A 43092-nucleotide genomic window follows, 5' to 3' on the forward strand; every position below is an offset into this window, starting at 1 on the left:
CGCTCTTCAGAATAACGTGGCATACATGAACCTATGCCGCCCACTGTTTATTAACTAATGGCGAAATTGCCAACTGGACAACTAGGCTGACATAGTGGGAAACCGCTCTTCATCTAAATTTTCAACGGCCTGCGATGAAGCTATGTTCACCAAGTGGACTCGATCTCTGAAATGCTTTTCATCAGTTATGAAGCCTTTAATCTGCGGAATTGCTTCACCGTGAGGGCTTGTACCACCTGAAAACTTTGCCTCTCCGAAGTTTATAAGCGGCAAGTTACATTCGGTATGGAAATCGAAGCCTTCATTTTGTTTTATTTGTGGTTTCCAAAGCTCCGCAACTGGAAGTGATTTGTGAGAAAGAACTTTAGACAGAGCGCCAGATGAGCCTAACGAAACCATTATTTCACCAAAATCGGAACCAATACTCGCGTTGGTAGCATCTTCTCTCTGGAGGTAATCACTGAAAATTTGTTGAAGGATTTTTGCTGTTTCTTGAGCTGTTTTTGAGTAAGACCTTTTGACCCTTGGATCTAGTTCATTCATCCAAGCGTCATCTGATATAGAAGCAATACATTGCTCTGCAATGTAATCCAGATCTTTGATCTCGACCAAGCATAGATAAACATTAAGCTCGTCACTACTTAATCTGAAGAAGTCGCATCCCCATTCAGGAGCTGTTATTTTTTCTTCAACTTTAATTAAATTATCGGCCAACCTAGTAAAACTCCATTTTTAACAGCCTACCTTTTGTAAAACAGAATACTCAGTTAAGAAACACCTCAGAAAACTGGGGTTTCGAGGGCAGTTAATCTTGAGCAACCTCTAATAGCTCGCCAACCTCGCAATCGAAATACTTACAGAGTGCTTCCAAAGCAGCAAAATCAATTCGCTGAGCGGTTTCTTTATACAACAATGTCACGGTATTACGATTCAATCCAGTATCGCGTGCAACGTCCATTATCTTTAGCTTTCGCTCGCCCATCATTCGCGCTAAATGACACTTAATCATGACCACCTCGTGAAAAATGTCATCTAAAATGACAAAAAAACATTGCAAATGATATTTTGCGTGCTAATATGTCATTCAGGATGGCATTTTGAAATCTAGAAATACGTTATGCCATTCAGTCTATCAACTAACTAAGGAGTTTGCCATGTTAAATGACATGACGCTTTTAACGACTGCCGAACTGGCTGAGCGAATCAAGTATGACCCCCGAACCATTAGAGAACAGTTGAAGGATTCAGTGCTTCACGAAGGTGTTCACTACATCCGCCCATTCGGAGGTAGAAAAATCCTATTTCTTTGGGAAGCTATTCAGCGCGATATAGGTCAGGGCTCCTCTGATTCATTGGCAATTCCGATGGCAAAAGGAGGTATTGCTCATGGGTAGTGTGAATGCACGCCCTGAGACCGGTAAGTTGTTCATCGACTTCCGTTACAAGGGCAAACGTTGCCGCGAACAAACCTCACTTGAGGACACGCGAGAGAACCGAAAACGAGTACAGAAGTTACTCGATCGGATTGAAGCGGAAATCACTCTCGGCACTTTTGATTACGGTAAGCATTTCCCGGGCAGTCCTAAAGCGCAGCAGTTCAGGGAAATGCAGGTGCGTAGTCAGTACCTCGATACGCCACTGTTCAGCGACTTTGCCAATACTTGGTTTGCTGAAATGCGTATTCAGTGGCGAACATCTCACGCTGAGACAGTGCGAAATACGCTGGATAAGTATCTCGTGCCAGCCTTTGGAGAAAGGCAAGTTGGCCGCATCACCAAAGCGGAAGTACTTGAGTTTCGGGCCTCACTCGCCAAAGTTACGTCCCGAAGCAACAAGTCGTTATCTCCGTCGCGGATAAACCACATCATGACGCCTTTGCGCATGATTTTGAATGAAGCAGCCAACCGTTACAATTTTAGCTCACCTTACCAGGGAATTAAATCGCTTAAGGTGCCGCGCACGGATGTTGAGCCATTCACCATCGATGAGGTGCGTCTCATCATCGAAAAGGTCCGTCCCGATTTTCGGGACTACTACACAGTGCGGTTCTTTACCGGCATGCGGACAGCGGAAATCGATGGGCTCCAGTGGGATGCGGTGGATTTCGACCGCCGGCAAATCATGGTGCGCAGCACCATCGTCAACGGTGAAACGCAAAGCACCAAAAACGATGGGTCGTTCCGCGCCATCGACATGAGCGAGTTGGTCTTCGATGCGTTGAAACATCAGTACGAAGCAACAGGTGACCAGCAGTACGTGTTTTGTACGCGCAACGGCTCGCCGTTGTCGCATAACAACGTCACCAAACGTGTCTGGTATCCGCTGCTTCGGCACCTGGGGTTGCGTAAACGCCGTCCTTATCAAACGCGTCACACCGCTGCCACGCTCTGGCTGGCAGCGGGAGAGAGCCCCGAGTGGATTGCCCGACAGATGGGGCACTCAACGACCGAGATGTTGTTTCGGGTCTACTCGCGTTATGTGCCTAACCTGACCCGCCAGGACGGCTCTGCGTTTGAGCGGCTGCTGAAATCCAATTTTAACGATTTCAAACCTGACGCGGAGTAAGTGTCCGCTTACTTTGCCGCAACACCGATTTAATGACTCTGGAGAATTCTTATGAACACGATGACAAACATCACTGTGAACGACACCATTCAACCGCTACTTATCGATGCAAAGGAATTCACGCGCTTTGTAGGACGCTACTATCTGTGCGAGGTCGAATATGTTCAAACATCCCAGGCGCAGGAAAAGTGCAAACTCACCCTGTCTGACAGCTCAGGTACGTTAGATGTTTATGTCCGCTACGAGCAGCTGAAAGATGAAGCTATATTGGTAGATACGATGGTTCATGTTGAAGTCGCCAAATCGATTATTGGCGAGCAAAGCATTCGCCTCTGTAAGCTGCTCGCCTGCGCGGATGACTGCGAAACCATTGGCACGTCACTGGCGGCAGTGCCGATAGCTAAATGTCCGCGTCCGGATATATTTAAAGCGTTGCTCGTGATGGAAAGCCGCATTGAGTCTGATGTGATGAAAGAGTTTCTGTGTGATGTATTGTTACAGAAGCATGTGGCGGCGGCCTATCTTGAATGCCCTGCGTCCTTGAATGGACACCATAGCTGCGGAGCCGGACTCCTCGAGCACTCGATTAATGTCGCCTGGAATATCCTGGGTGTGCAGGTATTCAAGCCGATTGAACGAGATACCGCGATTGTTGCTGCGCTTCTTCACGATATCGGCAAAACACAAACCCTAACGAACCAACAACGGCCAACTCGATTAGGATGCCGTGTCGACCCGCATCACCTGACATTAGAGCTTTGCGCCAACGCATTGAGAAAACTTGACGCGAAAGCGCCGCTATTGGCTGAACGTCTTCGGGAAGCATGGATAGCGCTGATACCCGACAACTCAAAAACTAACGGCGAGAAGCTGTTGTTGATTGACGCATTAGAGCGCTCAAAACACTTCAGTATTGAGGGTGAGCAATCCATGGCCTTTCTGGCCGATGCGGAAATGGGCGTGCCCGTCACATCAGCCAATCATTAATTTCTTTAATTTAATTAATTTCGTTAAAGAGGAATGATTTATGGCACGCCATCCGGAAGTGAGCGAACAGCAAATCATCGATGCCGGCTTAGCACTGGAGAAGCGAGGGAAGCGCCCGAATGCGGGCGCCATTCGTGTTCAGCTAGGTGACAGAGGCGGTCTTGCCCGCATCAAGTCTATTTGGGAAAACTACCAGAGCAATCGTGACGAGCCGCTTTATCAAGTAACCCGCAGTGACTTGTCGTTTGATGTCCTACCGACCGCATATGCAGACGAAGCGGAGTTGCTGATTGAGAAGGTATCGCAGGCGATGAAACATATGGCGATTGCTGCCTATGGCGATGCGCAGAGTCTTTTTGAGAGACGCCTTAAAAGTATCGAGGCGAATCACGCCGCAGCAATTAGCGACTACGAGGAAAGTGAGCAGTCTGCCGTCGAGTGCGTTGAGAAACTTGAGGATGAGCTCGACGAAATACAAACCGAGCGGGATAAGCTCGCTGAGCAAAACGCGCAGCTGCTGATTGAAAACGCAGAGCTTCGCGGCAAGCTCGATGCGTCCAAAGCTTAGCGCTTACTGCCAGTTTAAAGAGAGGTATATATGACGATTAAATTTGTGAGTTTCATTGGCTTAGCGCCGGATGAATTACTGGAGGCGGCTGAAGCGGAAATTCAGAGCCAGCTTAATGAAACTGACGGTGAGCTTGTCTTATACCGTCAACCAACATTCAGGGGCTACAACTTACTGAAACCCTCGGCGGAAGTGCAGGGACTTCTGCAATACTTCGCGTCCGTAGGGTGCATATGCTCTGAGTACCGGCTAGCGTACTCACTGTTTCCTGAAAATATGGATGAATGGCCCCTAAAGTCGGAGGATTTGGCCTTCTATTATGCCCTCAGCGCGGCCGAAGGGCGCCTTAACCTGGAGCATGACGAGCGGGTATGTGACTCATTGAAAGCATTCGAATTCAGCTCTGAGTTCCCGCGATATCGCTACATGGTAAACGACTTTATCCATAAATATGCGAGAGCCCGACAGATCTCATCCGATATTATCTGGCACTTTAATTACCTGTCAGAGCATGATGAAAAAGACCAACCATTTTCGCAGGACATGACGTTAGATAGTTGATCGGACATTAATGAAATCTGCTTGGGAAACGGGCTAGCAATGTGGTAGCCCTTTTTCTATTGCCGATAACCGAATGGGTGCATGTTGTTCCAGGCTTAGAAGGACTATACTTATTCGAAGCCTCAAAAACGCGCTGTTTGGAGTGACCTTTGTACCCAAAACCGGAAATACTCATCAAGAGACACATCAAAGTCATATTTATTACTGCCTTCTTACTGTTTGTTTTGAACAAACTTTATTTAAGAAATGAGGTACTAAACTCAGATTCCGAATTGCTCTTAAGAATTATAGTGCTGTCGTTGCCAAACGCAGTGGAAGCAATAATGGGAATGTTTATTGTGGTCGGGCTGTTGCTGATCGCCAGAGGATATTTCGATAGCACATTTAAATTCTTAAGCGACACAGTTGTATATATGCTCGGGCTTTTTATTACTGCAATTTATGTGTTTTCACAAGAAATCAACTTACATAGTATTGGAGGGAACAATACGTTTGATCCGTTCGATCTGATTGCGTCGGCAGTGGGCTTATTTATTTCCTTGGGAGTAATCCTCGTGTTTGGATTTAAGGAAAACTAGCGTCTTTTGTCTTGGTGAATGGCACGTTGAGATTAGCCAAGTTTGAGACAACGGTTAATCTACATGCCAGTGGAGAGCGTTATTTATAGCTCAAACGGTTAACGTGAGGAGATTTCTATGGCTGTGGCAGAGGTTATTTATTTTGACGTGAACGAGACATTGTTGGACATGTCGCCAGTAAAATCCACCATCGCGGAAGCGCTTGGTGGCAATGACTCATTGGTACCACTATGGTTCTCCACTTTATTGCATCACTCTCTGGTAGATTGCGCAACGGGTCAGTTCCACCCATTCAGTGATATCGCCGGTGCTGCGCTTGTTATGGTCGCGCGAAATAATGGCTACGATATTGCGCTAGAAGATGCGAAAGAGAGCATCTCGAACGCAATGATGTCAGCGCCTGCTCATGCTGATGTAAAGCCTGCGCTTGAACGCTTAAGAGGTTCTAAACATCGATTAGTCGCCTTATCTAATTCGTCAATAAATGGGCTGGAAAAACAGCTCAGCCATGCGGGTGTTATCGATTGTTTTGACAGAGTGATGAGCGTCGAGAGTATAAGAACTTACAAGCCATACCCGGCGGTATATCACTGGGCACTGCGAGAAATGGGAATTACTGCGCGACAGGGCTTGATGGTAGCGGCTCACGGCTGGGATATTAGTGGTGCAAAGGCCGTTGGAATGCAAACGGCCTTTATAAAAAGAGCGAGCAAGAGCACCTATCCACTGGGATTAGCTGAAGACTTTGTGGAGGACAGTTTAACGACACTTGTTGAGAAGTTAACAAGCTAATCTAGCGCAACAGGACGGTTGACTTAAGTCTTTGCTGAAAGTATGAAGTATGCGCGCAGACGTGGCAGCGTTTGGTTAGACAGGATAAAAGCAAAAAGCATTATCGGATTATTTTGATATGTCGCAAGTGAAAGGCCCGAGGTGTGTGCCCATTGTCGCAGTCGACCATGACCGCAATGCCGTCAATCTTGTCGACGTCAATTCCATGATAACGCTTAAAGTCGGCTTCAATGTAGCGGTGAATGGTTTGCCATTGTTGTACAGGGGCATCCCGGTCGGCCACAGACAACATGATGGCTTGATCGGAGAAAGGGTTCTCCCATGACGATCCCATAGGCTCCTTACTGCTCCAGACATAATTGATGGCACGGGTTGCTAGATTTAAAAAGCCTCGTTTCACAACAACATAGATTCTGGCGTTAAAGTCATCGCCGCTTTTCGATCGTTCATCTTGATTATTGGTCGCAGGCTCTGGTAAGCGCCAAGTCCATTCAAGAGTCGTCTCCTTGGAAATAGATATTTCTTGCTCATGTAATAATGCGGATGCATTGCCCGATTTACATGATGCCTCCAAATACGGAGTACCTCTCGGCGTTTTCTTATACCGATAATCTGAGTCTCCTGAGAAGGAGCGACTGTGCCAGTTGACAATCTCGCTAGGTAAAAAGGTCTGTGCACTCGCTGCTACCGGAAAGTAAAATATTGCGAGAGCACAGACAATGGGACGAATTGACATCTTTATTTGTTCTCAAGGCTGTTTAAAGACCAATCGTAGTCCAAATAACGAATTGAAAAATTGCCTTTTAGGGTTTCACTCTCCGTCTGGTTATCGGCGAGTGCCTTGCTGTAGCGGCGCAGATAACTTTTCAGGTTATTGAAGTCTTCACCGTACCAATCGAATATCTTTGATAAATAGACCCCGCTGGTATCGATTCCATTCTTATCGTTATCGCTGAGAAAGATATTCATTTGTCCTTCAAGTTGAGCGTCTAATTCCGCTGCAATATAAGCTTCGCTTTGTAGTTTAGGGCAGCTCATCGCGGCGCAGACTAATGCCGCATGAATACGCGGCTCATTAAAATCAACACGGATTTTATCGTGCTCCAGCCAGTCGAGGCTTCGTTTCTCTCCAAGTAATTTGAAGAATGACTTTTCCCAGGGCGATGAAAATAAGCCGCCAAGGTCTCTAATTGACTCGGCATCACCGCTTTCAAACTTATCGATATGGTCAATAATTAGTTTGAGAGTGAAGGCGTTATAAGCATTGATTAAGAATGCCAGTTGCTCAGACTCGCTCCATTGCTTGTAATCTGCAGATGATATTTCAGAAAGTTGTGTCAGATAGTTGTTTAGGGACTTGGGGTTACCAGCAAGCTTTCGGTAATTAACAACCGACTTCATGCCTTCGTCGTAGACAATAACAAAGCGCTGGAGAACGTCACTATATGCGCTGTGGCTGTGATCGAAGCCTTGTCCAGTAGACGCCGAAGTGAATAAGATAAGTAATATAAGCCAGTATTTCATGATAACCCCCAACGAGTTAGGATGCCGAGAGCTTGGTGTCGTGTTCGCGCAACATAAACAAGGCGACACACGCAGCGAGCATCGGCCATGCGGCGAAAAATAGTAAATTATTAAACGCGTCGATGTACTGCGGGAAAGAGGACAACGTCGATACGCCATGCATCACCATAATGATGCCGTAAGTGACGGTTTTCCAGAAGCCAGCGAGAAACGCAAGACAGAGTAAAATTTGTAAAACACCGAGTATTGTTGTGATCGTGCCAGAGAGTCCCGAGATACCATAAAAGCCCTCGAAAACCGCGGCCGTGTGACCAGGGTTTAAAAGCTTATCAAGTGCCCAGACGAACATGACAATAAAAATCCCGAGCCTAAGCAGAAGCAGTGCCCAAGGTAGTTTCTGATCAAGGTTATTTGACATTATCTTCTCCATAATTTGGATGAAAAGCGACCTACAGAGCGTTTTAGTAGGCCGCCTAAGTTAGCGTTAAATAAATTTTTGAAACGGCTCGTCGACAGGTGTCCCGGTAATGGCATTCGTGTAGTTGCTCATTGTTTTTTGCGCAATCCCGAGAACGACTTCCAGCGCTTGACGATTGCTAAAGCCTGCATCAAAAAATGCATTTAAATCTGATTCGGAAGCTTGTCCGCGTTTGTTTAGCATCGTTAACGTGAATTCACGAAGCGCCTGGAGTTTGCTATCATCAAGCGACTTGTCCGCACGGATATTTTCCGTAATGGCGTCATCCGCCCCCATTTGCTTGGCAATCGCCGTGTGAGCGGGGACACAATAGTGGCAGTCGTGGTAGACGTTTATCGTTTGCCAAACGACAGTCAGTTCATTCTTGTCGAAGCTACTGTTAACGAATAGCTCATGAATATCTTGATAAGCCTTCAACAAACCGGGCGCTTCTGCCATTACCGCATGTAAGTTCGGGATCATGCCGAAAGACTTTTCCGACCCCTCTAGTAAAGGTTTGCTATCCTCGGGGGCGGAGGCTTTATCGTGTAGTTTAAAGTCTGTCATCGTACTTCTCCTTTTTGTGTAAAAACTTAAGATTGAGTCAAAGGCACAACTGTTTGCGCAATAAATCGCTGAATGAGTGCTGAATCTTCTCTCGGTTGATTACTCACAGCATCGACGTAGTGTCCTGTTGGTTGCGCTGACCAGCCGTCATCTGATTTAACCAGTTGCATTTGCGCATTACATAAAGGGCAAGCAATAAGATCGCTTTCGTTCGCATCGCTTGGTTGTGTGACAACGGGGCCACAACTGGGGCACTCGTGTAGCGGAATCCCGTCAGCACTATGCATTATAATGAGGTCTAACAAACCCTCGTTCTCAAGTTGCAACATGACATCCACCCAGTGGCTGTCAAATTGTCGGCCGCTATTTTCCCTGAGTATGTCTAATGCTTTTTCCTTTGGTATTGGTGAGCGATACGGGCGCGCGCTCGTCATCGCATCGAAAGCATCGGCAACACCAATAATTGCAGCCTCTACGGGTATGTCAGCTTTAGTGAGACCAAAAGGGTAACCCTGACCGTCGGGTCTTTCGTGATGTAGCTCAACCGATTTAATGACTAAATCTGACAGGGGGTGAGCAGCTAACAAGCGAGCTCCATTGGACGGATGTGTTTTAATGATAGAGAACTCGTCATCGGTGAGGCTGTCAGGCTTTCTCAAGATCTGGTCTTCAATAGAGACCTTCCCGATATCATGCAAAAAACCACCAAGACCCACGCGTGCAACATCAATATCAGAAAAGCCTTGATGCTTGGCCATTAACTTAGCGTATTGTGACACGCGCCATAAGTGACCTCCGGTGTAGGGATCCTTCGCTTCAACAAACCACGCCATGACCGCAAGGCTGGTCAGTAACTCGATTTGAGCTTCACGAGAGAGCTTCGATGATGTTGTATCGCCAGAAAGTAATGATGTAATCCGCTTAAACATAACGCTCGCCTCCAGTTGTGTTGAAATCATCATAGAAGCAAAGGTGTTGTGCAGGAAAGTGTGTGTGTAGCGGTAAGGCGTTTTGGTTGTATGTTCCGGTGTTTTGTATAGGACGCTGAGCAAACGAAGCGTCTAGGCTAGTAAATGCAACAACAACCAATGGAGTGTTTATTATGAAAAAAACAAATGTACAAACCGCTTTAATGAGCGGCATTGCCATGGCTTCACTGGCTAGTGGGGCGGCTGTGGCTGCCGGAAACTCACAATTAAGCCTGCAAAACGGAGCGCCTCAAGAAGTACAGAGCAAGTTTAACCAATGGATGAGTGGTGAACAAGTCGATGGGCGTATGGAGCGATGCTATGGCATTGCATTGGCTGGGGAAAATGACTGCAGAGCTGGTGCAGGAACTAGTTGCGAAGGTACTTCAACAGTAGACTTTCAAGGTAATGCCTGGACGTTTACGCCAAAGGGCACATGCAGCTATATAATGACTCCAGAGGGTGAGGCGTCTTTACAGCCATTAGATAGAAACACGGCTTGAGACATGCCTTCCTCGCGTTCTAACTCAGTCCCTCCTCGCGTCGACGGGGTTGGGCTGAGTTTCAAGCCAAGCTTTTATCAAGCAGTGAGCAAGCTCAACGAGCCGAACCTTTGGTTTGAAGTGCACACTGAAAATTACTGTGCAGTGGGCGGGCCGCGTCGGCACATGTTGTCTCAGTTGGCTGAGCGCTTTCCAATTAGCCTCCATGGCGTCGGAGGCTCTCTAGGCAACAAGTCACATGATCTCGGTTACCACTTAAAGCTGGTGAAAGCGCTCGTCCAAGAAATTAATCCAGTATTGATATCGGAGCATGTCGCGTGGTCAGTAAGAAACCACGAATATTTTGCTGATCTACTGCCGGTTCGGCGCACGCATGAGGCGATGAATATACTGATTGATTGATAATATTGACTGTTACCAAAACGCGGTTGGCAGACCCATTCTCGTTGAAAACCCTACGCATTACGTTGAGTTGTCGCATGACGTTGCAGAGCCAGAGTTTTTGCTGGAAGTCGCAAAACGCAGTGGTTGTGGGCTTTTAATTGATATAACCAACCTTCACTTGAGTGATGTCAACTGTGGTATCAGTGCGACAGATTTTATTGAACAAATTCCGGCTCACGTCGTCGGTGAAATCCATGTTGCAGGCTTTGATGAAGACCCATCCCTTCATGGCAGATTAATTGATAGTCATAGCCAACCGATACCGGATAGTGTCACAAACTTGCTTAGGAACGCCTATGAAGCCTGGGGGGCGAAACCGACCTTAATAGAAAGAGACGCTAATCTGCCTGTATTCTCTGAGTTGCTGCTTGAGTATAAGAAGTTACGAGCAATAAGAGAGGAATATACTCATGACATCGCTTGAGCGCCAAATCGTTGATAATTGTCGTCGCGGGCATATCGGTAGTCGATTTGCGATCTATGCCAATAACCGCATGGTGGCGTTGCGAGGAGCGCTTGAGCAAAACTTTCCAACATTGGTCAATTACAGTGGGTACGATGCAATTCGTCCGTTATTGAGGGAATACTGCCAACGCCATCCACCGGATTCACCTTATCTCGTGTTTTATGGTGAGGGCTTGTCTCGATTTTTACGGACATTCGGCTTGCCGATAGAGGCCGATATTGCAGCCCTAGATAGAGGGTGGCTATCAGCGCTTATGGCACCTGATGCGAAAATTGTGACTCCAGAAGCAATCAGTGATGTCAGTCAGGTGTCTGTGCTGCGCTTAAATCCATCGTTTCATGTTAGCAGTGTTAGTAGAGACAATCTCGCGCTCTGGCATTCGTTAAATAGCCGATCTATTGAGATCCGCGATGCAGATATTTCACGACGCACTGACATTCTTTTTTATCGAGATGATGTAATGCGCGTTCATATTGCTTTGTTATCCGATCCTCAATCACTTTTCTTAGAATGCCTTTTTCAAGGAATGACAATAGAGCAAGCTGCTGAACGTATTGTGACGGATTATCCTGAGTTTTCTATAAGCGAATGGTTTGCAAGCTTATTGGTAATGGGAGCATTTTGTCATGGATTCACTTAGGCACATACCGAGCTTACTGCAAGACTTATTGTTGCTTGTCCACCGCCTTTTATTGAGTCATGTGTTTTTAAACTCGGGGTTATCTAAGTGGGACGGCTGGCTCGATTTTGATGAGTCTAAATTAACACTATTCAAATACGAGTTCTTTTGTCCAGACCCTCCCCGTCAGGGCGCGCTACAGTTATGTGAGCCCGAAACTCTGACTTATGTCCAAGATAGCTTTGGTCTTCGCATCGCCGAAACAATGGCCTACTTAGCGGGTGTTGTCGAAGTTACATTGCCACTTTTACTTATTATAGGCTTGTTGAGTCGTTCAGCTGCGGCTGGATTGTTGGGTATGACAGTGTTTATTCAAGTTGCTGTTTACCCGAGTTGGGACCACTTTATAAACCCAGCGGCTTGGTGGATGGTGGTAGCGGCAACGCTACTGTTGTTTGGCCCAGGTCGGTTAAGCGGGGATTATATGTTGAGTAGACTATTTAAAAAGCAAGGTCAGCTATGAAATTAGTGCATAAAATTATATTTGCTTTTGCTGTCGTTGGGCTGGTGTTCGTTGCCTTTATCGGTTTGATGACTTTCACTCTCAATGTAAACCAAGAAAGCATCGAGACGATTGAATCTTACAATGAGCAGTTAGAGCAGCTTAGTTCTGCACAGCGATCTTTACTGGCTATGGAGAACGGACAACGCGGCTTTGTTATTACCGGCTATGAGGATTTTATGGCTCCTTATGAGCAATCGCTCGCTCGATTTAATGAAAACCTCAGTAAATTACGCGGCTCAGAGAACACTCAAGCTGGGCAGTCCGCACTGCAAGACATCCGCGATATATTTGACGGCTGGCATGAAATTGCCTTGCTGCCTACCATTGATATGGCGAAAAAGGGAGAGTTAGATAAAGCTCGTCGCTATATAGGGCAAGCGCGAGGGGAAATGCTACTTCAGGATCTACGAGCGCTATTTTCAGATTACCGAAAACTAAAAAAGCAGGCGATTACGGCTCAGCAAAAGAAGGCGGCTTTTTATGATTCCCTTAGCGTGTGGGTAATGTTCGGGGGAGCTGGACTGCTAATCATCGTAATTGTTGGAGCAGCACTCTCCGTGCGACAGCAGTTAAACGGGAGACTGAAGCAGGTAACTGATGTTGCTGACGCGATTGGTCAGGGGGATTTATCGGTAAACGTTGAAACTGACCAACAGGACGAGGTAAATGCGGTCATGCTTGCTCTGGATAGTATGCGGGGACAGTTAAGAATACTATTGAGCGAGGTAAGAAGAGCAAGCAATGAGATTCACCAAGTAGGTACCGACTTAATTTCCACCTCTGGTGATTTGAGCCATACGGTCGAACTCGAGAGCAAAGCCAGCGATAATGTTTTACAAGCGATACAAGCGTTGAATGAGCACATCGATAATGTTGTCGCGCAGTCTTCACAAGCTGGAGACGTTGCATCAAATGCAGGAAGGCGAGTTCATGAAAGTGCTACAACAGTAGAAAATGCTGTGAATACAATGCAGTCAGTTGCGAATACAGTTAACGAGGCATCGTCCGATGTACACAGCCTAGGTGAGCAGTCTGAACAAATTACCGAAATCGTTGACACGATTAAAGTTATAGCAGATCAGACGAACCTTCTTGCGCTGAATGCAGCGATCGAAGCGGCCAGAGCCGGTGAGCATGGCAGAGGCTTTGCGGTTGTCGCTGATGAAGTTAGGGCGTTAGCAACGCGCACCAGCACGTCGACAGGAGAAATCGAAACAATGATTGAGCGCATTCAACAAGTAGCCGAGCGCTCAGTACAGCAAATGAATGCGGGGGTCGAGCGTGTCAACCATGGTGTTGAAGAAGGTCAGGCCGCAAAGCTTGCTATGCAAACTATTCAGAGTAATTTTGACGATGTTGTTTCGTTAGTTCAAGATATCTCGGTAGCGCTTGATGAGCAGAAGCAAACGAGCGAGCAGCTCGCTGATAGTAGTGAGCAATTTCAGCATAGTGTGGACGAGACCGCGACTGCGAGCCAAACGACCAGCTCAGCGGCTGAACAACTTGAGCACCTATCTGCTGAGCTTCAGGAGTCATTATCAAAATTTCGGATTTAGGCGAGCGATATAACAGTCAGTGAGTATGTCGATACTCACTCGCTGATGTTCCCTCGTAGCGCTTGAAGAAACGATTGAATGCTGTGGCTGATTGGTAACCGAGTTGCTCGGCAACTAACTCTAGTGGGAGTTGAGTTTTGCTCAGCAGCATTCGGGCACGTTGAAGACGAAGTTGATCAACAAGCTTTTTAGGAGCCATTCCGGTTTGCTTATGGCAACGCTCAGCAAATGCACTGGTCGAGAGATAAGCCTTCTTTGCCATTGTCTCTACTGACCAGTCACCCGCGGGCTCATCAATAATTGCGAGAACGAGGCCTCTTAAATACCTGTCTTGTAATGCCGCTAGCGGCCCCGTAAGTTCCTGTTGCCCATTAATGACAGCTCTTAACAAGTGAATGGCTAAAACATCACTGAGACGTTGTACGATAGCCTGACTTCCCGGTTCGCTATGCTTGGTTTCCGCTCGGATCATACTGATGAGTGCCTGCATCTCGCTCGCCTGGCAGTTGTGATTCAGCACGATCCATGGAGGCAACAATCGAAAAACAGTATCGGTGATTTGTGACGGACTATTTATGTCGTAACAGACGATCCCGTTCTGTTGATGCTCGGGTTGGCAAAAACTGGGTATTTCATCTTCCTTAATATTATTCGGAATCTGATTGTAGCTCAGAAAATGCGATATCCCTTGATTTACAAAAATCACATCCCCCGCATGAAGGCGAATGACATCGGTATTCTTAAATGGGAAGCCGAACCAACAATCCCCTTCAGTTACAAGATGCAGGGCGGCTTTCTGTGGTTCGTTAGCCATTAATGTCCAGTCACCGCAAAGCCCCGATTGAAAATGAAACTCCGTACCCTGCGCAACTTGATTGAGAAGTGCTTCGACAGTGTCGCTCGTTTTGGTCGGTTGTTCCGGTGTTTCAGTCATGTTGATTTATTCGGGATAGTGACAGCATATGACTAGTAAATCACTACCGTGACTTAAGGTAAAGAGGTACGACCCGTTGACGATAAAATCAGTAACACTGGCACGCCCCCATCCCGCTATTGTAGGAGACATGGTTCCCTTTTTGGAGGAGCTCGGCATCAGGGTAGTTCAAGCAACAAAGGTGAGTGAGCTACGACATCAGATAACGGTCGCTACGGATGCGGTTGTGATCTCACTGGCGGTGACATCCACCATACGGGCTTCAGTTGAGAACGTGTTAGCTGAGGTAATGCGCCTGAACCCAAATGCTCTATTAATATTTTCAAGTGAGTTACCTCTCACCAAGAAAAAAAAGAATTTGATTTATCTACTATCCAAATACTTTTCGAACCCGTGTATTGCAAGCTCAGACAACGCTTGCAAAGGTCAAGAACGGTGTTTGTATATCTGCGGAAACGATCTCACTGATGAGTCACGTCGAAACCAACTTGCGAAGTTAATTACGCAGGGATGAAGGGATAGGTGCTAATGATGAACAAAAGGAGCTTTAAATTGAGATCGCTAAGTGTGTTAACGCTTGTACCAGTATTGGCCATAGCTCAAGAACCTATGGAAGTGATCGAGGTGATGGGGCGTGAAGCAGATCAAGTAATGCTGCCGTCAGACGACAATACCGAAGGACTATTTGGTTTAGCTGCGAACCTGAAAGACATACCTCGAGCGGCGACGGTGATTAATCAGTCACTGATGGAGTCAGCCGCTATCGATGATTTACACGACATCGCCCGACTTGCGCCCAATAGTTACGCAGCAGCCGGCTTCGGCAATCCGTCGTTACCGACTATTCGCGGTCAACTTGGTGAGCTTTTCGAGGCGGGAATGCGGCGTCAAGCGGGGAATAATGGCTTAGGTATTCCAATGTCCTTTAACGCAATCGAGAGTATCGCTGTCGTTAAAGGCGCACCACCCGTTATGCTTGGCACAACGCAGCGAGTCGGTGGTTTTGTGAACTTACAGCCGAAGACAGCTAACGTTAATAGCGCTCGAACTAAGCTAGTCGGTGAATGGGGCAAATGGAGTCAATACCGATTCCAAATCGACCATAATGCTGTGTTGACAGAGGGGAAACATGCGGTTCGGGTAAGCGCTGAATACATAGACGAAGACAGTTTTTACAATTATCACCAGCACCAAAGCGATGACCTTTTGATCGCTTATCGCTGGCAGGCGAGTAAAAATACTGATTTAAATGTCGCGATAGAGTATTACGATGTTGACTGGACAGATAACGCCGGCATTAACCGCCCGACTCAGAACTTGATTGACCATAACCTGTATATAACCGGTCAAGGCGTTCAGCCTAACGGCTCAACTACTCCGGGAGCTGGCGCCGTTATCAGCCCAACCAGCGAAGTGCGTATTGACCGAGCGAACACATTAACCGATCCGCTTGATACAAACAGCGCGGAAACCACGCTTTTACACGCAAAGTTACAACACTATTTTAATGATGATCTCGTATTGGTGAATCGTACCTATTACCAATACTTGACCCGCGAGGGTATCAATCAGAATAGTTTTGTCGAAATCATTGATGATGCGCACACGTTTGAGAATAGAACTGAGCTGCATATCGATAAAATGACAGTAGTAGGCGTTAACTTTAGGGTCAATGACGTTTTAGGCTATAGCCAGTTTACAACTGAGGCTGACAACCCAATTGATTTGACGGGGCCCTTGAGTAATCGTCGCATACGGCTGACCGATTCACAAAGAGCGAGATTGATAGAGCTAAGGAAGGGGCTTTTTGTTTCACCAGGTGCGCAATATGATTTGGATAATGATGGTGTCGGCGATTTTAATTTGTCTGATACGACCAACTCAACCAGTTATCAATCGGGATTCTTCTTACAACACGAGCAAGCTCTTACAGATTCTTGGAGCATCACCGGTGGTGTGCGAGCTGATTACTATGATGTTGAAGCTGAAGACCCATTGGCTCCGCAAGGTGTTGCAGCAAAACGTGATAGTTATAACGACTTGTTATCAGCAGTAAGCGTTTCGACTCAGTACGCATGGACACCTGATTTAACACTCTATGGGACTGCTTACAAAAGTGACTCGACGTCTAATTCAATGGCTGGAGGCACTGTGCTTAATACAGCCGGTGTCATTGATGAGCAGAATTTTGCGACTGAAAACGAGCTATACGAAGTCGGTATTAAGTACTCCCCTTCAGATGAGCGGTGGTACGCTGACGCTACATTATTTGATCAAACTCGTAGTTTGCGTAATCGAGATGGCTCGAATAGCGGGATCCGCACAGAAGGGATAGAGGGGCAGTGGCACTTTGCCGCTGATAACTATTGGGTGACATTGGCGGCAAGTTATATCGATGCCTATTGGGATAACTCTGCGTCGTCCCAAGGGACTCGGCAAGTGATAGACGCATTTGATAACTCTCGGCCCGATATTATAAATGGAACTGGACTAGGCTCACCGAATTACACTCTATTTGCAGCGTCTAATCAGCAACTACAAGGTATACCAGAGGTACAGGCATCTTTGGTAGCGGGGTGGAAAGTCAGCCAGGAATGGTCAATCGGTGGTGACTTGAGCTACACAAAACACTTTCCTTTGGACTTTTTGCAGACCGTATTCATCCGTGATCAACACACGTTAAATCTTCACGCAGAATATCGCTTTACACGAGAATTTCAGGCGAGACTCGATGTATTTAATGTTACAGACCAAGATAATTGGTCGCCTGTCTTTGAAGGCGGCTATTTTGGCGCCACTTTGGCATTTCCATCTCAACCGCGCCATATGCAGCTAAGTCTGCGATATACCTTTTAACAAGACGGACGGTAACAAGGAAACCATATGTCATTTAAAAAAGTTTTGCTATTGGCGGCTATTGCTGCGCTCTTTGTAGCTACCTTCGCCTTTGATTTAACCAGCTATCTCTCATTGGATTTTCTGAAGGAACAGCAACAACGACTGAATGAGCTGTTTACCAATGATCCTATTGCCGTTTTTGTGATCTATTTCACCATTTATGTCGTGTCAACTGCGCTTTCATTACCGGGAGCTACCGTCTTAACCCTCGGCGCAGGGGCAATATTTGGACTCGGCTGGGGTCTCTTGTTAGCTAGCTTTGCTGCCTCGCTTGGTGCAACATTGGCCTTCTTAAGTTCGCGATTTATTTTACGTGACTGGGTGCACAGTAAAGTTGGTGATCGGTTAGACTCGATCAATCGCGGTGTCGAGCGCGATGGCGCTTTTTATTTATTTGGTTTACGCCTTGTGCCCGTATTCCCATTTTTTGTTATCAATCTGGCAATGGGTCTCGTTTCTATAAAAACGTGGACGTTTTATTGGGTAAGTCAGGTTGGGATGCTCCTTGGAACTGCAGTTTACGTTAATGCGGGTACTCAGATCGCACAGATTAATAGTGTCGGTGACATTATTTCTGCTGACCTTATCGGCGCTTTTGCCCTACTCGGACTAACCCCCTTAATCGCGAAGTTTATATTGAACGTCGTTAAGCGTCGCAAGGCATTCAATGGATATAAAAAACCGGCATCGTTTGATAACAACTTGGTGGTTATTGGCGCCGGGTCGGCTGGTCTGGTGAGCGCCTACATCGCTTCCGCAGTAAAGGCTAAAGTCACACTGATTGAGCGAGATAAAATGGGCGGGGACTGTTTAAATACTGGCTGTGTGCCGTCGAAAGCACTTCTGCATGTAGCCAATGTCGCGCACCAAACACGTCAGAGCGAACACCTGGGCATTAAGGCGGAGAAAGTGAGTGTCGACTTCAAACGTGTGATGCAACAAGTTAGCAAAGTTATAGGAGAAATTGAGCCGCACGATTCGGTTGAGCGTTACGAAAAGCTTGGAGTTAACTGTGAAATTGGCGAGGCTAAGATAGTGTCGCCATGGGAAGTCGAAATATCCCAAAATGGCCAAACAAAGAGGATTACGACTCGTGCGATAATTGTCGCCACTGGCGCAAGACCGCTGGTTCCGTCATTCGATGGCTTGGAGAAGATTGACTATCTAACGTCGGATAACTTATGGCAGCTAGATAAACTCCCCGGTCGCTTATTGGTGTTAGGGGGAGGACCGATTGGCTGTGAGTTATCCCAAGCGTTTCAGCGCCTTGGTGCTCAAGTGACGATAGTAGAAAAGGGACCGAGAATATTGGGCCCCGAGGACGAAGACTCAGCGAAATTATTAGCTGAACGCCTTCAAGAAGACGGTATTGAAATTAAAACCGATCATGAAGCGTTACGCTTTGAACAGCGTAACGGAAAGGACGTGTTAATTGCAGGACATAGTGGTGAAGAAGTTGGCTTGTCGTTTGACCGAGTTCTAATCGCTCTTGGTCGGCAAGCAAATGTTAAAGGATTTGGGTTAGAAGAGATTGGGGTTGAAGTTGATAGAACCATAAATGCCAATGAACTGCTGCAAACAAACTACCCGAATATTTATGCCTGTGGTGACGTCGTTGGCCCTTATCAATTCACACATGTTGCATCTCACCAAGCGTGGTACGCAGCGGTTAATGCGCTATTTGATCCGTTTAAGACATTTCGCGTCGATTACTCAGTCATTCCGTGGGTTACTTATACGACACCCCAAGTCGCTAATGTGGGTCTGACAGAGCAAGAAGCTGAACAGCAGCAAAAGGCATACGAAATAACCACATATGATATCGGCGAGCTCGATCGAGCAATTGCGGATGATAGTGCCTATGGCCGCGTTAAGGTATTGACTGAACCGGGTAAGGATAAAATTCTGGGCGTTAATATTGTTGGACCTCAAGCGGGGGAATTACTTGCTGAATATGTACTGGCTATGAAGCACGGCATTGGGCTTAATAAGGTGTTGGGAACAATCCACAGCTACCCGACGTTATCAGAGGCCAATAAGTACGTTGCGGGTGAATGGAAAAGAGCTAATGCGCCTGAGGGGCTGCTAAAATGGGTGGAAAAATTTCACCGTTGGCGACGAATATGATTCAGTTATTCAATACTGATTTTGAACTCCAATACATAGTCGTTTAGGAGCGCCAAAATGTTTGATCCTTTTTTGACTCCATACACAAAACAGATATTGAATGAGCCGGCGCGTTGGCTAGTCAAACAGAATATTAAAGCAGACCATGTCACAGTTGGAGGTTTCTTTGTAGGCATGCTAGCAGTACCTGCGTTAGCTCTCGAATATTATTTGCTGGCGCTTGCGTTTATTCTGCTAAACCGGCTGGCTGATGGCTTGGACGGGGCGGTTGCCCGTTTGACCAAGACAACAGACGCTGGCGGATATCTCGATATTGTTCTGGATTTTGTTTTTTACAGCGCAGTTGTATTTGGCTTTTTACTTGCAAACCCCGAAAATAACGCTGTGGCGGCCGGTGTATTGATGGTGACGTTTATGGGGACGGGGACCACTTTTCTAGCATTTGCAAGCCTTGCTGCCAAACGAGGAATAGAAAACTTAAGCTATCCTAACAAGTCGTTGCATTACATGGGGGGACTGACTGAAGGGTTTGAGACAATTATTGCTTTTATCCTATTTTGTCTACTCCCCAACCAATTTGTATGGCTTGCCTCTTTGTTTGCCGCTATGTGCTGGGTGACGGCGTTAACCCGACTTTATAGCGGTTATCTTGAGCTGGCCCACCCTCAGGAATAGTTCGCCGATGGCTTTTAGATAACCTTCACAAGACGACTAAAGTTTTACTTTTGAACAGTATAATTGTATTATTCTGCAAACTCTAGTTTTCCAACCTTTTCGAGACTAAATGAATAGCAACTTTGTGCATAACAATTTGCTTACGCCACCCTAGGTAACCGCTCTCGCGGTGCTTCGGCACACCTGTGTCAAATTTAAGAACACTTCTTCTGGATAATAGAACCTCCAGACTCAAACTGAATTATTATTAAATCTAAAATTCGTTTTAGCGCTTTATCGGCGTAGTATTATTTTTGTTTTGCTGATGTTTAATTATCACCTTAAATTCTGAAAAAATACTTCAAGACGAACTTTTGTGTAGGACTACTTAAACTCATGTTGAATTATTTAAAGGAACACTGGTTCTTTAATGTAAAAGGCGATTTACTCGCCGGTATTGTTGTCGCGTTAGCGCTTATTCCCGAAGCAATTGCGTTTTCAATTATCGCCGGCGTTGACCCGAAGGTTGGCTTGTATGCTTCGTTTTGTATAGCAGTTATTATCTCTTTCGTAGGCGGACGACCGGGAATGATAAGTGCAGCAACAGGCGCTATGGCGCTGTTAATGGTGACATTAGTTAAAGAGCATGGGCTTGAGTATTTATTGGCTGCTACGTTGCTGACGGGGTTACTACAAATCATTGCAGGCTACCTAAAGCTAGGTGAACTTATGCGGTTTGTCTCCCGATCTGTAGTGACGGGCTTCGTTAATGCGCTAGGTATTCTGATTTTTATGGCTCAGTTACCCGAACTTACCAATGTAACCTGGCACGTATATGCAATGACTGCCGCTGGCTTGGCGATTATTTACGGTTTCCCGTATATACCGGCAATAGGAAAAATGCTGCCCTCTCCCTTGATTTGCATTATCACGCTTACCATCGTTGCGATTGCGCTTAATCTGGATATCCGTACCGTAGGTGATATGGGTCAACTCCCTGATACATTGCCGGTATTTCTATGGCCAGATGTACCGCTAAACCTAGACACACTCTGGATTATATTACCATACTCGGTGGGTCTCACGGTTGTTGGCTTACTAGAGTCAATGATGACAGCGACTATCGTCGATGATTTGACTGACACAACCAGTGACCGTAATAAAGAATGTAAAGGTCAAGGTATAGCAAATATTGGCGCAGGCTTATTTGGTGGAATGGCAGGTTGTGCCATGATTGGCCAGTCGATAATTAACGTAAAGTCGGGTGGTCGTAGTCGACTTTCCTCGCTCGCGGCGGGCGTGTTTTTGTTGATTATGATTTTGGTATTGGACGAGTGGTTAAAAATCATCCCAATGGCAGCATTAGTCGCTGTGATGATTATGGTTGCCATTGGTACCTTTAGTTGGGGCTCAATTCGCGATCTTAAAAAGCATCCTTTATCGACTAATATTGTGATGGTCACGACGGTTGTGGTTGTCGTGGCGACTCATAACTTGGCGATTGGTGTCGCCGTAGGTGTATTGCTTGCTGCTTTATTCTTTGCCAATAAAGTGGGCCACTACATGCATGTTCGCTCAACTATTGATTCTGAGGGGGTAACACGCCGTTACGAGGTCATTGGTCAAGTGTTCTTTAGCTCCTCTGAAAAGTTCATTGCTTCATTTGACCTAAAAGAAGCGGTAGACAATGTCGTGATTGACTTGACTCATGCGCATTTTTGGGACATCACCGCTGTTAACGCACTGGATCGAGTGGTTGTTAAATTTCGCCGTGAAGGAGCGGAAGTAGAGGTGTTAGGTTTAAACGAAGCGAGTGCAACCATCGTTGACCGTTTCGGGGTGCATGATAAGGCCGATGCCGACGATATTCTCGGTGGTCACTAACGCTCAATAATAAGGAGAACAGTATGAGTAATGTAATCGCTTGTATCGATGGGTCTAGCACTATGTCCGCGGTTGTACAGCTGGCGTCTTGGGCGTCTGCGCGTTTATCTGCTCCATTGACTTTGTTGCATGTTATTGAGGAAGGTCATGCCGAGGCTCGACAAGATATGACTGGGAATATAGGGCTTGGTAGTCGTGAAAAGTTACTCACAGAACTCGCAGAGCTTGACGCCAAGAAGAGTAAGTTGTTGTTGGAGCATGGTCACCAGCTGCTAGATGAAGCGAAGCGGCAAGCAATTCAGCTGAGCAGTATGACAGATATTTCGATGCGGCAACGCCACGGTAAATTGATTGAATCATTGCTCGCGATTGAAGCGGAGACACGTTTGTTGGTATTGGGGACTCATGGTGAGGAGCACAGTGATGGCTCACATATCGGTAGTCAGCTAGAAACAGTATTAAGACGTGTGCATAAACCAACGCTACTAACCCCTGATCAGTTTGCTGAGCCTGACTCCGTTATGTTGGCCTATGATGCGAGTGAGTCGACTCGACAAGGCGTTCAGTTATTGGCTAGGAGTCCATTGTTTGCAGGCCTACCGATTCATATTGTGATGGTTGGTGCAGATTCAGATTCCAACAACGCCTCCCTCGAGTGGGCTAAAGAGCAGCTAGAACAAGGGGAGCATGAGGTTACTACCGCGATAGTGGCGGGTGAAGTCGAGCCTGCATTACATGCTTACCAGGAAGAAAATAGGATTGGCCTAATGGTGATGGGTGCCTATGGGCATTCTAAATTACGCCAATTTTTGGTTGGCAGTACCACCACGGCAATGATTGAGGCGAGTAAAACTCCTATTCTCATTTTGCGATGAGCACGGCTTAACTTATGTGGGATGGTTTTTTAGTATTAGTGCGTTTACAGCAGTACAATAACTCTTTTTAACACGAGCTATGAAAGCGACTGTGTTTAGACACTAAAAATTTAGAGTTAATCCGTACTCTCCAGACACTCAATACAGCGTGTTTGAGTAGGGTCGAATTGAAGGCGTTTTAAAGTGATATCCTGACCACAAACAAAACACTCACCAAACTCTCCTGCCTCAATACGGCGCAAAGCGCCGTCAACCTTCTGCACCTGTACCTTTCTGCGGCGTGCTCGCTCCTGATACATTTGCTGCTGTTGCATGGCATCCATACGAGATAGTCGGCCGACACTCTGCTGATCGAGTTCCACCGGTTTGGTATCCTCCTTACTGGCCTCTTCGCTCTCTAATAATTGTTGTTTTAATTCTTCCAACTGCTTTTTAAAAGCCTGAATCTGGATTGCGTCCATAATTTATCCATCATTGTCCACTTCCTTACGTTGTAAGGTACTGATTGTGGAATCCTTAGCTAATACTCTAGAGTCATTGGTCTCACGGCGATTTTTATGCTGCCTAAGAACGCCAGAATAACCGATTTAGAGCACCGCTAAATAGCTTCATTTAGTTAACTTATAAACATTATCCGGGTCATATTTAAAATTGGGATCGTAGTATCGTCTCATTGCCCCAGAATAGATAGCCAGGGTATGTAGCGCATATCTTAATGCACTTGACGCATAATAGTGACCGCTCTTTTTAATATTGCCCGCACTATTTTCATTGATGGCGTGGCTTAGAAAGTACAGTTGAACACTGCCTTTTGAATTTTGTCGCTTACCACCGTCTTTGAACGTTATTTCTGAAGTACCAACTCCGGCAAGAAGCTGGCTCCAATAATCCTTGATGTACTCTTCCGGAATTGACTTGTCAGCATGAATTTCGACGTAAAAGCGAGATGCGGGGATAAACTGCCGCAGGGTGGTGATGAGTTCAAGCACTTCATTTATATCCTTTGTATTAAATGATACGTAGCGGTGGTTGTACGTCGATGCGCATAATAGCGTATGGCACGCACGTCTTATGGCTTGGCTCAGGTGCTCCATCGGTGCAGACGCCATGTGCTGGATAATCGTATTTGCTGCCATCGTATCTGTGTTGGCATTTGGCACCGGAACACTAAGGTTGCGGGTTTCAGCTGTATAAAGTCTCGATTGCCTGCGCTTAGTCTGATAACGCTCCTGCGTGTCTCGCGCCGCATCAATAACCGATTCGATTATCTTAGGTTCGATATTATAAATGTCTCGAATTTCCTCAATGCTTCGCCCTTTATCGTAGGCTTCAAGCACAAGGCAGACGTGAGCGGCGTCAAACTCGCTCTTTAAATTGAGTAAACTATCCATGTCGATATCTCCTTTTTTGACTCCGTTGCGGGGCTTGGCTATCCAGGCTCCACGTTCTTTTTTAAGTATTCCATCGGTTAAAACCATCAACTGTGCTCTATCCGGAGTTCGGCCGAGCGATTGCTGCGCGCAAATCTTGTCGATACGCGCAGACTGGACACAGGAGAGCGCTTTTGCGTAATCCAGCGGAGTCGATATGTTTGAGCGCATAACAGACTCGAACAGTAGCAAGTCGGTGAAATGCGTATAGGTTGATAGAGTCATGTCAGACTCGAGGTGACCCGCCCAATCCGACAGCTTGTAAAGTACGTTATGTGAATCGTTCTTCTGAAAGTAATCTTTGATAACCGTGACTTGCTCGGGTGAGTATGGCGTTAGCTCGCTTACAGTTTCGTCCAAGGCAAAACACACAAGTACTGCTGTCGAAATCGCATAGTGGCGTAGCTGATACATCGGTGTGTGCACGCCCGTATAAGATGACAGCAGGCGAGTCACGTGTTTGCTGATATCTCGCATATCAAGCGGGATATCTTTTTGAGGAATTTTGGAAAATAATAAGGTGTGCGGCCTTTCATAGTCGACACCACCGTCCTTTGACAGTGAACGTCCGGCCGGCTCCATGCGCCGATTGATGAACTGGCGCACGAATTTTGCCTCTGCTGGCAGCAAAAATGTATCGAGCTCTATGAGACGTCTAGCGGAATAGGTTTTTTCTCTGAAATATCGCTTGTTACGTATAAAAATGTGGCCAGTGTCAAAGGTTGGCATATCTTCTGCCGTGAGATGCATCGCCTCGTGCGGGCGAATATTGGTACGGGCGATAAGAATAAGCAACACAGTCACTGACTCCCGAAAATGCTGAGACTCATTGGCATATATGTCATTGATGTCTTTCAGAAGATGCGATATGTGCTCTTTGGCGGGTATGTTTGAACGAACGTGAGTGGATCGTTTATCGCGTGGCTCGAGTTGTTGAGGAAGAGGCACCTCGTGTTGCTTATGCAAGAAGTAGACAAGGTCTGTTATTTTCTTCACGTACTTAGAGTCAGATAACTTTTTCTTGCTCATAAGCTCATTATATAACGCGGTCATTTCAGACTCGTCGAGTACATAAACACTCGTTGTGCTACAAACCTCGAGCCAAAGGGTTGCTATAGAGCTTACATTTCGGTCACCCGTCGAGAACATCTTCGACTGACCGGATTCGTAGCAAGATTTCAGCCAATCGATAAGAGCAAACTCAGCATCACTCATCGACTCTTCTCGCTGTGCAATGAAGGCATTAATTGCTTGAACGATAATAACTTTGCGCTGCTCTGGTGACAGGTTAGCGTTATCTTCTTTTTTGAAAAGCTCTCGTAATGCCTTGCCGAATTCTGAGTGATATGCGGGGAGGTCTTTTTTATTCTTATATTTTACGGAGGAGTCGACTGCTAAACGTTTGTCAGGCAACTCGGTAAGTGGAGATGTTGCCGCATAAAACGACTGTGTATTAATGTGATTAAGGCACTCAATCGATGTGGATGCACTACTCAAATCACCACAGGCGTAATGCATTAAAAAGCTGGGAAGTGCTGAGCCAGGCTGTTCACTGACAAGTAATGCAATAGCCCGAAAAAATCTCCTGTTATCGAGTTTACTGATGGCTGGCGCCGACATGATCTTGGCTAACTCAGATTTCAATAACTCGGTTGCTGTTTGGGTTATACAGACAATTGACCGGCTTTTCATGAACCCCTCTATGGCGAGCAGAGTAAGCGGGCCAGGGCGGAAAGTGCGACGAGTTACCTTTTTATTACCAGCTTTCGCGTTAGTTTCGTGTCCACTGCGCGTGTATGACAGTGGAATTACCCAAGAGCTTCCCACCCGCTGCAGTACTTGCCTGGACTCAGTCAGCGTCTTATAAAGGTCGTCTAGCCCCTCTTCGAAACATAATCCGCTTTCAAATGCGGCGTGAAACAGGATGAGAAACAGTCGTTGGCTGGCATTAAGAGTTTTTTGCTGAGCGACAAAATCGGAGACACATTTGTCGGCATTATGGAGCAACGACTTTGCCCTGAAGATTTTAGTGTTAACAAAGCCAGACATTCGCGGCTTACTGTAATAACGCTTACCATAGAGCCTTCGGTAAACAACATCGATAAGCGAGCGTCTGAATTTATTGTTCAATCCAGCGTCGCGGGCAGTTTTGTATACATCAGAGAATAGAATCTCCTTCTTATCCTCATCAAGCTCAGCAATTGACACCGAGCTTAACTTTGGCAGTAAGCAGTCAGCACACGCGACGCTGGCCTTGCGAATTTCGCGTTTTTTTGGTGTGTCGTGCTCGACCATGAGCTTTATTATCTCGTCCATTTTGTTCTCCTTAACGCCTGACCGGTGACAGGTACGGTAAACGTAGTGTGTACAGTAATTCGTTTATATGCTCGCTTATCTCACGAAGTTGGTCATAACAGAACGTTGAGCGGGCGCTTGTTGGTGTATCAAAGGCTTGTCGGTGACCCATGAAGGTGGCGAGTGCATCTCGTTCGGTGCCGCTTATGACGAGCCAGCTGCTCATCGTGTGGCGATGCCAGTTAATATTATTGAATACGTCATCCTCGAGCGTCTCTGGTAAGTGTTCGGTGCCCGGTAAAAATGTTGACGCGGTTTGTATGCGAAAGAGATTTGAACGCCCTGACAACATCTCCTCAATAGCCTCATACTTAGCTGGCTTAGTAAATTGAAAGCGCGCTTGATGGGATTTTAAATATTCAATGTACTCTGTCAGTAACTTCTGTGCGTATCTGCATAGAGGAACCAGACGTGTCGAGCTAACAGACTTGTCGACTATTTCGATTTGCTCAAAGTCATGACAAAACGCTCTCAATGACCTAAATGCATCCGGAGCCGGGCGATGCATCGTTGCGAGTTGAAGTGAGTTAACCACGTATAGCGTATAGATGTTGTGGGTGGCTACATAATCGTTATTTCTGAGCGACTCTTTAAATGCTGATTCAAGAGCGGAAAAAATTGACTGAACGCCAGAGCACGACAATGCTTTTTTTGAGCCAAATAAAAGATCGCGCGGTGCCACATTCTGCTTACACACCTCAACCTCATGCTCTGGTAAAAATAAGGCCATGAAATCTGCGTGGCGCTGGTGAAGCAAGCGGGCCGAAAACGCAGCGTAGAAGTTTTGCATGTTATCGCTCATGTCTTTATCCGCGATAAAGTCTCTCTCATAACGTGTCATTCCGACTTTGGTGAACTCATAATCGATAACATGCTGTATCGTGTTGAGTGTTATAAGCTGCCCGGCCGGACCTCGCTTGCGCGATGCTGGAAGTGAAAATTGACGCTCAAGTACACGAGCTGGGATCGCTTGCTTGCGGGCTCTGGCAATGGGGGAGGCAATACAGGGCGGAAGTACTATATAAGATGTATTGTCTTTTACGAGCCTATCCGCACTATCAAATAATGGTGACGACGCCTGACCGTAATGCCAGCGGCTAAACAACCTCCCTACGCCGGACTCTAGAAGCTCGAAGGGGATATCGGGGTCGACAAGCGATGAAACCGTACGACCTGTTACCAAGGAAGCTAAGGCTATGCCATATTGCAATTTATCCGAGTTTTCGAACAAGAATGAACTCAGATCGTCTAGCGTTTTTCGTGTCAGCCGGTAGGGTGAAGACGGGCTACGCTTTTGATTCTTCAGCTGGTGTTTGCCCTGATATTTTCTTTTACGCCAAATCATAACCAGACTCCTTCATTAGGGCTTTGCTCTAGCCGCGAGAATTGTCGTTTTGATGTGCTGAGGCTTGTTCGGGAGAGTTTTCGGGCAATCGCAAAGCGCGTTTTCGCGGATACACTGGTTAATGCTTCGATATCGGGATGGGAGAGAGGGCTTCGTTCGAGAACTTGGGTCAGTTGCGCGCAAAATGTCGTGTGGTCAATTTGGTTGAGGAGTTTTGCGATAAGATATTGCCAAGCGATATCTGATATTTCATCATCACTGATTTTAGAAATACCTAACACTTGTAATATCTCAGGCATGTTAGTGCCTGGATATAGAAGCTGCGACCACCCTGATATCACCTGAAAGCGATCGTTTGTTTTAATAACTTTCGGGTACTCGAAAGGAAATGGTGAAGACAATGATAAAGTGGCTGAATGCTTTATACATTGGCGACGCAAATCAAGGTCACACTCATATGCTGGTTGCGCAAATGGATGAATAACTATTTGCTCGACTTTTGCTGTGAATACTCGTTGGTCATTACTATTCATGACACCACCTTCTCCATCCCGTTGGTTTGTAAACCGGCCTGTAGGCCTTATTAATTATGGTATCTCACGGAACGGGAAAAATTCGCGAAGAGGCTCGGCAAAAATTTCAGAAAAGATTTTTAACTATTTTTTGTCTTATTTTTAAGGTGTTTTTTTTATAAAAAAAAGGACACAAGTTTTAAAAAGAATGGCAAAGAGGGGTTTTCTCTTGAATTTTTGATTAAAAAATCACCGCCTTATGATTTAATGTGTTGGTACGCTGAAACCTCAGCCCGCTAAAATTATCAAAGCGCAATTTAAAGCAAGGATTGGCTAAAATGGGTACGTTTACTGATAATCTCAGCAAACGAATTAGGCATACGAAAATCAACGAGGGCTACTGCCTTGTCTGCGGCAAGTTTGGCCGGTTGTCATCTGAGCATGTGCCACCGAAGTGTGCGATAAACATCACTAAGGTCGAGCAACGCCATATAACTGAGATGATGGGCGCTAATGCCCGAAAGGTAAAAGGCGTTGCATCTCCCAATGGGAGCAAGTTCAGGACTGTGTGCAGAGTTTGTAATAATCAGCATATTGGCGCATGTGATAACCAAGTTGGTCAGGTTTTCTCGTCATTGAGCGAAAAAGTCAAAGCCTATTTTCAATACTGCGACAGTCCAAGTACTGTAGTGTCGACTGATATAAATAGCCTCACTTTCTGCAGAGCCATGATTGGCCATATCCTTGCGGCGACATCAGTTGAGGAATGCAAAATGGAGCCAAAGCAGACTCCGTATTTCACGCCTTTGCAAAATTTCGTGCTCGGAGATGACCTAGCAGTACGCGAAACGCATGACATTTTTTACTGGTTTTATCCTTATACACGCCATTTGAGCGCAAAACTCACGTACTTATTACATGACGGCCATCACGTTTCGATGAGCCTGCTCAGCTTCTTTCCCCTTGCTTTTTTAGTAGTTGAAAAAGGTAAGGGGGTCTACCCAGGTCATGCTCAAAAACTTTCATTCGATGACTCGAAAATTTATGTCGACTTGTCGGCAAGGTGGTTTGAGTTTGCAGAATTTCCATTTCACGAACTGAAAGGAAATCAAATGTTGGCTGTATCCGATCCAATGGCTATTGCGAGCTATCCTGTTGGCCAGTGATTTCGAGTATATACCGTTTTTTCTGTTGTGGCCTCGTTATGGTGGCTCTTTATCTAATGCTCTCTTCGCTACTTTTACAAATTAAAAGGCAGTGATGAATCCCGGCTAAGTATATTTAGGGTGTTTTTTTCGAGGCTTGCAACGAACCTTTGGTTTAACAGAAAACCTAAATTTATATTTCGATAACGACTGATTTTTATTAACTTCATTAACTCTGCAATATCGACAACAGCGATTCGAACATCAGAGTCTAAATAAGCGTTACGAATTAGTTCTAAAACTACTTCCCAGTTATCATGTGGGGCAAATTCAGAGATGACGACAGTCGCGGTTTGATTTGGAGAACCTGAGCGAGGTAATTCCACGCCTTCACAATCCATTGTTTTATATACTGGGTTGCGGAAGCTTTTTACTGCGCCCTCCAACTGACCTATCGCTCTCTTAGTGTGACTAATGACCTTGCCTACTCGCCGTTCATAATTTGACTCACCCTTTGAATTATTCAAACAGAGTGCTTTCGACTCAAAGAATAAAGTTGATTCGCTTGATACGACGAGTATATCGGTAAGCTCTCTTACCCTTTTTCCTCGTTCAATTTGTGGGGAAAGGAATACGTTATCATCAAAGAGTAAATATAGTTGCTGATGTAGAAGGTTCTCTTGTGTTGCTCCTTCATTCTTGTCACTGAGGTCATACTGATATGTTCCGTTTTTAGACGCGGAGATAATCAATGTTTGTTTCAGATCCACTTCTAATTCAACATCATGCATGTGCGCCGATATTGAGCAAGTTGGGATATGCCGAGGTTCAACTGCATGCCAGACGGATTCAATAAAAGGCTCTAATAACTCTGAATTAGTTATCCAGGAAGCAGTTGCCAAAACTTTTGGTAGCGTATGACTCACTCGGTTTAAGTATCCCGATCCACGAAGTACCGGTGCATCAAACTCATCCATGACAGTTATTTGGAAACTTCTATCTTGTGCAATACTCCGCCAACCAATAACTTCGGATTCAGTTCTTGCAAAAATAGGGATAATTAACGGGTTATCCAGAATGTCATAAACTTTTAAGGCGCCACCAACAAACAACTCTGTTTTACCAGCAACACCCAAGTAGAGTTTAATTTCTTTTCCGCTGGCTATGGACTTAGCTGTGGTACCTGCCGCTTTAATGACAACAGTAGGACTTGTTGATTCGGTATCTAGGTATGCCCAAACGCCAACCTGCTCGCTAAGAATGATGGGTTTTAAATCATTAGGTACCAATTTTATTTCCTTGCCAACTGAGCCTTACCAGATATCAAAACATGATAAAGGTAATTACGTAGCGAGTTTATCTCGATCGTGAAAAAACTCTGGGGCTTCGAAGTCATACGCTCAATGGTTAGTAGGTCTATGCTTGTAGCATATATCAACGCTTTGCAAGGGTTGGAAATTAGTGTCAGCTTCTCTAACTAACCTATTAAACCTGAACGCTTATTATTTGGCCCTTTAAATTACTCCCTCAGGCTTCACGATTATAAGTTTATCCGGATCCGTAGTTTCTCTAACAAATAATTGGGGAGTTTCTGTTTCTTCAATCCCCTCAAGCATGAGTGCGGCTTTAGCTTGTTCAAATGATTTCGCAACTGAGAGCCCGAAGCCAATAGAGGAATAGAATTGCGATGAAAAAACTCTTGCTGCTTCATCAGAAATGCTGTCCGACATGCCAATAGCAGCGTCTACGCACTCGACTATTGTCTTAGCCTGTTCCCCTGAAAAACATGTGTTAAATAATACAAGCCTAATATTACTCCCGGTTGCGACCATAGTCTGGATAATTGCGTCTTTACTCACAAATTTAGTATTACCCTGGTTATCCTGAAGTATTAATTCGTCATTCTGAGATCCATGCCCACTAAAGTGCACAATGGTTGGGCTTGTTTCGTTAATGGCCTGTAGAACATCGGTAGCTCGTGTTGCCCAGAATGATTTGAATATTATCGAGTCGCGGTGCTTTGTTTTTCTGAGCATTTCTTGAATTGCGTGAACTTCTTCATCCAAGCGCAGTGAGTTTTGATCGAGCGGGTTGGAGGCAAAGAATGCTACTACGATTTCTTCAGGTAGCTGCTTTAACTTTTGTAATTCATTTTGCGTGGACTCATGCAAACGGTCGTGTCTTGATAGTCTCTTTGTTACCTGAGTAAGTTTTCGCTCTTGCTCTAAATGTTGTTTGTGCAGTTCTGCTTCTCGTTTTTTACTTAGCTTTATTTCTTGGTCGTCAACTTGTTTCTGAGCCTTGTCTACGTCTTTTTGTTTAGTAGATATTTTCCCTTCGATTTTAGCCAAACTTTCAGCTTCCTTACCCGCTTGGGTGCTGTAACGTTCCGCTTCCCGAAACTTACTTTTGGCTGTTGCGGCTGAGTTTGCCTTATTTGCTGCTTCTGTTGATTTCTGGGCTTTCTTCGAGTACTGCGCATACTTTTTGTTTACTTTTGCCTTATCCGACATTAATTTAGCCAACTCTTCCCGTTTCCGCCTAAGGGTGTTTTTGTAACTATCTATTAAAGCCATTGTCAGTCCTCTTTTGAAGCTGTTTCAAGTCAGGGTTGTTATCAGTTATTTTTGATATCAGATAGCCTATGTACTCTTCTGGGGCATTATTTTCTATTGCGCCGTCGAGGATGTGCATCACGTAGCTTTTACTTGTTTTAATATCTTTTGTGTGGCTTTTGGCAACGTAGGTGGTTGCAGTAGCAACGGTTTGATCTTCTAGAAGAACTTCAATCGTCGTGCGAGAGTAATTTGTACCTTCGCCCTCTATGGCATCAAGTGGCTTACGGTCAATGGCCTTTGCTTTTTGCCTATCGATAAGTGATTCTGATACCTCATAAAGTACGCCAAATATTTTCCGACCAGTTGGACTGGGTGTGATACTTGCTGCAGCACATTTGTTGTTTCGACTCCAGACGGGGAAATGAAACTCGTGATTTTCCTTCGTGTGTGCAACACCCACATGTTTTGCATCTCCAGCTAAACGTTTCTCTGAATTTAAACGAGCAGAACTCATATTGGAGCCGTATTGAAATACCAACATTCAGATTTCTCCCTAAGAAAATAATAAGCGGATTAGCTTCTGGTCGTGCGTTGTTAAAAGTTGGAACCAAGCTGGTCCCAATTCTGGGAAAAGTATATCTGGATACCCTTGCCAGGGTTGTACGCAGGATAAATTTTCTCGAATTCTGCTCTTGCCGATTCATAAGAGTGGTCAGAGATGGCACCGATACCTTTTGCTAGAAAAAGCATCGCAAGTGACGGTGCTCGTGACTCCCCCTGATTACAGTGGATTAGCAACTTTTTCCCACTTTTCCAATGTCGCCGAGAGAAATCAAGGAATGAAATAAAAAGCTCAGGCATGAACAAAGGCACGGGAGGGTCGATAATGTTAAGGAAAAGGTTTTCGCCTTTTTCTAATATTAAGTAATTGGGGTGATTTTTGGGTAGGCTTTTGGTGTAGCCGACGGCGCGTTGGTGGCATGGACTTTTACATGCGTGGACAACGGCGACCTCATCGTTACCTAATTTACAGGCGCGGTCGTTGAAGACATATACGTTATTATAAACTTCCATATTTACTCCCAGAATAGAGCTGCAATAACTTGTTCACTGTTCACTAGCAATTGCGCAGCTCTTATATTGGAATTTCCGCAGCATATCAGTGCGAAAACTTTATTAATCCTATCCAGGCAACATTGTTTCGTCAGAAGTGGAAAGGAAGTGGAACCTTTTCTTCCTAAGCCCGTAGGGCTTAGGGTAGTACGAATATGAAAAACTGCCAGTTTTGGGTTTTGGGGTTGGCTACGAAACTCAAGTTGGGTGCTCGTAACATCTTTCGAAACTAAAACTTGCTGGCTAGTGGTCCATTTTGGCTGGCTGGAATGTGTCATGTTTTGCACTATACTGTTCTGAAACGTTCTGACCTCTGGCTAAAAGACATGACCTCGAAACTCAGTAACTTATTGATCTGCCGAATAAAGCCAGTTTCGCTCGGTTAATCCCAAACTACCCAGTTTCGTCGGCCTGGTCTCCGGAGGCAAAGGTAGGTCGCGCATTTTGCGCGACAATATGTTCCCATCGCTCCTTTGACCAGATTGCTTTCTTTTAATTGCTGAGGTCATAGGTTCGAATCCTATCGGGCGAGCCATTAAAGGCTTTCAGCACATTATCCCTTTCGATTCCCATCGGTTTCCTCTTGTTGAGTTGAAGTCACTCTTAATACACTCATGACCTTTGCTCGAAACTGCTCAAATTCCCGAAAAAATAAGCCGTGACACATGCGTGACAAATCCGTGAAAAGTTTTTAATGAACTTCGAACTACGCGAACCGGGTGATATTGGCCATTACCCTAAAACGTTATAGGCAGAAATGGGGTCACATTTTGGATCTAAAAAAGGAAAACTATCAATCGTTTTTGTGTGAAGTGTTAGTTTTTTACTCACACTCTTGGTCTCTGCGATCTGTTTCAACTCATCTTCGGTTGAGCGAAGCCTTTGTTTTACTTCCCTGAACTCATCCCTCAGTTGTGCTTTGGCGATAGATATGTGCATGGAAGTCTCCGGTGGTGCTATTTCTTTAGCGTGTAAAGAGCATTTATACCGCTACGAAGTATTGGCAGTCAAAATCGCTTGTTATGGCCAAGCTATGACATGACGCCTTGTTAGTTGCTCGACTATTGTTTAAGTGCCTGCCTATCTGGGCCACTATTTCCTTGAGCCATAAAACAGTCCCAATACAAAAGCACCGACCATGACGAGTCCGTCTCGAGAAGTAAATAACCAGCTTAAACCAATAAGGCTTAAGGCGGTCCACCCATAATTTTCGTTCGGCGAGATAGCAAATGCCAAGAACATCATGATAATAATGGTAAACGGGCGTTGGTATGAGAATTGTATTAGAGAGGTTAAAAAGCCAAGGATGATAAGGCCAAAGAATACCCAAAATACAATTTCCATAAGCACCTCCACAGTAATCACTACTGAGAGTTTACTTTTAAGTACGTCACTTTTTGTCGCAGCTAAAAGTACGCTAATGACTTGAATAATTATTGAGCTGAGCTTCACAAAGGCCGATAAATAGCAAAGGAGCCATTCGATGGAACGCACGATTTACTTTGATTACCTTTCAGGTGACAACCATGTTGAAGAGCATGCTGATCAGGTTGGCTCCGATAGCATGGGGCGTCAGAGATTATTAGTATGGCTGGAAGAGCAGTTAGGAATTGCTCCATTCGAGCCGGAGAGACGTCTGTTCGCATTTTACAGCGCCCTCAGACATAAGTTGTCACCGCAGGATTCTATTTACGCATCATTTCAAAAGAGTCCGATTGGGACAGCGCGCGTTATGATGTCATGGTTCGATGGACTCACGCTTGTCGGATGGCGAGGTGAGCACTTGAAAGATAAACGTTTGGCGCGCTTTAACGTTTTATCAGGGATCTATGATTCTATCGTGGATTCTCTAGCCGGGCGAAGCGATGCTCTGCGTATTGAGTGCTGCATTAAATACCTTAAGGCTAGCGAACTACAACTTAACAAATGCGTGCTCGCACAACCTAGGCAGTTGATGCCAATGCCTTGGCAGGTGCTAATCGGCACCTTATTCAACAAGGGCGTTGAAATTGTTGAGTCGGCCGACGGAGGAGGCTACCGACATACGTCAGCAAACGTAAAATTGCTCTCGTCAGCAGGCGTTCTGGATGCAGCTCATACCGCAGCACAATATTTATCTCTGAATGGAGGCGACAGCACTGACGCATTGATTGTTAGTCAATACGGCACCTCGTTGGATCAAGCTTTTGCGGGACAAGGGCTTCCCTCAGCGGGATTTAAAACTACCAGTAACGCTCGCTTGATAACGCAAATCATTCCCGCGGTCATGAATACGTTAAGTGGACAATACTCTCTTGAGAGTCTGGTCGCACTATTGAGCCACCGATTGTGGCTGGGTGATACGATATTATCTAAGAAGTTGTCCAAGAAGCTCGCGTCGAATATTGGCATTGGCAATGATGATTGGGAGCAGGCAAAAAGCGAACTTCTGAAAGAGAGTCCGGAGGTCGATGAGTGGCTCAGTGCATTTGAGCGAGGCAGCAGTGATACCGACTTGCTAAAGAAGCTCATTAGTGAGACTCGGTTAAAAGCGTTGAAGGTACAAAACCCGCTATACCAAGAATTTGCCCGCCAATGTCAGGTGATACTGGATGTGTTGGCGATTCCGGATACTGAGCTGACACTGGTTCAACGCTTTAAGCTCCTTAAAGAGCTGGGGGTGGGACAGCTGCCGACGACAAAGCCTCTTGCGCAGGTTTCACAAAGGCTCCATTGCCATGGTTTAACAGAGCCGAGCCACTTGAAAATAACTCCGGACGTGACCATCTGGATAGGTCCGTATTATGAGCCTGCATATACTTTACCTGACTGGTACCAACCAGAGTTCGACGCGCTTTCGGAGCATTATGACGTTTTCAGCCGGGCAGATGACTTGATGCTATTAAGGCATTGTTGGGGCCAGTTTCTTAGCCGCGTGAACGACCACTTGGTGATTATTGACTTTGACGGTGAAGCCAATACGCACCCGCTTTTCGATGAGCTACTGGCAAATCTGGGATTACAGAGAAAAACTCTAGCTGATTACTTAGCAGGGCATAAGAGCGACTCAGTGAATACAGAATATGAGAAGAAGCCACTACCTGCTTATGCTCGAGTTGCCCGGCTTAACCAAGCGCTCCCATTAGGGGAAAAAATGTCAGCATCGCGCCTAGAAAAGTTACTTTTTAAAACCTCAGACTTCGTTTTCAATTACAGCGCAAAGCTGAGAGACAGTAGCATTCAACTCCCCCAGATAGGCAATCGAGAGCGGGGTTTGTATGCACATGCTTTATTTGAACATTATTTTAAAGAGCACCCGACGCCGGACACATGGCAAGATATTGAAGACTGGTACGAGAGGCACGCCGATGACATTTTTAAGAAGGCGGGCCTTGTTTTTCTGGGACCGGGAGCTCACTACGATCGACAGGTAGTCCAGCAGCAGGCCGGCAACGCCCTGAAAGTCCTTGTTTCAACATTCAAAAAGTCGGGTGTAGTTCGAGTAACACCCGAGCTAGATGTTAACGGGTGGCGGTTCCGAGTCGGAGGATACGATTTTGCTGCTGCAGGTAGCTTAGACCTCGTTCTTGAAAAAGCCGACGGCAGCGTCATGGTGCTTGATGCCAAATGGGCAAATTCTCAAGGAAAGCAATATACCAATGCTTTAGAAAGGGGCTTTGCGACTCAGCTTTATGCCTATGCCGCCATATATCACCAGAAACATGGACGCTGGCCTAACGTTGGATATTTTATCATCAAAGACAATGAGTTCTTAATCAATGATACAGGGTTTTTGATAAGCGACGATATTGACCCACTGGCGTACAAGTTCAGTAACTTGGCTGATGCGTGGAGAGTAATTGATGAGCTGGCTAAATGGCGCTTTTCTCAGTTGAGCAGCGGAGACATTGAATTGAATAACCCTGGGTGTGAAGTGGTTGACGGAATATCTTATCCGGAAGATGAGGACCTTCGGGCAGTTATAAGTGCATACAGAGCTCATCACAAAGGAGACAAAGATTACGCTGGTGATAAATTCTCTGACTACCGTCACTTATTAGGTTGGCGTCACGTTTCTGCCGAGTAAAGGGAGTTCAAATATGGATTTTAGTAAGATAGAAATGATCAATGCTGGAGCAGGCAGTGGTAAGACGTTCGAAATCACTGAGCGATTATATCGGGCGGTGGCTGAGGACGGCGTACCTCCCTCGGGTGTATTTGCGACAACCTTTACCAATAAAGCAGCGTCTGAACTATTACAACGTGTTCGTCAAAAGTTTGTCGGTGAGGCGAGCAATTCTGATTCGGCAAAACATAACGCGGTGCTTATTAATGAGGCTCGCATTGGCACTCTTCATAGCCTGTGCGCCTTGTACCTTAAGCGCTTTGCCTTTGTTTTGGGAATCAGTCCAGATGTTGAAGTACTAGAAGAGAGCTCAGCAGCGCGTTTGTTCCGGCGTGCCATCGATGAGGTTCCCGCGAGTAAGTTGAAAAAATTAGACCGGCTCGGTAAAAAGTTAAGCATTATCAAACATCAGCCTGACGACTCTGAACCACTGGACTTTGTAAAGGAAATTGCAAGTGTAGCGGTTGCTAACGACATAGATATTGATCAACTTGCCGGCATGGGCATGGATAGCTGGACGCTTTATGACGGCTTATTGGACGAGAGTTGCGGCAAGGTAGATCCTAATGTCTCAACAGAAGCTTTCATAAACCAGGGCAAGCACGTCTTGAATGTATTGGAGGACACCGGTAAAGCAAAAGGACAGGGGTGGCACAAAACGTTCAAGAAAATACTTTTCGGGGGTGTTCGCAAGTGGTCTGACTGGGAGAAGAATATAGCCTTTGGAAAGGGTAATGCCGAGGTGGCAAAGCCGTTCACAACGTTGCAATCTAAACTTGGGCAATGCCAAGAGTTCCGGTCTGACATAAAAGCATTTACGTTACTTTCATTCGAAATTGCTGCAGATAGCATTCAAGGTTACCGAGTACTTAAAGATGATCGCGGTGTCCTCGACTTTGCCGATCTCGAAGCCATTTTTCTGCGGCTATTGAACACACCTCAGGTAGAAGACATCTTGAGATCTGAATTGTCTTTACTGATGGTTGACGAATTTCAGGATACCAACCCTATGCAGCTGGCCATTTACTTAAAACTCACCAGCTTTGTAGAGAAAGCCATCTTTGTAGGTGATCTTAAACAGGCAATTTATGGCTTTCGAGGCTCTGATCCTGAGCTCATGCGCGCGTTACAAACGACGTTGCAAGGTCGCGGTGTTGAAGTCGATAAGTTAAGTATTTCCCGGCGTTCAACCTCTTCAATTGTGGAGCACTGTAACAAGGTATTTAGTCCTTTATTCGGAGCCAAAGATACGGAGCTGGATCTATGGGACAAACTCAAATGGCGACCGAGTTGTGGTTCACCGGAATTATTTGGCTTTATTGAAGGTGGTAATAAAGGCTATTTGCATTCTAAGGTTGGAAATCAGCTTTTCTGCCAAGGCAATGAAAAGGCTCAGTTGGTTGGAAGCTAAAGTATGAGGGGCTGCATTGTACGTTTTTCGGACCTTGAGACTATAAATTTCCCACCCTATTGATCAGTAGATTTACATTAAAATCATATACACACTGTGATGCCAATTCAAGATAAAGGCGCCATTGCTAGTAACTCACTCTCATACCTATAAACGACATCGTCCAGAGCAGACGTTACTGTATCAATTGGTCGAACGCCACTACCCAGAATTTCAGAAGCAGCTTTCACAAAAAGGGAAGTCGTTACCACTTCATGTGGTAAAAGAGTTTGAAGAGTTTCTTAGGTGTGGTCGGCTTGAGCATGGTTTTTTGCGTGTAGTTTGTGACGACTGCAAGCATGAGAAACTGCTGGCGTTCAGCTGCAAACGCAGGGGATTTTGCCCAAGTTGCGGTGCAAGAAGGATGGCAGAAAGTGCCAAGTTGTTAGTTGAAGATGTTCTTCACGGTTACCCTGTACGCCAATGGGTATTGAGTTTACCCATCCCGCTTCGTCTACTTCTAGCTAGGTATCCCAAACACTTAAGTAAAATCATGCAAATCATTCATCGTGCTATTTCTTGCGATATTGTGCATCGGGCTGGGTATCTTAAGAAGCAAGCAAACACAGGAGCGGTGACTTACATTCAGCGATTTGGTAGTGCACTGAATCTCAATATTCACTTTCACATGCTCTTTTTGGAAGGCGTTATCACTCAGGAGTGTGGACAGTCCAAATTCAAGTGCGTTAAAGCACCAAACCACAATGATATGGAAACCCTCGTGAATGTCATTAGCCATCGCATCGCGACCTACTTGGAGAAGGCCGGGCTCGTTCAACGGGATATGGACAACACATTTCTCGATTTACCCATGGATGACGAAGATAGTTTACTGCCCTTGCAAGCAGCCTCTGTCAATTACCGCATTGCTGTAGGACCAGATACAGGCAAAAAAGTCTTTGCCTTGCAAACCTTACCTGCCAAAGACGAACAACATTACGGTCAATTAGCTCAAATAAACGGTTTTAGCTTACACGCTGGGGTGTTTGCAGACAGCCATCAAACTGACAAACTGGAAAGGCTATGCAGATATATCTCAAGGCCAGCGTTAAGCGAGCAACGATTGAGTCTAACCGATTCAGGAAAAGTAAGATATCAACTGAAAACTCCCTATCAAGACGGTACCACACATGTCTTTTTTACTCCCTTGGATTTCATAGGCAAGCTCGCGGCACTGGTGCCAGTGCCGAGGCTAAACCTTACGAGGTTTTATGGCGTGTTTGCTCCCAATGCTAAGGTGCGTGCCGAGGTAACGGCTTCACAACGCGGTAAGAATAGCCCTCGCTTAGCAGAGCATCTGAAAGATTCAGATAAACCATACCATGCGCGAAGCATGTCGTGGGCACAAAGGTTAAAAAGAGTATTCAATATTGACATCACAGTCTGTGAGGCTTGTGAAAAAACCAACGTCAAAATTATTACTTGTATTACGGATCCGGCTGTTATCCATAAGATTTTGGCGCACCTTGACAAGCAGACTCTTCTTGAAGCAAAAAACGATTCTCTAATGCCGCCACTTCGAGCTCCACCAGCCACAGCCTCATTCAGTGACTACATCATTCAACGCGACTTCGATTTTGGCGCATGAAGCACAAAAAACAGACCATCACTTGAACATGCAACATGTTGAGGTAAGGGCTTTCACATATCTCATTGCGGATTTCAGTACCAAAGACCAGTTATATTGCGTCTATCTTGATGACAACTACTTCACTGATTCCTGAAAAGTACCCATTTGACACACGTGCAACTGGCCTTAAATACAGCTGACACAGTGGGTAGTACATAGCGTTAATATTTCTTATACTCAGAATAATGATTATTGATTTGAAAGGGAAGACAGCACTTGTTACAGGGTCTACTGGTGGAATCGGTTTGGCGATAGCAAAAGGTTTAGCGAAGGCAGGTGCTGAGGTTTATGTTGTTGGTAGAACTCAGGATAACGTTGATTCTGCTGTTAACGGGATTAATGAAAAAACACATGTAAAGAGTCGTGGTCTCGTCGCCGATCTGGGAACGGTAGAAGGGTGTTCTGAGATCATTGAACAGTTGCGTGAAGTTGATATCCTTATAAATAATCTCGGTATTTATGGAGCCTGTTCGTTTTTTGATATTAGTGATGAAAAGTGGGATAATTTTTTCGAAGTCAATGTCATGAGTTCTGTTCGTTTATCACGTCACTATGCAAAGTCTATGAAGAAAAATGGCTGGGGAAGAATCCAATTTATCTCAAGTGAATCAGCATTAAACATCCCAGAGGAGATGGTTCATTATGGTGTTACGAAGTCAGCGCTACAAGGACTATCTCGTGGACTCGCCAAAGTACTTAAGGGCAGTGGCGTTACCGTTAATACTGTTTTACCAGGCCCGACAAGAACAAAAGGCGCTCTCGATATGCTTGAGTCAATGGCAAGTGAGCGCGGGGTTAGTGTGGAGGAGATGGAATCAATCTTTCTAAGTGAAAACCGCCCATCGACATTAATCAATCGTTTTGCCTCTCCTGAGGAAGTCGCAAATATGTCTGTTTACATTGCTTCTAAAGAAGCAAGTGCAACGACTGGAGCAGCTCTTCGTGTTGAGGGGGGGATTGTCGAAAGTATATCTTAATAACGCTTTCGGTTTTAAGTATTATTTGAAAAGGTGAAGAGGTGCCACGAACTTTCGTCTTAATCGACGGTCAAGGAAACATCGCACCTTTTCATTTTCATGTTGTTATTCTTTAGCAAGAACTACTTTCATCGCTTTTTCTTTACTCGCATTACCAAAAACTTCGTAAGCTTCCATCATTTGATCGAGATCATAACGATGAGTTACAAGTTTACTTGGCTCAACCTTTCCTGATTTCAAAGTTTCAAGAAGCATCGGCGTACTGTAGGTTGATACTAGCCCAGTTGTAAGTGTTATATTTTTGATCCATAGTTCTTCTAAATGGAGCTCAACACTTGTTCCATGGACACCAACATTGGCAATTCGTCCACCTGGGGAAATGGCCTTTTGGCAAATATCAAAAGTCGCTGGAATTCCAACAGCTTCAATGGCGACATCAACTCCTACACCGTCAGTTAACTTCATAAGTGTTTCAATTGCATTTTCTTTACTTGAATTGATCGTATCTGTTGCGCCAAGCTCTTTTCCTACCGATAGTCTTTCTTCATCAAGGTCGATTAGAATAATTCTTGAAGGTGAGTAGAATTGAGCTGTTAGTAAAGTTGCCATACCTACTGGACCTGCTCCAACGATAGCAACGGTATCTCCTGGGCCAACCTTTCCTGAAAGTACGCCAACTTCAAAGCCCGTTGGAAGAATATCACTTAACATAAGAAGTGATTCTTCATTTACTCCGTTTGGAACGAGGTAGAGGCTATTATCAGCATGGGGAATTCTCACATATTCAGCTTGAGTTCCATCTATAGTATTTCCTAGAATCCATCCTCCATCCTTACAGTGAGCATATAGTTGCTTCTTACAATAAGAACATTTTCCACATGAGGTGATACAAGAGATAAGAACTTTATCTCCTTTTTTAAAGTTAGAGACACCTGTTCCCACTTCTTCAATTATACCAATTCCTTCGTGACCAAGAATCCGTCCTTCAGTGACGGTTGGAACATCTCCTTTAAGAATATGGAGATCAGTTCCACAAATTGTAGTTTTAGTTATTCGAACAATGGCGTCAGTGGGTAGCTTTGTCTTTGGTGCTTCAACTTCAGTCCAACCTTTCTTTCCTGGGCCTTGGTAGACTAATGCTTTCATAGATCTCTCCTTATTTGAGTTAAAAAAATTTATTGAATACTATCAGTTGAATAAAGGAAAATCTATTCATAAATAGTAAACATCCTATATTCGAACAATTGTGCGTTTTTTTTTGCGACAACTTTGACCCAATACCCCCACTATGTCAGCCTAGTTGTCCAGTTGGCAATTTCGCCATTAGTTAATAAACAGTGGGCGGCATAGGTTCATGTATGCCACGTTATTCTGAAGAGC

Annotated in this window: 41 protein-coding genes; 23 read left to right on the plus strand and 18 right to left on the minus strand. The window is 45.4% G+C overall.

Going from position 1 to position 43092, the window contains the following annotated elements:
• Positions 1 to 81: 81 nt before the first annotated feature.
• A complete protein-coding gene (locus AWU56_RS11400) occupies positions 82 to 714 on the minus strand; it encodes a hypothetical protein (protein ID WP_286682585.1) in 633 nt (210 codons plus the stop codon).
• 91 nt (positions 715 to 805) lie between these two features.
• Positions 806 to 1009: a helix-turn-helix domain-containing protein gene (locus tag AWU56_RS11405; RefSeq protein WP_286682586.1), complete on the minus strand. Its 204-nt coding sequence runs from the start codon at positions 1007 to 1009 to the stop codon at positions 806 to 808.
• Between the two features lie 145 nt (positions 1010 to 1154).
• On the opposite strand from AWU56_RS11405, the gene AWU56_RS11410 reads away from it, so the two are divergent.
• The 7 genes from AWU56_RS11410 to AWU56_RS11440 all read left to right on the plus strand — a co-directional run bounded on the left by AWU56_RS11410 (position 1155) and on the right by AWU56_RS11440 (position 6051).
• Positions 1155 to 1394 (plus strand): hypothetical protein, encoded by a 240-nt coding sequence (locus AWU56_RS11410; protein WP_286682587.1) that lies wholly within the window; start codon positions 1155 to 1157, stop codon positions 1392 to 1394.
• The gene (locus AWU56_RS11415) at positions 1387 to 2565 is read left to right on the plus strand and encodes a tyrosine-type recombinase/integrase (protein ID WP_286682588.1); all 1179 of its coding nucleotides are present in this window, start codon (positions 1387 to 1389) and stop codon (positions 2563 to 2565) included. Before AWU56_RS11410 ends, AWU56_RS11415 begins: the two co-directional genes overlap by 8 nt.
• A gap of 51 nt (positions 2566 to 2616) precedes the next feature.
• Positions 2617 to 3552: an HD domain-containing protein gene (locus AWU56_RS11420; protein WP_286682589.1), complete on the plus strand. Its 936-nt coding sequence runs from the start codon at positions 2617 to 2619 to the stop codon at positions 3550 to 3552.
• 40 nt (positions 3553 to 3592) lie between these two features.
• Positions 3593 to 4120 (plus strand): DNA-binding protein, encoded by a 528-nt coding sequence (locus AWU56_RS11425; protein WP_286682590.1) that lies wholly within the window; start codon positions 3593 to 3595, stop codon positions 4118 to 4120.
• Between the two features lie 30 nt (positions 4121 to 4150).
• A complete protein-coding gene (locus AWU56_RS11430; RefSeq protein WP_286682591.1) occupies positions 4151 to 4681 on the plus strand; it encodes a hypothetical protein in 531 nt (176 codons plus the stop codon).
• A gap of 149 nt (positions 4682 to 4830) precedes the next feature.
• Positions 4831 to 5259, plus strand: a complete 429-nt coding sequence (locus AWU56_RS11435; protein WP_286682592.1) for a hypothetical protein — start codon at positions 4831 to 4833, stop codon at positions 5257 to 5259.
• 117 nt (positions 5260 to 5376) lie between these two features.
• The gene (locus AWU56_RS11440; protein ID WP_286682593.1) at positions 5377 to 6051 is read left to right on the plus strand and encodes a haloacid dehalogenase type II; all 675 of its coding nucleotides are present in this window, start codon (positions 5377 to 5379) and stop codon (positions 6049 to 6051) included.
• A 100-nt stretch (positions 6052 to 6151) separates the two neighbouring features.
• Here AWU56_RS11440 and AWU56_RS11445 read toward each other — a convergent pair whose 3' ends face one another.
• From AWU56_RS11445 to AWU56_RS11465, 5 genes are all read right to left on the minus strand, one after another.
• Positions 6152 to 6787, minus strand: coding sequence for a DUF3047 domain-containing protein (locus AWU56_RS11445; protein WP_286682594.1), 636 nt, complete (start codon positions 6785 to 6787; stop codon positions 6152 to 6154).
• 2 nt (positions 6788 to 6789) lie between these two features.
• On the minus strand, positions 6790 to 7575 hold the full coding sequence (locus AWU56_RS11450; RefSeq protein ID WP_286682595.1) for a DUF547 domain-containing protein: 786 nt from the start codon (positions 7573 to 7575) through the stop codon (positions 6790 to 6792).
• A 16-nt stretch (positions 7576 to 7591) separates the two neighbouring features.
• Complete coding sequence (locus tag AWU56_RS11455) at positions 7592 to 7993, minus strand: hypothetical protein (protein ID WP_416361539.1); 402 nt, start codon at positions 7991 to 7993, stop codon at positions 7592 to 7594.
• A 66-nt stretch (positions 7994 to 8059) separates the two neighbouring features.
• A complete protein-coding gene (locus AWU56_RS11460) occupies positions 8060 to 8599 on the minus strand; it encodes a carboxymuconolactone decarboxylase family protein (RefSeq protein ID WP_286682597.1) in 540 nt (179 codons plus the stop codon).
• A 26-nt stretch (positions 8600 to 8625) separates the two neighbouring features.
• The gene (locus AWU56_RS11465) at positions 8626 to 9528 is read right to left on the minus strand and encodes an HD domain-containing phosphohydrolase (RefSeq protein WP_286682598.1); all 903 of its coding nucleotides are present in this window, start codon (positions 9526 to 9528) and stop codon (positions 8626 to 8628) included.
• 173 nt (positions 9529 to 9701) lie between these two features.
• On the opposite strand from AWU56_RS11465, the gene AWU56_RS11470 reads away from it, so the two are divergent.
• Genes AWU56_RS11470 through AWU56_RS11495 form a run of 6 tightly spaced genes read left to right on the plus strand, consistent with a single transcriptional unit; the run spans position 9702 to position 13720 of the window.
• The gene (locus tag AWU56_RS11470; protein ID WP_286682599.1) at positions 9702 to 10070 is read left to right on the plus strand and encodes a BufA1 family periplasmic bufferin-type metallophore; all 369 of its coding nucleotides are present in this window, start codon (positions 9702 to 9704) and stop codon (positions 10068 to 10070) included.
• 3 nt (positions 10071 to 10073) lie between these two features.
• The gene (locus AWU56_RS11475) at positions 10074 to 10472 is read left to right on the plus strand and encodes a multinuclear nonheme iron-dependent oxidase (protein ID WP_286682600.1); all 399 of its coding nucleotides are present in this window, start codon (positions 10074 to 10076) and stop codon (positions 10470 to 10472) included.
• Positions 10465 to 10938, plus strand: coding sequence for an MbnB/TglH/ChrH family RiPP precursor modification enzyme (locus AWU56_RS11480; protein ID WP_286682601.1), 474 nt, complete (start codon positions 10465 to 10467; stop codon positions 10936 to 10938). Before AWU56_RS11475 ends, AWU56_RS11480 begins: the two co-directional genes overlap by 8 nt.
• Positions 10925 to 11620 carry an HvfC/BufC N-terminal domain-containing protein gene (locus AWU56_RS11485; RefSeq protein ID WP_286682602.1) on the plus strand — a complete coding sequence of 232 codons (696 nt, stop codon included), beginning with the start codon at positions 10925 to 10927 and terminating at the stop codon, positions 11618 to 11620. The genes AWU56_RS11480 and AWU56_RS11485 overlap by 14 nt, the downstream gene beginning before the upstream one ends.
• On the plus strand, positions 11607 to 12122 hold the full coding sequence (locus tag AWU56_RS11490; RefSeq protein WP_286682603.1) for a DoxX family protein: 516 nt from the start codon (positions 11607 to 11609) through the stop codon (positions 12120 to 12122). Before AWU56_RS11485 ends, AWU56_RS11490 begins: the two co-directional genes overlap by 14 nt.
• Positions 12119 to 13720, plus strand: a complete 1602-nt coding sequence (locus AWU56_RS11495; RefSeq protein ID WP_286682604.1) for a methyl-accepting chemotaxis protein — start codon at positions 12119 to 12121, stop codon at positions 13718 to 13720. Before AWU56_RS11490 ends, AWU56_RS11495 begins: the two co-directional genes overlap by 4 nt.
• Positions 13721 to 13736: 16 nt before the next feature.
• Here AWU56_RS11495 and AWU56_RS11500 read toward each other — a convergent pair whose 3' ends face one another.
• Positions 13737 to 14654, minus strand: a complete 918-nt coding sequence (locus AWU56_RS11500; protein ID WP_286682605.1) for an AraC family transcriptional regulator — start codon at positions 14652 to 14654, stop codon at positions 13737 to 13739.
• A 528-nt stretch (positions 14655 to 15182) separates the two neighbouring features.
• Here AWU56_RS11500 and AWU56_RS11505 point away from each other — a divergent pair.
• The 5 genes from AWU56_RS11505 to AWU56_RS11525 all read left to right on the plus strand — a co-directional run bounded on the left by AWU56_RS11505 (position 15183) and on the right by AWU56_RS11525 (position 23092).
• The gene (locus tag AWU56_RS11505) at positions 15183 to 17510 is read left to right on the plus strand and encodes a TonB-dependent receptor (RefSeq protein WP_416361540.1); all 2328 of its coding nucleotides are present in this window, start codon (positions 15183 to 15185) and stop codon (positions 17508 to 17510) included.
• A gap of 27 nt (positions 17511 to 17537) precedes the next feature.
• Positions 17538 to 19679 (plus strand): dihydrolipoyl dehydrogenase family protein, encoded by a 2142-nt coding sequence (locus AWU56_RS11510; protein WP_286682606.1) that lies wholly within the window; start codon positions 17538 to 17540, stop codon positions 19677 to 19679.
• 57 nt (positions 19680 to 19736) lie between these two features.
• Positions 19737 to 20354, plus strand: a complete 618-nt coding sequence (locus tag AWU56_RS11515) for a CDP-alcohol phosphatidyltransferase family protein (RefSeq protein ID WP_286682607.1) — start codon at positions 19737 to 19739, stop codon at positions 20352 to 20354.
• A gap of 375 nt (positions 20355 to 20729) precedes the next feature.
• Positions 20730 to 22217 (plus strand): SulP family inorganic anion transporter, encoded by a 1488-nt coding sequence (locus AWU56_RS11520; RefSeq protein ID WP_286682608.1) that lies wholly within the window; start codon positions 20730 to 20732, stop codon positions 22215 to 22217.
• A gap of 23 nt (positions 22218 to 22240) precedes the next feature.
• Positions 22241 to 23092, plus strand: a complete 852-nt coding sequence (locus tag AWU56_RS11525; RefSeq protein WP_286682609.1) for a universal stress protein — start codon at positions 22241 to 22243, stop codon at positions 23090 to 23092.
• A gap of 116 nt (positions 23093 to 23208) precedes the next feature.
• Here the strand turns inward: AWU56_RS11525 and AWU56_RS11530 are convergent, their stop codons facing one another.
• From AWU56_RS11530 to AWU56_RS11545, 4 genes are all read right to left on the minus strand, one after another.
• Positions 23209 to 23553 (minus strand): TraR/DksA family transcriptional regulator, encoded by a 345-nt coding sequence (locus tag AWU56_RS11530; RefSeq protein ID WP_286682610.1) that lies wholly within the window; start codon positions 23551 to 23553, stop codon positions 23209 to 23211.
• A 147-nt stretch (positions 23554 to 23700) separates the two neighbouring features.
• Positions 23701 to 26838: a hypothetical protein gene (locus tag AWU56_RS11535; RefSeq protein WP_286682611.1), complete on the minus strand. Its 3138-nt coding sequence runs from the start codon at positions 26836 to 26838 to the stop codon at positions 23701 to 23703.
• 10 nt (positions 26839 to 26848) lie between these two features.
• Positions 26849 to 28222: a hypothetical protein gene (locus tag AWU56_RS11540; protein WP_286682612.1), complete on the minus strand. Its 1374-nt coding sequence runs from the start codon at positions 28220 to 28222 to the stop codon at positions 26849 to 26851.
• Entirely contained in the window at positions 28219 to 28755 is a 537-nt protein-coding gene (locus AWU56_RS11545) for a hypothetical protein (protein WP_286682613.1), read from the minus strand. The genes AWU56_RS11540 and AWU56_RS11545 overlap by 4 nt, the downstream gene beginning before the upstream one ends.
• Positions 28756 to 29072: 317 nt before the next feature.
• On the opposite strand from AWU56_RS11545, the gene AWU56_RS11550 reads away from it, so the two are divergent.
• Positions 29073 to 29900: a metal-binding protein gene (locus AWU56_RS11550; protein WP_286682614.1), complete on the plus strand. Its 828-nt coding sequence runs from the start codon at positions 29073 to 29075 to the stop codon at positions 29898 to 29900.
• 74 nt (positions 29901 to 29974) lie between these two features.
• On the opposite strand, the gene AWU56_RS11555 is transcribed toward AWU56_RS11550, so the two are convergent.
• From AWU56_RS11555 to AWU56_RS11575, 5 genes are all read right to left on the minus strand, one after another.
• Positions 29975 to 31168 (minus strand): hypothetical protein, encoded by a 1194-nt coding sequence (locus AWU56_RS11555; protein WP_286682615.1) that lies wholly within the window; start codon positions 31166 to 31168, stop codon positions 29975 to 29977.
• Between the two features lie 225 nt (positions 31169 to 31393).
• Positions 31394 to 32455 (minus strand): CHAT domain-containing protein, encoded by a 1062-nt coding sequence (locus AWU56_RS11560; RefSeq protein WP_286682616.1) that lies wholly within the window; start codon positions 32453 to 32455, stop codon positions 31394 to 31396.
• On the minus strand, positions 32439 to 32978 hold the full coding sequence (locus AWU56_RS11565) for a gamma-glutamylcyclotransferase family protein (RefSeq protein WP_286682617.1): 540 nt from the start codon (positions 32976 to 32978) through the stop codon (positions 32439 to 32441). The genes AWU56_RS11560 and AWU56_RS11565 overlap by 17 nt, the downstream gene beginning before the upstream one ends.
• Positions 32979 to 33031: 53 nt before the next feature.
• Positions 33032 to 33511: a protein-tyrosine phosphatase family protein gene (locus AWU56_RS11570; RefSeq protein ID WP_286682618.1), complete on the minus strand. Its 480-nt coding sequence runs from the start codon at positions 33509 to 33511 to the stop codon at positions 33032 to 33034.
• Positions 33512 to 34642: 1131 nt separating this feature from the next.
• Entirely contained in the window at positions 34643 to 34894 is a 252-nt protein-coding gene (locus tag AWU56_RS11575; protein WP_286682619.1) for a hypothetical protein, read from the minus strand.
• A gap of 139 nt (positions 34895 to 35033) precedes the next feature.
• Here AWU56_RS11575 and AWU56_RS11580 point away from each other — a divergent pair, with 139 nt between their 5' ends.
• The 4 genes from AWU56_RS11580 (at position 35034) to AWU56_RS11595 (ending at position 41712) form a co-directional block, all read left to right on the plus strand.
• A complete protein-coding gene (locus AWU56_RS11580) occupies positions 35034 to 37616 on the plus strand; it encodes a PD-(D/E)XK nuclease family protein (protein ID WP_286682620.1) in 2583 nt (860 codons plus the stop codon).
• A 13-nt stretch (positions 37617 to 37629) separates the two neighbouring features.
• The gene (locus AWU56_RS11585) at positions 37630 to 39066 is read left to right on the plus strand and encodes a UvrD-helicase domain-containing protein (RefSeq protein ID WP_286682621.1); all 1437 of its coding nucleotides are present in this window, start codon (positions 37630 to 37632) and stop codon (positions 39064 to 39066) included.
• A 112-nt stretch (positions 39067 to 39178) separates the two neighbouring features.
• A complete protein-coding gene (locus tag AWU56_RS11590) occupies positions 39179 to 40693 on the plus strand; it encodes a transposase (RefSeq protein ID WP_069945706.1) in 1515 nt (504 codons plus the stop codon).
• Positions 40694 to 40920: 227 nt separating this feature from the next.
• On the plus strand, positions 40921 to 41712 hold the full coding sequence (locus AWU56_RS11595; protein WP_286682622.1) for an SDR family NAD(P)-dependent oxidoreductase: 792 nt from the start codon (positions 40921 to 40923) through the stop codon (positions 41710 to 41712).
• 105 nt (positions 41713 to 41817) lie between these two features.
• Here the strand turns inward: AWU56_RS11595 and AWU56_RS11600 are convergent, their stop codons facing one another.
• Positions 41818 to 42858, minus strand: a complete 1041-nt coding sequence (locus AWU56_RS11600; RefSeq protein WP_286682623.1) for a zinc-dependent alcohol dehydrogenase family protein — start codon at positions 42856 to 42858, stop codon at positions 41818 to 41820.
• Positions 42859 to 43092 lie beyond the last annotated feature (234 nt).

Origin of the sequence: Idiomarina sp. T82-3, from assembly GCF_001577655.1 — a bacterium.
GTDB classification, from domain to species: domain Bacteria; phylum Pseudomonadota; class Gammaproteobacteria; order Enterobacterales; family Alteromonadaceae; genus Idiomarina; species Idiomarina baltica.

Excerpts from the sequence above, each read along its gene's own strand:
- AWU56_RS11525 (WP_286682609.1), top strand. The coding sequence starts at position 22,241 with ATGAGTAATGTAATCGCTTGTATCGATGGGTCTAGCACTATGTCCGCG.
- AWU56_RS11570 (WP_286682618.1), bottom strand. The coding sequence starts at position 33,511 with ATGGAAGTTTATAATAACGTATATGTCTTCAACGACCGCGCCTGTAAA.
- AWU56_RS11550 (WP_286682614.1), top strand. The coding sequence starts at position 29,073 with ATGGGTACGTTTACTGATAATCTCAGCAAACGAATTAGGCATACGAAA.
- AWU56_RS11585 (WP_286682621.1), top strand. The coding sequence starts at position 37,630 with ATGGATTTTAGTAAGATAGAAATGATCAATGCTGGAGCAGGCAGTGGT.
- AWU56_RS11600 (WP_286682623.1), bottom strand. The coding sequence starts at position 42,858 with ATGAAAGCATTAGTCTACCAAGGCCCAGGAAAGAAAGGTTGGACTGAA.
- AWU56_RS11545 (WP_286682613.1), bottom strand. The coding sequence starts at position 28,755 with ATGAATAGTAATGACCAACGAGTATTCACAGCAAAAGTCGAGCAAATA.
- AWU56_RS11470 (WP_286682599.1), top strand. The coding sequence starts at position 9,702 with ATGAAAAAAACAAATGTACAAACCGCTTTAATGAGCGGCATTGCCATG.
- AWU56_RS11475 (WP_286682600.1), top strand. The coding sequence starts at position 10,074 with ATGCCTTCCTCGCGTTCTAACTCAGTCCCTCCTCGCGTCGACGGGGTT.
- AWU56_RS11500 (WP_286682605.1), bottom strand. The coding sequence starts at position 14,654 with ATGACTGAAACACCGGAACAACCGACCAAAACGAGCGACACTGTCGAA.
- AWU56_RS11560 (WP_286682616.1), bottom strand. The coding sequence starts at position 32,455 with ATGGCTTTAATAGATAGTTACAAAAACACCCTTAGGCGGAAACGGGAA.
- AWU56_RS11515 (WP_286682607.1), top strand. The coding sequence starts at position 19,737 with ATGTTTGATCCTTTTTTGACTCCATACACAAAACAGATATTGAATGAG.
- AWU56_RS11530 (WP_286682610.1), bottom strand. The coding sequence starts at position 23,553 with ATGGACGCAATCCAGATTCAGGCTTTTAAAAAGCAGTTGGAAGAATTA.
- AWU56_RS11505 (WP_416361540.1), top strand. The coding sequence starts at position 15,183 with ATGATGAACAAAAGGAGCTTTAAATTGAGATCGCTAAGTGTGTTAACG.
- AWU56_RS11405 (WP_286682586.1), bottom strand. The coding sequence starts at position 1,009 with ATGATTAAGTGTCATTTAGCGCGAATGATGGGCGAGCGAAAGCTAAAG.
- AWU56_RS11420 (WP_286682589.1), top strand. The coding sequence starts at position 2,617 with ATGAACACGATGACAAACATCACTGTGAACGACACCATTCAACCGCTA.
- AWU56_RS11510 (WP_286682606.1), top strand. The coding sequence starts at position 17,538 with ATGTCATTTAAAAAAGTTTTGCTATTGGCGGCTATTGCTGCGCTCTTT.
- AWU56_RS11580 (WP_286682620.1), top strand. The coding sequence starts at position 35,034 with ATGGAACGCACGATTTACTTTGATTACCTTTCAGGTGACAACCATGTT.
- AWU56_RS11595 (WP_286682622.1), top strand. The coding sequence starts at position 40,921 with ATGATTATTGATTTGAAAGGGAAGACAGCACTTGTTACAGGGTCTACT.
- AWU56_RS11490 (WP_286682603.1), top strand. The coding sequence starts at position 11,607 with ATGGATTCACTTAGGCACATACCGAGCTTACTGCAAGACTTATTGTTG.
- AWU56_RS11445 (WP_286682594.1), bottom strand. The coding sequence starts at position 6,787 with ATGTCAATTCGTCCCATTGTCTGTGCTCTCGCAATATTTTACTTTCCG.
- AWU56_RS11455 (WP_416361539.1), bottom strand. The coding sequence starts at position 7,993 with ATGTCAAATAACCTTGATCAGAAACTACCTTGGGCACTGCTTCTGCTT.
- AWU56_RS11430 (WP_286682591.1), top strand. The coding sequence starts at position 4,151 with ATGACGATTAAATTTGTGAGTTTCATTGGCTTAGCGCCGGATGAATTA.
- AWU56_RS11465 (WP_286682598.1), bottom strand. The coding sequence starts at position 9,528 with ATGTTTAAGCGGATTACATCATTACTTTCTGGCGATACAACATCATCG.
- AWU56_RS11495 (WP_286682604.1), top strand. The coding sequence starts at position 12,119 with ATGAAATTAGTGCATAAAATTATATTTGCTTTTGCTGTCGTTGGGCTG.
- AWU56_RS11460 (WP_286682597.1), bottom strand. The coding sequence starts at position 8,599 with ATGACAGACTTTAAACTACACGATAAAGCCTCCGCCCCCGAGGATAGC.
- AWU56_RS11410 (WP_286682587.1), top strand. The coding sequence starts at position 1,155 with ATGTTAAATGACATGACGCTTTTAACGACTGCCGAACTGGCTGAGCGA.
- AWU56_RS11425 (WP_286682590.1), top strand. The coding sequence starts at position 3,593 with ATGGCACGCCATCCGGAAGTGAGCGAACAGCAAATCATCGATGCCGGC.
- AWU56_RS11415 (WP_286682588.1), top strand. The coding sequence starts at position 1,387 with ATGGGTAGTGTGAATGCACGCCCTGAGACCGGTAAGTTGTTCATCGAC.
- AWU56_RS11520 (WP_286682608.1), top strand. The coding sequence starts at position 20,730 with ATGTTGAATTATTTAAAGGAACACTGGTTCTTTAATGTAAAAGGCGAT.
- AWU56_RS11575 (WP_286682619.1), bottom strand. The coding sequence starts at position 34,894 with ATGGAAATTGTATTTTGGGTATTCTTTGGCCTTATCATCCTTGGCTTT.
- AWU56_RS11450 (WP_286682595.1), bottom strand. The coding sequence starts at position 7,575 with ATGAAATACTGGCTTATATTACTTATCTTATTCACTTCGGCGTCTACT.
- AWU56_RS11535 (WP_286682611.1), bottom strand. The coding sequence starts at position 26,838 with ATGGACGAGATAATAAAGCTCATGGTCGAGCACGACACACCAAAAAAA.
- AWU56_RS11485 (WP_286682602.1), top strand. The coding sequence starts at position 10,925 with ATGACATCGCTTGAGCGCCAAATCGTTGATAATTGTCGTCGCGGGCAT.
- AWU56_RS11565 (WP_286682617.1), bottom strand. The coding sequence starts at position 32,978 with ATGTTGGTATTTCAATACGGCTCCAATATGAGTTCTGCTCGTTTAAAT.
- AWU56_RS11440 (WP_286682593.1), top strand. The coding sequence starts at position 5,377 with ATGGCTGTGGCAGAGGTTATTTATTTTGACGTGAACGAGACATTGTTG.
- AWU56_RS11540 (WP_286682612.1), bottom strand. The coding sequence starts at position 28,222 with ATGATTTGGCGTAAAAGAAAATATCAGGGCAAACACCAGCTGAAGAAT.